The organism is Nostoc sp. CALU 546 (assembly GCF_048836525.1).
This window is the reverse complement of record NZ_JAWJTF010000076.1, coordinates 1-46,494: the sequence shown is the minus strand read 5'-3', so window position 1 is coordinate 46,494 and position 46,494 is coordinate 1. Positions and strand designations below refer to the sequence as shown.

General features: G+C 42.0%; 33 protein-coding genes and 1 pseudogene. 14 read left to right on the top strand and 20 right to left on the bottom strand.

Annotation, left to right across the window (positions count from 1 at the left end; all coding sequences use genetic code 11):
- Nucleotides 1–390 precede the first annotated feature (390 nt).
- Entirely contained in the window at nucleotides 391–2,079 is a 1,689-nt protein-coding gene (locus tag RRG12_RS29185; protein ID WP_069073765.1) for an NAD(P)H-quinone oxidoreductase subunit 4, read from the bottom strand.
- A gap of 395 nt (nucleotides 2,080–2,474) precedes the next feature.
- Nucleotides 2,475–3,194 (bottom strand): response regulator, encoded by a 720-nt coding sequence (locus tag RRG12_RS29180; RefSeq protein WP_069073764.1) that lies wholly within the window; start codon nucleotides 3,192–3,194, stop codon nucleotides 2,475–2,477.
- A 653-nt stretch (nucleotides 3,195–3,847) separates the two neighbouring features.
- Between RRG12_RS29180 and RRG12_RS29175 the strand changes: the two genes are divergently transcribed.
- From RRG12_RS29175 to opcA, 5 genes are all read left to right on the top strand, one after another.
- On the top strand, nucleotides 3,848–4,942 hold the full coding sequence (locus RRG12_RS29175) for a hybrid sensor histidine kinase/response regulator (RefSeq protein WP_420761597.1): 1,095 nt from the start codon (nucleotides 3,848–3,850) through the stop codon (nucleotides 4,940–4,942).
- 255 nt (nucleotides 4,943–5,197) lie between these two features.
- Nucleotides 5,198–6,247, top strand: a complete 1,050-nt coding sequence (gene fbp, locus RRG12_RS29170) for a class 1 fructose-bisphosphatase (protein WP_069073763.1) — start codon at nucleotides 5,198–5,200, stop codon at nucleotides 6,245–6,247.
- Nucleotides 6,248–6,697: 450 nt separating this feature from the next.
- On the top strand, nucleotides 6,698–7,843 hold the full coding sequence (tal, locus tag RRG12_RS29165) for a transaldolase (RefSeq protein ID WP_420761600.1): 1,146 nt from the start codon (nucleotides 6,698–6,700) through the stop codon (nucleotides 7,841–7,843).
- 125 nt (nucleotides 7,844–7,968) lie between these two features.
- Entirely contained in the window at nucleotides 7,969–9,498 is a 1,530-nt protein-coding gene (gene zwf, locus RRG12_RS29160; RefSeq protein WP_069073762.1) for a glucose-6-phosphate dehydrogenase, read from the top strand.
- Between the two features lie 124 nt (nucleotides 9,499–9,622).
- Entirely contained in the window at nucleotides 9,623–10,993 is a 1,371-nt protein-coding gene (opcA, locus tag RRG12_RS29155) for a glucose-6-phosphate dehydrogenase assembly protein OpcA (protein ID WP_420761596.1), read from the top strand.
- Nucleotides 10,994–11,777: 784 nt separating this feature from the next.
- Here opcA and RRG12_RS29150 read toward each other — a convergent pair.
- The gene (locus RRG12_RS29150; protein WP_069073761.1) at nucleotides 11,778–12,425 is read right to left on the bottom strand and encodes a response regulator transcription factor; all 648 of its coding nucleotides are present in this window, start codon (nucleotides 12,423–12,425) and stop codon (nucleotides 11,778–11,780) included.
- Nucleotides 12,426–12,716: 291 nt separating this feature from the next.
- A complete protein-coding gene (locus RRG12_RS29145; RefSeq protein ID WP_420761595.1) occupies nucleotides 12,717–14,090 on the bottom strand; it encodes a sensor histidine kinase in 1,374 nt (457 codons plus the stop codon).
- Between the two features lie 283 nt (nucleotides 14,091–14,373).
- On the opposite strand from RRG12_RS29145, the gene RRG12_RS29140 reads away from it, so the two are divergent.
- Entirely contained in the window at nucleotides 14,374–15,216 is an 843-nt protein-coding gene (locus RRG12_RS29140) for a sulfotransferase family protein (protein ID WP_420761594.1), read from the top strand.
- On the opposite strand, the gene RRG12_RS29135 is transcribed toward RRG12_RS29140, so the two are convergent.
- Nucleotides 15,169–15,504 carry a hypothetical protein gene (locus tag RRG12_RS29135; protein WP_420761593.1) on the bottom strand — a complete coding sequence of 112 codons (336 nt, stop codon included), beginning with the start codon at nucleotides 15,502–15,504 and terminating at the stop codon, nucleotides 15,169–15,171. The genes RRG12_RS29140 and RRG12_RS29135 overlap by 48 nt on opposite strands.
- A gap of 46 nt (nucleotides 15,505–15,550) precedes the next feature.
- On the opposite strand from RRG12_RS29135, the gene RRG12_RS29130 reads away from it, so the two are divergent.
- From RRG12_RS29130 to RRG12_RS29120, 3 genes are all read left to right on the top strand, one after another.
- On the top strand, nucleotides 15,551–16,135 hold the full coding sequence (locus RRG12_RS29130; protein WP_420761592.1) for a CAP family protein: 585 nt from the start codon (nucleotides 15,551–15,553) through the stop codon (nucleotides 16,133–16,135).
- A 224-nt stretch (nucleotides 16,136–16,359) separates the two neighbouring features.
- Nucleotides 16,360–20,352 carry a beta strand repeat-containing protein gene (locus RRG12_RS29125; protein WP_420761591.1) on the top strand — a complete coding sequence of 1,331 codons (3,993 nt, stop codon included), beginning with the start codon at nucleotides 16,360–16,362 and terminating at the stop codon, nucleotides 20,350–20,352.
- A gap of 193 nt (nucleotides 20,353–20,545) precedes the next feature.
- A complete protein-coding gene (locus tag RRG12_RS29120) occupies nucleotides 20,546–20,914 on the top strand; it encodes a hypothetical protein (protein WP_069073757.1) in 369 nt (122 codons plus the stop codon).
- Between the two features lie 105 nt (nucleotides 20,915–21,019).
- On the opposite strand, the gene RRG12_RS29115 is transcribed toward RRG12_RS29120, so the two are convergent.
- Entirely contained in the window at nucleotides 21,020–21,661 is a 642-nt protein-coding gene (locus tag RRG12_RS29115; RefSeq protein WP_420761590.1) for a glutathione S-transferase family protein, read from the bottom strand.
- A gap of 255 nt (nucleotides 21,662–21,916) precedes the next feature.
- On the opposite strand from RRG12_RS29115, the gene RRG12_RS29110 reads away from it, so the two are divergent.
- A complete protein-coding gene (locus RRG12_RS29110) occupies nucleotides 21,917–23,323 on the top strand; it encodes a cobyrinate a,c-diamide synthase (protein ID WP_420761589.1) in 1,407 nt (468 codons plus the stop codon).
- 412 nt (nucleotides 23,324–23,735) lie between these two features.
- Here the strand turns inward: RRG12_RS29110 and egtD are convergent, their stop codons facing one another.
- The 3 genes from egtD to egtC all read right to left on the bottom strand — a co-directional run bounded on the left by egtD (nucleotide 23,736) and on the right by egtC (nucleotide 27,135).
- Entirely contained in the window at nucleotides 23,736–24,770 is a 1,035-nt protein-coding gene (gene egtD / locus RRG12_RS29105; RefSeq protein WP_420761588.1) for an L-histidine N(alpha)-methyltransferase, read from the bottom strand.
- Between the two features lie 291 nt (nucleotides 24,771–25,061).
- Nucleotides 25,062–26,372, bottom strand: coding sequence for an ergothioneine biosynthesis protein EgtB (gene egtB / locus RRG12_RS29100; protein ID WP_420761587.1), 1,311 nt, complete (start codon nucleotides 26,370–26,372; stop codon nucleotides 25,062–25,064).
- Entirely contained in the window at nucleotides 26,347–27,135 is a 789-nt protein-coding gene (gene egtC / locus RRG12_RS29095) for an ergothioneine biosynthesis protein EgtC (protein ID WP_069073752.1), read from the bottom strand. The genes egtB and egtC overlap by 26 nt, the downstream gene beginning before the upstream one ends.
- A 388-nt stretch (nucleotides 27,136–27,523) precedes the next feature.
- On the opposite strand from egtC, the gene RRG12_RS29090 reads away from it, so the two are divergent.
- The gene (locus RRG12_RS29090) at nucleotides 27,524–27,751 is read left to right on the top strand and encodes a DUF6717 family protein (protein WP_420761586.1); all 228 of its coding nucleotides are present in this window, start codon (nucleotides 27,524–27,526) and stop codon (nucleotides 27,749–27,751) included.
- A gap of 40 nt (nucleotides 27,752–27,791) precedes the next feature.
- Nucleotides 27,792–28,553: a DNA polymerase beta superfamily protein gene (locus tag RRG12_RS29085; RefSeq protein WP_420761585.1), complete on the top strand. Its 762-nt coding sequence runs from the start codon at nucleotides 27,792–27,794 to the stop codon at nucleotides 28,551–28,553.
- A 91-nt stretch (nucleotides 28,554–28,644) separates the two neighbouring features.
- On the opposite strand, the gene RRG12_RS29080 is transcribed toward RRG12_RS29085, so the two are convergent.
- From RRG12_RS29080 to bchM, 5 genes are all read right to left on the bottom strand, one after another.
- A complete protein-coding gene (locus RRG12_RS29080) occupies nucleotides 28,645–30,555 on the bottom strand; it encodes an ATP-binding protein (RefSeq protein ID WP_420761584.1) in 1,911 nt (636 codons plus the stop codon).
- Entirely contained in the window at nucleotides 30,515–31,405 is an 891-nt protein-coding gene (gene phnD, locus RRG12_RS29075; protein ID WP_069073750.1) for a phosphate/phosphite/phosphonate ABC transporter substrate-binding protein, read from the bottom strand. The genes RRG12_RS29080 and phnD overlap by 41 nt, the downstream gene beginning before the upstream one ends.
- Before the next feature lie 735 nt (nucleotides 31,406–32,140).
- Nucleotides 32,141–32,521, bottom strand: a complete 381-nt coding sequence (locus tag RRG12_RS29070) for a DUF423 domain-containing protein (protein WP_069073749.1) — start codon at nucleotides 32,519–32,521, stop codon at nucleotides 32,141–32,143.
- A 100-nt stretch (nucleotides 32,522–32,621) separates the two neighbouring features.
- Nucleotides 32,622–33,101 carry a hypothetical protein gene (locus RRG12_RS29065; protein ID WP_420761583.1) on the bottom strand — a complete coding sequence of 160 codons (480 nt, stop codon included), beginning with the start codon at nucleotides 33,099–33,101 and terminating at the stop codon, nucleotides 32,622–32,624.
- A 429-nt stretch (nucleotides 33,102–33,530) separates the two neighbouring features.
- Nucleotides 33,531–34,217, bottom strand: coding sequence for a magnesium protoporphyrin IX methyltransferase (gene bchM, locus RRG12_RS29060; protein ID WP_069073747.1), 687 nt, complete (start codon nucleotides 34,215–34,217; stop codon nucleotides 33,531–33,533).
- Nucleotides 34,218–34,991: 774 nt separating this feature from the next.
- On the opposite strand from bchM, the gene RRG12_RS29055 reads away from it, so the two are divergent.
- Both RRG12_RS29055 and RRG12_RS29050 read left to right on the top strand, forming a co-directional pair.
- Complete coding sequence (locus RRG12_RS29055) at nucleotides 34,992–37,073, top strand: cation:proton antiporter (RefSeq protein WP_420761582.1); 2,082 nt, start codon at nucleotides 34,992–34,994, stop codon at nucleotides 37,071–37,073.
- 1,101 nt (nucleotides 37,074–38,174) lie between these two features.
- The gene (locus tag RRG12_RS29050; RefSeq protein ID WP_420761599.1) at nucleotides 38,175–39,749 is read left to right on the top strand and encodes a mechanosensitive ion channel family protein; all 1,575 of its coding nucleotides are present in this window, start codon (nucleotides 38,175–38,177) and stop codon (nucleotides 39,747–39,749) included.
- Between the two features lie 231 nt (nucleotides 39,750–39,980).
- On the opposite strand, the pseudogene RRG12_RS29045 reads toward RRG12_RS29050, so the two are convergent.
- From RRG12_RS29045 to dnaN, 6 genes and pseudogenes are all read right to left on the bottom strand, one after another.
- Nucleotides 39,981–40,136: pseudogene (locus tag RRG12_RS29045) on the bottom strand (IS4 family transposase); the annotation flags it as partial.
- A gap of 62 nt (nucleotides 40,137–40,198) precedes the next feature.
- The gene (locus RRG12_RS29040) at nucleotides 40,199–40,576 is read right to left on the bottom strand and encodes a DUF2358 domain-containing protein (RefSeq protein ID WP_420761581.1); all 378 of its coding nucleotides are present in this window, start codon (nucleotides 40,574–40,576) and stop codon (nucleotides 40,199–40,201) included.
- A gap of 53 nt (nucleotides 40,577–40,629) precedes the next feature.
- Nucleotides 40,630–41,193, bottom strand: a complete 564-nt coding sequence (locus RRG12_RS29035) for a leucine zipper domain-containing protein (RefSeq protein ID WP_069073743.1) — start codon at nucleotides 41,191–41,193, stop codon at nucleotides 40,630–40,632.
- Nucleotides 41,194–41,349: 156 nt separating this feature from the next.
- Nucleotides 41,350–42,180 (bottom strand): dienelactone hydrolase family protein, encoded by an 831-nt coding sequence (locus RRG12_RS29030; RefSeq protein ID WP_420761598.1) that lies wholly within the window; start codon nucleotides 42,178–42,180, stop codon nucleotides 41,350–41,352.
- Between the two features lie 528 nt (nucleotides 42,181–42,708).
- Nucleotides 42,709–43,878 carry a PAS domain S-box protein gene (locus RRG12_RS29025; RefSeq protein ID WP_420761580.1) on the bottom strand — a complete coding sequence of 390 codons (1,170 nt, stop codon included), beginning with the start codon at nucleotides 43,876–43,878 and terminating at the stop codon, nucleotides 42,709–42,711.
- Between the two features lie 1,140 nt (nucleotides 43,879–45,018).
- Nucleotides 45,019–46,182 (bottom strand): DNA polymerase III subunit beta, encoded by a 1,164-nt coding sequence (dnaN, locus tag RRG12_RS29020; protein WP_069073740.1) that lies wholly within the window; start codon nucleotides 46,180–46,182, stop codon nucleotides 45,019–45,021.
- Nucleotides 46,183–46,494: the final 312 nt, after the last annotated feature.

The window sequence follows — 46,494 nt, the reverse complement described above, 5'->3', positions numbered from 1 at the left end:
TAATGTGAAGTTGCACATATCTCGATCCCCCTAAATCCCCCTTAAAAAGGGGGACTTTGATAGATGTTTTTCCAGTTCCCCCCTTTTTAAGGGGGGCTAGGGGGGATCTAATTCTATGCAGCTTCATACAAAATTGGTATTAGCGATCTAATTATCTGTTGTGGTAGTTTGCATACTCATCTGAGTATTGACGTTTTATTAACACTATTTTTTACGTAATGATTGAAAAATAGTGTTAATATTAGGCTATATATTGATTATTTATATTAACTATTTGAGAATTATTTGAAATTGATAGCCTACTCATACTGAGCGGCTATCAATACTTTGTTATTCTTCAGAAAGATATCTAGAGATAGCTCTTTTCGACAAGTCTTTTGGTCAAAAAACTTACTTCAAAGTTCCCAAAACGGGCGCTACTTCAACCTCGGAAATTTGCGGAGCCAAGAATCTCTTAGCATAAATCTGGGGATTTGTTTGCGAGACTATGGCATAAGACTGGCGAAGATTAGCATTGACTGCGACAGTCTTCACGTCGTACATCTGCATCGCCATTTTGGGATAGAAACCAATGCCAACAATCATCAGCAGAAAACAGGCAGCGATAAACACCTCACGGGGTCTAGCATCCTCGTAGACTGCATCTTCTGGCACGAAACAGTCTGTACCAAAACAAACTGTTCCGTCATCTTCTTGATTTTCCAAGCTGGCGTTATTAATGTCGCAGATGAGTGCTGCACCTTTCCCATAAAACACTTCTCGCAGCATGGAAAGTAGATAAATCGGTGTGAGAATAACTCCAACTGCGGCGAGAAAAACTGTGACGGTGCAGAAAGTTGAACTGTAAACGTCACTGCTTGTCATCCCAACGAATACCGAGAGTTCGCCAGCAAAGCCGCTCATTCCGGGAAGCGCTAGGGATGCCATCGCGGAGATTGTAAACAGGGCAAAGACTTTGGGCATGGCTTGACCAATACCGCCCATATCTTTCATTACCATTGTGTGGGTGCGATCGTAAGTAACGCCCGCTAAGAAAAACAGCACTGATGCAATCAAACCATGCGAAATCATCTGCAACATCGCGCCGTTGATTCCTAAATCAGTGAATGAGGCAATCCCAAGCAGTACAAACCCCATGTGAGAAATCGACGAATAAGCCAAACGCCGCTTCATATTGGTCTGAGCAAAGGAGTTCAATGCACCATAGATAATGTTGACAACACCCAGAATAGCTAGAACCGGCGCAAAGTAAATGTGGGCATCGGGAAGCAACTCAAGATTCAGGCGAATTAGTCCATATCCACCCATCTTCAGTAACACACCAGCCAAAATCATTGATACAGGAGATGATGCTTCGCCGTGGGCATCAGGTAACCAGGTGTGCATCGGGAAAACAGCAAGTTTGACACCAAATGCAACCAGTAACCCTGCATAAAGTAGCAGTTGTAGTCCAAGGGGATATTCCTTCTTGGCGAGGGCGGTGATGTCAAATGTCATATCACCACCGCCGTATAAACCCATTGCCAAGGCTGCCACTAAAATAAATATAGAAGCTGCTGCGGTATACAACAAAAATTTCATAGCCGCATAACGCCGCCTTTGCCCACCCCAAATGCAGACTAGTAGGTAGACGGGGATTAGCTCTACTTCCCACATAATGAAAAATAGCAGCAAGTCTTTGGCAACGAATACCCCTACTTGTGCAGAATACAGCACCAGCATCAAAAAATAGAAGAGGCGAGGGCGGTGATCAACTTGCCAAGCCGAAAACATCGAGAGTGTGGTGACAAATCCTGCTAGCAGCACAAGTGGTACTGATAGTCCATCGACTGATACCGCCCAGTTAAGACCCAACTGAGGCATCCAGGCATAACTTTCTACAAGTTGAAAACTAGCACTGCTAGCATCATAATGTTTCCAAAAGGCGTAGCACATTAAGGCAAAGTCTGCAATCCCTACACCCAATGCATACCATCGAACGCGCTTACCATCTTTATCAGGCAGCACAGGGATGAGCAGGGAAGCAATGAGTGGCAGCAAGACAATTGCGGTAAGCCAGGGAAATTGATCCGCTATCATGTATATGAGAAAAAATACTTATTTGGGATGATGTCATTGTACTAAACTTTGTAACAATTTCTTCATAAGTCTTTATCCCAGTTAACCATAAGTCTTTATCCCAGTTAACCGCTTTGACTCAAAGACAATTGACTTGAAAATGGCGACTGGCGACTGGGGAAGAAAGATTATAATCTAGTCTTGTGTACGCAGTTCATGATGGCTATTTAGAAAGAAAGGCAGAGGGCAGAAGGAAAGAAGCATTAATAAAAACTTTAGTTGTGGGTCTAGCAGCCCACTAGTATAAAAAAATGTGTCGAGATGCGTAGCACGAGAAAACTTGGCGTACTTACTTCAATCCCACCTTTTTAAACGTGAGTTCCCTCCTGCCTTCTGCCTCCTGCCTTCTGAATTGCTCACGGGACTAATCCAGCCCGCAAAGCACGGACGGCAGCCTGTGTCCGGTCAGCAACACAGAGTTTATTGAGAATACCTCGAACATGAGTTTTGACAGTACCGACTGTTAAATAGAGCCTTTTCGCAATTTCTGCATTGTCACAGCCAGCGACAATCAACTCTAAAACATCCATCTCTCTGTGAGTTAAAGGATAGCTGACTATACTTTTCTCTGTATCTGGGTCAATACCTTCAATCAAGACTCTTTTTCCAGATGCGCCTCTGCTGCCATCGGGGAAATCTTGACGTATTTGTTGTAGTACAAGGTCTGCGATCGCTGGATCAATCCATGAGCTACCTGAGTATGTAGTTTGCACAGCTTCTACTAGTTTCTCAGTTTCGATATCCTTCATGCAATAAGAATCTGCACCTGCTGCAAACGCTGCTAAAACTGCCTGTTCACTATTCTGCATCGTTAAAATGAGCAGCTTTGTTGTATAGTCTTCATTTTCTGCTTGATATTGCCTAAATGTGCGTGTTAGCTCAATACCATCCATATCAGGCAAACCAATGTCAATAGTAGCAACATCTGGCTTGAGACTTTTCAGAAGCTTGATGCCATCAGTTGCATTGGCTGCTTCACCAACAATATTAAACTCTGGCTGGGTTTGTAAGGCAGACCGTAAACCGATTCTTGTCAGGTTGTGATCTTCAATCACAAGGATCTTGATTTCACTCATAGTTGCTTAACTTTACTGTTATTTATCTCAAAGTACAGATTAAAATAATCTCGTTCTTCTATTCGGTATCTTATACAAAAAGCAATCCCTTTGGTATTGTTCCCTGAACTTCATCTACCATTGGGCATAAATATGGCAGTTCTTGCTTGAGTGAGGTACAAACCTGGATTTCTCGCAAGTGAGAAATCCAAGGAGTGTGGGGAGATAGAAAAAAGCAACAAACCTCCCACACCTCCCACACTATAAGTGAGAAATCCGGGTTCTACCCCAACCCCAACCCCTGCACCTTAGCAAGAGGAGGAGACTATGATATACCTCATGTAATTAACCCCATAACCTTATCCCCTGACATCCTCCCACGGAAGATACCCAATAGGATTCCAAGAATTACTTCTTTCTTGGGTTTTCTCTTTCCATGACTTGACTTACTTGGAGGAATTTCTCCACCCACGCAGAGGTCGATGTCTCAAAAGGTAATCGACATTACTATGTGCTGCATATTGCAATATTATGTGCGTGTAGTTACTTAAAAAGAGATTAGACTCGGAAAATTTTAAAGGAAAATGTGAATCCTTAATCGTGTCAGCGCTGGTGAAGTAAGCTATTACTAGATTTGCTAGCGATAGCCAAGCACTTCTTTTTTTTATTTAGCCATGTCTTTAACTAAAACTGTCAAAAAAGATAAAATTCTCATTGTCGATGATGTTTTTGACAATCTACTGGTGTTAGAAGCAGTCCTAGAAGATGAGGACTATGAAATTAGCTTGGTGGAAGATAGCAAAGTTGCTCTGGCTATGGTTGAGGAGTTACTCCCAGACATAATTCTCTTAGATGTGATGATGCCGGAGATCGATGGCTATGAATTTACTCGCCGCGTCCGGCAAAATCAGGCGTTGCCATTTATCCCCATTCTGCTGCTCACGGCTCACTATCAGTCTAGCGTTGTGGAAGGACTCGATGCTGGTGCAGATGACTTTATTCGTAAACCATTCGATCCTGATGAACTACATGCACGGGTGCGATCGCTCCTGCGCCTCAAGCATAGTATCGATGAACGAGATCAGATGGCTAATCTCCGGGCAGATTTTGTCTCGCGTTTTACTCACGATTTACGTATACCACTGGTAGCCTCCAACCGCGTATTAAAATTATTGCTAGAAGGCAGATTTTGCGAAGTTTCGCCACAATTGCAAGAAATAATTGATACCATGATTGGCAGCAATCAAGACCTGCTGGAAATGGTAAATACCTTGCTAGAAGTTTATCGTCATGAAGCGGGCTGTAAAACCTTAAAAATTTCTCCCTGCAATATTCAGGAATTAGTTAATGAAGTTTCTCTAGAATTAACTCCCTTAGCTGAAGAAAAAGGATTAGCTGTAAATATTGATCGAGATGAAACTGCAATCACCATCATGGGCGATCGCGTAGAACTGCGACGAGTATTGACAAATATCATCGGCAATGCTATCAAATTTACAGACAAAGGCTCTGTATATATTCACTGCTACCTCACTCCGGCAGATGTGACTATTGATATCCAAGATACGGGGCCAGGAATTTCTCAACCAGACCAAGAAAGATTATTCGAGCGATTTCGTCAAGGAAAACACCAACGTTCTGGTAGTGGTTTGGGGCTATATCTATCTCGCTACATTATCGAAGCACATCAAGGCACAATCGATGTCATATCTGAACCAGGGCAGGGTAGTACATTCACTATCCGTCTACCGATAGCTGGCGAAAACTAAAAGTAGGGATTCATAGAAAAACCTCGTCTTGGCTAAAGAGGAGAAATCCTGATGAGCAAAGTCGTGGGTTGAACTTTCTAAAGATGAGTAACGTTTTAAGAGAATTGCTCTCTAAAAATAAAGATTCATTTCTTTAGTTTATCTAAAGCCGCATCTAAGTTATCAAATTACCTTTCTAAGATAGAAGCAGCAACTATAAGTTGCTATAGATGACTAAAACCCAACTAACAGCTAGTGGCTGCGGAGAACATAAAAATGACAAAAGCGCCAGAATCTTTGGACTTATCTACTTACGATGCTACAGACAGAGCCTTAGATCGTGATTGTACAACCTTATCCCGTCACGTTCTCCAACAACTTCAGAGTTTTTCGCCAGATGCACAAGATTTAAGTGCGCTGATGAATCGCATCGCCTTGGCCGGCAAACTGGTTGCTCGGCGCATGAGTCGCGCTGGTTTAATGGAAGGCGTTCTTGGATTTACTGGAGAAGTTAATGTCCAAGGCGAATCCGTCAAAAAGATGGATGTCTACGCTAATGATGTATTTATCTCAGTGTTTAAGCAAAGCGGCTTAGTCTGTCGCCTCGCTTCTGAGGAAATGGAAAATCCCTACTACATCCCGGAAAATTGCCCCATTGGCCGCTACACTCTGCTGTATGACCCAATTGATGGCTCATCTAACACTGATAACAATCTCAGCTTAGGTTCCATTTTCGCTATTCGCCAACAAGAAGGAAATGATAGCGATGGTAAAGCAACTGACCTCCTCACCAACGGACGTAAGCAGCTTGCTGCCGGATACATCCTGTATGGCCCCTGCACAATGCTGGTTTATACTATAGGTAAGGGCGTTCATTCCTTTGTCCTCGATCCCAGCTTAGGAGAGTTTATTCTCACAGAAGAGAATATTAAGATTCCTAACCACGGTTCTGTGTATAGTGTGAACGAAGGTAACTTCTGGCAGTGGGAAGAATCGATTCGAGAATACATCCGCTACGTTCATCGTACAGAAGGCTACAGCGCTCGTTATAGCGGCGCAATGGTCAGCGATATCCATAGAATTTTGGTTCAAGGCGGTGTATTTCTCTACCCAGGGACAATTCAAAACCCAGAAGGTAAATTGCGCTTGCTGTATGAAACCGCTCCTCTCGCCTTTTTGATTGAGCAAGCAGGCGGCCGTGCTACTACAGGACTGGTAAATATCTTGGATGTGGTGCCAAAAAAACTGCATCAGCGCACGCCTTTAATTATTGGTAGCAAAGAGGATGTCGCAAAGGTGGAGTCTTTTATTCAAAACGGACACTAGTTTTAGAAAGCAAGGGACTGGGGACTGGGGACTAGGGACTAATATTTTTTCTTAGCTCTTAGCACTTAGCACTGGCTCAATGCCCCGCTATCTATGTACAGGACTCAGCACTTTAAAGACAAAGATAGGAGAAAAAAGCTTGTAAATTAGACTTCTGAAATTTTTCAACTCCATAGTTCAATAGTTATTTTTGCCATACAGCACTAAAAGACGGTAACAAAAGTATCAAGGATGCGTCTAGCCTATGGCATTAATTAAAAGTTAATCATGGTGATTTAGGATTGGGAATGCAGAGTAGCACTTCTTAAAGATGTATTAAAGATTATCTCAGCTGGCCGATGCGATAAGTGGTTGGCAACGCCACAATTCAAAAGTCACCATCAACATTTGATGGGTTTTGCCAACTTCACTTGGCGACATCACTATACAGGAGTGAAACAAATTAGAGCTATGGCTACCAATCATCTACTAGAAATTAAGCAATACGGTCAAAGTATCTGGATGGATAATTTGACTCGTGACATTATTCAATCAGGCGAACTCAAAGACCTGGTGGAAAATCAAGGTATATCTGGGATTACCTCTAACCCAGCTATCTTTGAAAAAGCGATCGCTGGTAACGTTATTTATGATGCCGATATCGAAGCCGGAGTCCGGGCTGGCTTACCGACATACAAAATTTACGAATCCCTAGTTTTTAAAGATATCCGTAACGCCTGTGATATTTTACGCCCTGTTTATGAAGCCTCGGATAGACTAGATGGTTATGTGAGTATCGAAGTCCCGCCAACCATTGCTCATGATACTGAAGCCACAATAGCCGAAGCCCAACGCTATTTCCAAGAAATTGATCGGGAAAATTTGATGATTAAAATTCCCGGTACAGAACCAGGTTTGCCAGCAGTGGAACAGGCGATCGCAGATGGTATGAATGTCAATATTACGTTACTATTTTCTGTAGAAAGCTATATCAACACAGCTTTGGCTTATATTCGTGGCTTAGAAAAACGGGTGGCTGAGGGTAAGGACATTAGTAGAATTGCTTCAGTCGCCAGCTTCTTCCTCAGCCGGATTGATAGCAACATCGACGGCAAGATTGATGCTAAGTTGAAAAAAGGCGTTGATGATATTTCCGTGGAAGCAAAGCTAAGAGCTGTTAAAGGAAAAGTAGCGATCGCTAACGCTAAGATTGCGTACCAAGAATACAAGAAAATCATCAGAAGTGAGCGTTGGCAAGATTTGGCAGCAAAAGGAGCCAAAGTACAGCGGCTACTTTGGGCTAGCACCAGCACCAAAGACCCCAACTACAGAGACGTGATGTATGTCGAAGAGTTGATTGGCGCTGATACTGTCAACACCGTTCCACCAGCGACCATTAAAGCTTGTGCCGATCATTGTAACGTAAGCAATCCCTTAGAAACAGATTTAGACAAAGCTTACACGCTGATCGAAAGCCTCAAAGATCCCGACATCAACATCGATCTCGATAACGTCATGGATGAACTGTTAGTTGAAGGCATTGACAAGTTTATCCAGCCCTTCCAGTCCTTGATGAACTCTTTAGAAGACAAGATCAAGGTATTGTCACCAGTGTAGGGAACAGAAGAGGGGAAAAGGTTAAAGGGTAAAGGGTAAAGGTATAATTCTTCCCCTTTCCCCCTTCCCCTTTCCCCCTTCCCCTTTCCCCAATCCTAGTACCAAATCCAAAATCCAAAATTGTTATGGTTAGTCTGCTAGAAAATCCCTTGCGCGTTGGTCTGCAACAACAAGGGATGCCTGAACCCCAGATTATAGTCATTTTTGGCGCTTCTGGTGATCTCACCTGGCGCAAACTAGTGCCAGCGCTTTACAAATTGCGGCGAGAACGGCGTATTCCCCCAGAAACGACCATTGTCGGTGTGGCACGTCGAGAATGGAGCCACGAATACTTCCGTGAACAAATGCAAAAGGGCATGGAAGAGGCGCATCCTGATGTGGATTTAGGGGAACTCTGGCAAGACTTCTCTCAAGGTCTGTTTTACAGTCCTGGGGATATAGACAACCCCGAAGGCTACCAGAAACTAAAAAACTTATTGAGTGAATTAGACGAAAAACGGGGCACGCGAGGTAATCGCATGTTCTACCTCTCAGTTGCCCCCTCATTCTTTCCTGAAGCTATTAAGCAGCTAGGAAGCGCTGGGATGCTAGAAGATCCCTACAAACATCGTCTAGTAGTTGAAAAACCCTTTGGTCGAGACTTGGCTTCTGCCCAAAGTCTTAACCAAGTGGTACAGAAATATTGTAAAGAAAACCAAGTATACCGGATTGATCACTACTTGGGTAAAGAAACAGTCCAGAATTTGCTGGTGTTTCGCTTTGCCAATGCGATTTTTGAGCCGTTGTGGAATCGTCAATTTGTTGACCACGTGCAAATTACCGTGGCAGAAACCGTGGGAGTGGAAGACCGGGCTGGTTACTATGAAAGCGCCGGCGCACTACGGGATATGTTGCAAAATCACCTCATGCAACTTTACTGCCTAACGGCGATGGAAGCACCCAACGCAATGGATGCCGACAGCATCCGCACAGAAAAAGTGAAGGTACTCCAAGCTACTCGTCTAGCTGATGTTCACAATCTGTCGCGGTCAGCAGTCCGTGGTCAATATAGTGCTGGCTGGATGAAGGGTCAAGCAGTGCCAGGGTATCGAGTAGAACCAGGTGTTGATCCCAACTCCACCACACCCACATACGTCGCCATGAAGTTTTTGGTAGACAACTGGCGCTGGAAAGGTGTTCCTTTCTACTTGCGTACCGGAAAGCGGATGCCGAAAAAAGTCAGTGAGATTGCCATTCACTTCCGCGAAGTTCCATCTCGGATGTTCCAATCGGCTGCCCAACAGACAAACGCCAATATTTTGACGATGCGGATTCAGCCAAATGAAGGTATTTCCTTGCGTTTTGATGTGAAAATGCCGGGGGCAGAATTCCGCACCCGTTCCGTTGATATGGACTTTAGTTATGGTTCCTTTGGCATCCAAGCAACATCTGATGCCTACGATCGCTTATTCCTTGATTGTATGATGGGCGATCAAACATTGTTCACCCGCGCAGACGAAGTAGAAGCAGCTTGGCAGGTAGTAACACCAGCCCTTTCCGTTTGGGATGCACCCGCCGACGCAAATACTATTCCCCAGTACGAAGCCGGTACCTGGGAACCAGCCGAAGCAGAATTGTTAATTAACCAAGATGGCCGCCGCTGGCGCAGACTCTAAATATTAGTCATTAGTCATTAGTCATTGGTCATTAGTCACTAGTAAAAACACAAATGACAGATGACAAATGACAGATGACAAATGACAAAATCCAAAATCCAAAATCCAAAATCCAAAACTTCCTATGGCTCCCCAAGCTTCTACAATTTTTTCACTTCAGGCGCCAAAAGATATTTCGCTTAACGAAATAGAAGCGGAACTTAATCAAATTTGGCAAAGCTACGGCATTACTGGTGAGGACGGTGGGCTTCCTGCTGCGACTCGGGCCACGACATTTACCTTAGTGGTTTACGAACCAGAAGAAACCCAATATCTTTTGGCTAGTTTGGGATTTTACAACGGCCCGCTTGATGGAATTTTAGGGCCTCAGATGGTAGCAGCTTTGCGGCAAGTGCAGACAAAATATGGACTGCCGGATACTGGCACAGCAACACCTGAAACTTTGGCTATCTTGAGAGAAGAATTCGCCAAACGTCAAGGAGGGGCTGGTGGGGATAATGGTTCTATTGAACTCCCCAGCTTAAATGCCCCAAGCCCCAGAATTGCCGATGAAATTGCCCTCCGCAACCCTTGCCGGATTATTGCGCTGTTTCCCATTGCTGGCGAAGATGAAGGAGTCAAGGCTCAAGTTTCTGCTTATTGCCCCATCCAAAAGCAATCGTCAAGTACACTAATTTGCTGCGAATACATAACTCTTAGTGGAACTGCTGCTGCTTTGGAACGCATAGGTGGCTTGATTCCAGCATTGTTGATTGGTGGCTTACCGAAGTTTCTTTGGTGGAAAGCAACGCCAGTCCCCAACAACACTCTATTCAAGCGGCTGGCAGCAGTTTGTAATAATGTAATTGTGGATTCTTGCCGCTTTAACGAGCCAGAAAGTGATTTACTCCGCCTCCAAGAATTGGTGGAAAGTGGGGTTCCTCTGGCTGACCTCAACTGGCGTCGCCTCTCAGCTTGGCAGGAATTGACGGCCGAAGCCTACGACTCACCTCACCGTCGGGCGGCCCTCAGAGAAGTTGACCGAGTAACTATTGATTACGAAAAAGGCAACCCTGCACAAGCTTTGCTGTTTTTGGGTTGGCTGGCAAGTCGTCTAGAATGGCAGCCAGTTTCTTATGAAAAGGAAACGGGAGATTATGACATCACTCGCATTCGTTTTATTGCCCAAGACCAACGGCAAGTGGAAACCGAATTAGCGGGTGTTCCCCTTGCTGATGTGGGTGAGATTGCTGGTGACTTGATTGCCTTGCGCCTCAGTTCGACAAATCCCAAGGCAGACTGTGGTACTGTAATTTGCTCGGAAACTGGTGGCTGTATGCGGATGGAAACCCACGGTGGCGCCCAATCTGCCGGTCTGTTTCAACAGGTGACTTCACTTTCGGAACAAAAGGCGGAAGCATTGCTGAGTCAGCAGGTACAACGTTGGGGACGCGAGTCACTGTTTGAAGAAAGTCTGGGAATTACAGCGAGTATTTTCAAATTGGAAACACACTAGTACTCTGGCAAGACAACAATGCTTGCTTTGTAGTGAACGCTTTAGCGCTCAAGTCAAGGACTAAAATCCTGACCCCTCTCCTAACGGAGGAGACGCTGGCGTAGCCTGTTGTAGATAAGACTTGCTAACGCTGCGCTATCGTTAGTCACTCATGGGGGAAACCCCCTTCTCTACGAGACGCTCTGCGTTGGCGGTTAGCCTCTCCCTTTGGGCTACGAGTTACCAAATGCGAAAATCAAACACAAACTCTTCAGATTTTTGGATATTTCAATAATCTGGAGGGTTTTTTTATTCTCCTTGGTTTTTGAGACGCGATAAATCGCCGTCTCTACAAGTGTTTTGGTCTTATCTGAACTGTATTGAGATACCAAAGTCCTGATTTATCGCGTCTCTTGCTTTAACCGAGAGCTATTGCCCCCTACTAGGCTGCAACTTTGATGCATCAAAGTTGTAAAAATTAATTAGCTAGGACTTACGCATTGACAGAAAATACCAAATATGGGTTCTTTGAAAAAGCACGTCTGTCGTAGGGGTTTAGCATTGCTAAACCCCTACAGATGACCATCGAAGAACGATTAATAAAAGGCTGAAACGACCCATTTTCGTATATGCATACCATGATTAAGTTGTACAGTGCGTAAGTCCTATTAGCCTATTGGCGTGACAAGAGTAGTAGCGTTGGCGTAGCCCACCGTAAGTATCGCTACTACTCTTGTTAAAATCAATTATCTTAAAACTTTGCAATATTAAAATATTCAAAAGTAACTAAGTTGATTCACCAATATTAAACACATCCGACTCGAACTGCTGTAGTTGCAGCCTCGGTACGGTTCGTTACTCCTAACTTATTTAATACCTGGCTGACATGATGCCTAATGGTAGAAGGACTCAATTTCATCCGTTGAGCGATCGCGTCATTACTCAATCCTAAAGCCAGTAGTGCTAAAACCTCTTCTTGTCGTTTGCTCAGATCATAGACAGGTGCAGATGACAGTTTGCTCGGTTGCAGCAAAGCCTGAATCACCTCTGCTGCCAACATAGACCGACCGATCGCAGCGGCTCGTATGGCATCCGCCAACTCATCAATCGAGATACCTTTAAGCAGGTAACCAATGGCTCCGGCTTGCATTGCTTGCTGTACCAAGTCATTCGCTAGAAAACTCGTCAAAATTAAAACTTGAATTTCTGGGTATTTTTTGCGGATAGCTCTTGTTGCTTCTGCCCCATTCATTCCCACCATCATCAAATCCATTAACACTACATCTGGCTGCAACTGTTCGCACAAATGTACTGCTTCATTTCCATTACGCGCTTCACCCACTAATTGAATGTCATCAAACGCCAGCAAGACAAATTTAATACCTCCGCGTAGGATTTCATGATCGTCAACAGTAATCACCCGAATCGGTCGCAATGATTTATCTTTTTCCATATATAAATCCGGGATATTAAAACTATTTTTAATACATTTACATTACATTATTCTTCCATTTTCAGTATTTATACGTGAGATTCTTAATCTTTAATTTTTTATTTATCGCCAGTCAATCACGGAAAAATCTTACGTTATATATTAAGTCTGTCTTTTCTCAGTAACTCGATTGAAATAAACATAACTATATTACAAAAAGTAAATACGCCTAAAACTCTTACCAATAAGCAATCAAAAAGAACAAATCACGCTTTTAATAGTTAAATTTATTTATGCCTAATGCCTAATTTTCTACTCCCCACTCCCTATTTTATTTACAGAGGTTGACCAACTCAGGACAATCTCAGTCCCCTCCCCTGGATAGCTTGACAAATGAAAAATAGCGCCAATGGACTCAGCCCGTTCTTTCATAATTGCTATGCCCAGATGACCAGATGGTATTTTGTTGGAGTCAAAACCACAGCCATTGTCATTGATACGCAAGACTATTTCCTGTGAATCGCCGTGGAAGCTGACTGATACAAGCGAAGCTTTGGCATATTTAATAATATTATTCAGTGCCTCTTGAGTAATCCGGTAGAAGACAAGCTTCACTTCATTAGACAGTGAGCGATCGCCTGATACCGTTGTTATTACTTGTAAACTTGCCTGTCCTTGAATTTCCTTGGTTAACTGGTGTAGCAATTCACCTAAAGGTTTCTCTACCAAACCATTAGGACGCAACTCGACTAGTAAATTCCGCATTTCTGCTAACGCCCCTTGTGTCAGTTGGACGAGTTCTTCTAATCCCTGTTGGGCTGTCTCTGGGTAACGTTGCCACACTCTAGGTAACGCTTCGGCAATTGTCGCAACAGAAAACAATCTCTGCGATACTGAATCGTGTAAGTCACGGGCGAGGCGATTTCGTTCAATTTCCACAGCAATCTTTCGTAGCTGTTCGCTTTCAATTAATTTTTCTCGCAGTTTTACCGCTTGGATCAACTCCTTTGTCAGCCGTAGACTCATAATTACCACGAAGGACATAAATCCAAATTCAGCCAGGTATATGGATTTGATTGTCCCTAAATCCACTAGGCGATCGTGTTGAACAGTTCCTATCAAAATGGCTACGCTCAGACACACAATCAGCGCTGCTTGCTTTTCACCGCATCGATATTGACGGTAACAGGCGTAAAACAGGAAAACAGTATTACTGATTAAAGTTAATAATTGAAAACTGAATAGAGGATTCAGTGTACCTTTTGGGGAAGTAATTGATTCGCCCCAAGGCAAAGAAATACTTGATAGGTTACTGATATGAGAGTGCAGAATTCCCGTGGGAGAAATTTGGTTAATTAACAGGCTGATGACGTACAGACTATTCAGCACCAAAATTAAACGCACTGGCTTAACTCTAGTATATAAAGCTATAAACCATACAATATTAATCCCGTAAATATACCCTACAGAACATACTAATTTTTTGGCACTTATATAGTTTTCTACATTAGTCGCTTGATATGTGACTATCAAAGCCAGGATATAGACAACAGATCCTAAGCAAAGTAACCCAAAGCAGAAGTGAAGCGCTGTTTGTAATTTGCCACAAGCAATCAGCAGGTGTAATAGCCCAATATATAAGCAAATACCAGCAACTATCCCCAGAATGATTGGAACAAGAGTCATTACTTATTTAATTAAAAACTTATATCTAATAGCAAATGAGTAATATCACTTAATAAAACACGGTTTATATTGTTACATACATATTTTATTCATAATTAATAATTATATAGGACAAAGATCCTAGTCAAAACTGGGATCTTTGTTCGATGCGGTGACTGAGGCGATCGCTATATAATCCATTTCACCAACGCAAAATTTTAACAACTGTCTAGCCTGTGTAAGCAAAACACACAGGTGCAAAAGCTTCTATGTCAAGGCAATAAATCAAAGCCAATTAATCGTCATGACTGCCAAAATGCACTTTATCTCAGGCTTACCGCGTTCCGGTTCTACTTTACTCGGAGCCTTACTGCGGCAAAATCCCCGATTTCACGCCGGTATGTCTAGCCCCGTCGGTAGTCTGGTAAACCGAATGCTAGAAGCGATGAGCGAAGACAACGAATATTCTGTCTTTATCACCCCTGAGCAAAAACGGGCATTAACCTTAACGATATTTTCAACATTTTACCAGCCGCAAGCTCAAAAAGAAGTCATCTTCGATACTAATCGGCTGTGGTGTAGCAAATTGTCCTTAATTCACGAGCTATTTCCTGGCTCAAAGGTGATTTGCTGCGTGCGGAATGTTGCTTGGATTATGGATAGCATCGAACGGCTGATTAGAAAAAATGCTTTTGATGTGTCGCGGATGTTTAATAATCCTGGCGAACGCTCCACAGTTTACACTCGCACCGAAGCCTTGAGTCAAGGGGGACGGTTAGTTGGGTTTGCTTATAACGCCCTCAAAGAAGCATTCTATAGCGAACACAGTGCCTCTTTACTTTTAGTGGACTATGACTTATTGACCCAAGCACCTGATAAAACCCTATCGCTGATTTATCAATTTATACAAGAGGAACCCTTTAAGCATGATTTTGTCAATGTGGAATACGAAGCTGAGGAATTTGATAATCGCCTGAATACTAAGGGACTACATCAAGTGCGTCGCAAAGTCGAGTTTCAACCGCGACTGACAATTTTACCGCCAGATTTATTTACTCAATATGATGGGTTGTCTTTTTGGAAAAACCCTAGCAATAGTCTAGCGAATGTAATTGTCGCCCAGCCGGTAGAAGCGGCGAGTAAATGAAGTTTTCAGTCTGACCCCTTCCCTACCAGGCTCCAATGTTGTTGCATCGCTTTGCACCTTTGATGCATCGCCCTGCACCTTTGATGCATCGCCCTGCACCTTTGATGCATCGCCCTGCACCTTTGATGCATCGCCCTGCACCTTTGATGCATCGCCCTGCACCTTAGTTGCATCGCCCTGCACCTTTGATGCATCGACCTGCACCTTTGATGCATCGCCCTGCACCTTTGATGCATCGCCCTGCACCTTAGTTGCATCGACCTGCACCTTAGTTGCATCAACCTGCACCTTAGTTGCATCAACCTACAAAAGTTAACTCAACAAACACAAAACCATGAAGAAATTCTTTTCAACTCTAACCCTAACAACAGCTACAGCTTTAACCATTGCACTAACAGGAGGAGTAATGAGCAGTGACTCCGTTTTAGGACAGACATCTATTGACTTAGCGACGTTACGTAGCGCTGCTGTGTCTAAACACAACGCTTATCGAGCTACACATAAAAGCCCTAACATCACCATCAGTGATTCCCTAAATAGCAGCGCTCAAGCTTGGGCTGAGAAGATTGCCAGTAGTGGAGAGTTTGAACACAGTACTAATCGCACCAATGTGGGAGAGAACATATACGCTTCTTACAGTACGCAAAGCACCGTAGACCCAACCACTCTTGGCAATACAGCAGTTAAGGAGTGGTACGACGAAATTAAAGATTATAACTACGCCAATCCCGGATTTTCTAGCGAAACAGGGCATTTCACTCAAGTGGTGTGGAAGGGCAGTACGCAATTAGGCTGTGGTGCAGCACAAGGCACTGCAACGATTGAAGGTACTAATTATAACGCTTTCTATGTGGTCTGCCAGTACGCTCCTGCTGGGAATGTGCCAGGGCAGTTTCCTGAGAACGTACTCAAACCTTAGTACTTTGTCAAGCAAGTTTTGAGGGTTGGTAGTAAGCACTTTAGTGCTGATACTTTTAAGCACTAAAGTGCTTACTACGAACTCAATTATCTATAAATTCAACTTTGTAGAGACGCAAAATTTCGCATCTCTACAAGGGTTTCCTCAACTTGTCTAAATAGGTAGGCAAATATTTGCCCAGCTTACAAATAACTCATTCACCTCAAACAAAGGAAATAAATTAAATGGCAAATTTCATCGTCAACCAAGCCACTGATGACGGCACTGGCTTAACCGCAGGCACCCTCAGTTATGCAATTCTCCAAGCTAACCAACTAGCAGGGGATGACACCATTACTATTGATAGCGATGTCCGCGTTACTGGGGTAGTAAAGACGCTAGTGAACAGCAATATTACGATTGTGGGCAACAACCACAGCGTCAGCGGCGATGCCAATAATAACGGCATCAACGATAACGGCGACGTGCGCCCCTTGTTCATCCTGTCGGGAACTGTTAGCATTTCTGACCTGACCATCACCAACGGACGGGCTAAAGGCGGAGATAGTGGACAAGGCGCTGGCGGTGCCGGACTAGGGGGCGGTTTGTTTATCTATGATGGCAATGTTTCTTTGAACGATGTTGCTTTTAGTAATAACGCAGCACAAGGCGGCAGTAGCGGTGTCAGTGGACTGAGTAAGGGGGGCGGCGGACTGTTTGGCAATGGTGGCGGCGGCGGGGGCGGGGGACTGTTTGCCGATAGCACTAACAACAATGGTGGTTATGGAGGCAATGGCAACTACGGTGGCAGCAGCAACGGCGGCTTCGGCGGTGGCGGACAGTATCAAAGCTATAGTAGCGGCACTGGTGGCTTCGGTGGAGGAGGTGGTGGTGGTGTCTATGGCGGCATCGGTTTTAGTGGCGGCTTCGGCGGTGGTGGTGGCTACGGCTTTTATGGTCAAGGGAAGGGGGGTTATGGCGGCGGCGGCAGCTACGCACAGGGCGGCTTCGGCGGCGGCAACGGTGGCGCCAACGGCGGCGGCGGCGGTGCTGGACTGGGGGGTGGTATCTTTGTCCGCAGTGGTTCTTTAACCCTCAACAACACCAGCTTTACCAACAACACGGCTACAGGTGGCACAGGTGATAACTCAGGTCAGGGCTTGGGTGGGGGGATTTTTATCATGCAGTCCACCACCAACACTAACGGCAACAACCAGGGAATGCCCACCGTCCTTGGCACTATCGATTTTGTCGGTTCATCTACCTTCAGCGGCAACAGTGCGGTGAACGATGCGGGGACTCTGACTAATAACGATGATGTTTACGGCACAGAAATACCTGTAACTGCTCCCACTGTCAGCATTACGGCACAAACAGCCACAGCCAATGAAGGTGGTAGCAACGGTGTCTATCGCCTAACTCGCACCGACACCACAGGGGATTTAACCATTAACCTAACTATTGATGGTATTAGTACAGCTTCGACGGCTGACTATACCCTCAATGGTGGTAGCGTCAACGTTTCTGGCAATACCTTAACTGTGACCATTGCCGATGGACAAAGCTTTGTTGATCTTGACCTAGCAGCAATTGGCGACATTGCAGCTGAAGCAGCCGAAACCCTCAAACTCAACTTAGACACTGGTACTGGCTACACCGTTGACGGCACAAATAATACAGCTACAGTTACCATTGCTGCCAACGATACCGTCGTTACCAATACCAATGATTCTGGTGAGGGTTCATTGCGGCAAGCGATTCTCAACGCCAACGCCATTGCTGGGGCAGATACTATCACCTTTGCAGGTAGCGTGTTTACCGATGCCACCCCTGACACTATTACTTTGACATCTGGGCAACTGACAATTACTGATGATGTCACCATTCAAGGAACTGGGGCAAATCAACTGACAGTGAGTGGCAACAATGCCTCCAGCGTGTTCAGCATTTTTCCTATCAGTACCCCAATAAATAGTACAATTGATGCTTTGACAATTACCGAAGGTAATGGTGGTTATGGTGGAGCCATCACAAATAATAGTAATCTCACCATTACTAACAGCACCATTAGCAACAGTCAGGCATTTAACGGTGGTGGTATCGGAAATAACGGCGTTCTGACTATAATTAACAGCACCATCAGTGGCAATAGTACGACGGGCAACTCTGGAGGCGGAATTGCTAGTAGTGGCACTCTGACTATAATTAATAGCACCATCAGTGGTAACACAGCAGATCGCGTTGGAGGTGGCATAGGCTCTTTTGGTTTTGGAGGCAGTAATACCATCATCAGCAGCACCATTACTAATAACACTGCCAAAAATATCCAAAGTGAAGGAGGAGGCGGAGGAATTTTTAGTTCTCGCAATCCTACTGTTCAAAATACCATCATTGCTGGTAACTTTGATTCTGGCAGTCAAGCCCCGGATATTTCCGGCGCAGTCACAGGAAATGCCAATAACCTCATCGGTAGCCTCACTGGCGCATCCGGCACTATCGGCACAGGTAGCGATATCACCTTTGCCTCGGCTGGCATTACCAATATTAACCAAGTCCTCGGCGCCCTTGCTGATAACGGTGGTGCGACCCAAACTCATGCTTTAGTTGCAGGTTCAGCAGCCATCAACGCCGGCAATAATGCTTTGATTCCCTCCGGTGTCACCACTGACCAACGCGGAACAGGTTTTAACCGCATTAGCGGCGGCACAGTCGATATCGGGGCTTACGAAGTGCAAAACAATGCCCCTACTGCAACTAATGACAGCGTAACCACCAATGAAGATACTGCTGTTAACGGTAATGTCCTCACTAACGATACTGACCCCGATACGGGAGATATCTTAACCGTTAGTGCAGTCAACGGCAATACCGCTGATATAAACAATCAAATTACCTTACTCTCAGGTGCGCTATTAACGCTCAACAGTAATGGCACATTCGCCTACAACCCCAATGGTCAATTTGAATCTTTGGCTGTTGGTGCAACTGCTAGCGATAGTTTCACCTACACCATTAGCGATGGTAGCCTCATTAGCACAGCCACAGTTAACCTGACCATCAACGGTGTTAATGATGCGCCAACTTTAGCAAATATCATTGCCAACCAAACAACCTTAGAAGATGGCTTCTTCAGCTTTACTGTTCCAACTAATACCTTTGCTGATATCGATGCTAGTGACAGTTTAACTTACTCAGCCACCCTCGCTAACGGCAACCCCCTACCTAGTTGGTTAAGCTTCAACGCCAATACCCGCAGCTTCAGCGGCACTCCTAATGACCCAGATAACGGCACAATTAGCATCAAAATTACTGCAACTGACACCAGTAACGCTAGTGTTAACGATACCTTTAACCTAACAGTAACTCCCGTTAACGATGCACCCGTAGCTGGTGATGATTCTGCTAGCGCCAATCAAAATACACCCTTGACCCTGCTGAGTGCCGGCTTGTTAGCTAACGATACCGACGTAGACAGTTCTACTTTAAGCATCTCTGCTGTGAGTAACGGTGTTAACGGTACTGTCAGCTTAAATGGTAGTGGCAATGTCGTCTTTACTCCCACAACCAATTTTACTGGCAATGGCAGCTTTAACTATACCGTCAGCGATGGCAATGGTGGCACAGATGTGGCAATGGTAACAGTAGCTGTGGGGGTCAACCTCAACGGCACTAATAATAACGATAATCTCAATGGCACATCCGGCAACGACATCATTAACGGACTCAACGCCCAAGATACCATTTCCGGCAATGCTGGGAATGACTGCCTTGTGGGTGACAATGGTGATGACAAACTCTATGGCGGTACTGGCAACGATAATCTATATGGCGGTAATGGTCAAGACACGCTTTATGGTGATGCTGATAACGACCGTCTTGAAGGCGATAACGGTGATGACAAACTTTATGGCGGTGACGGGAACGATAGTCTAATTGGTGGTAACGGTCAAGATTTACTCGTCGGCGGTGCGGGTAACGATTTCCTCGATGGTGACAAGGGAGATGATAACTTGACTGGCGGTACTGGTAGCGACATCTTTGTGTTGGAGAAAGCCGCAGGTCGAGAAACAATTACCGATTTTAGTTTAGGTCAGGGCGATAAAATCGGCTTGTCTGGTTTGAGTTTCAATCAGTTGTCCTTCTCTGGTAATCAGATTAGTTTAGGTAATCAAACCCTAGCGGTGCTGAGTGGGTTTAATACCACGACGCTGACACAAAGCAATTTTATCTCTGTTTAAGTCTATTGGGTGGGCAAATGTTTGCTCACCCTGCAAATTGGTTAGTTGCATCGACCTGCACCTTTGATGCATCGCCCTGCAAAAACGAGCTTACCCTTTCTTTAACCTTGTTTTATCTAAAAATCTCATCTTACTGTTAGCTTTAGGGTTGCAATGGGCACATTAAATATGTAGATTACAACAGTATACTGATATGCCTATCCAAGATAAAACACGTCGTTTGCGCCCTCAAGTAATTAGTGAAGATGTGACTTCATGGCACGGTTTGCAAACGATCGCTACTTATGAAACAACCCGTGCTGATGCTTCTGCTACCAACTTACAGCAAACTTATCAAGCTATGTTAGCCCAGCAACAAGCCGAAACCGAAAAACTAACTTTATACCGTGCTGCTGCTGATGCTGCGCGATTAGCAGAATGGGAATTTCACAATGCGGTATTAGCGATGAAAGAAGTTGTGCGCGGACAATATGGTTCGGATAGCGATCAAGCCCAAGCTGTAGGACTGAAGAAAAAATCAGACCATAAGCGTCCTAGCCGCAAAAAGTTAGTCGCTTCATGAGCTAGGAAAAATTAACACATTTTAGATGTGTTCTTGCTCTACACCAAGAGCAAGAGACGCGATAAATCGCCGTCCCTACAAAGGAATTATTGTAGAGACGGGGATTTATCGCGTCTTTGTGATAAAGTCATACTCGCCTCCACGCTCAAGGGCGCGTTTGTAAGCAGGTCGCGCATGAATGCGATCGACAAATTCTTTCAGCTTTGGCCGGTTCTGAACCTCTTCTTTTTGCATGGCGACTACTTCCAGGGGAAAGCTCATTTGGATATCGGCGGCGGTGAATTCCTCTCCTGTAAACCACGTACTTTTACGAAGTTCACTTTCTATATAATCAAAGTGAAGTTTGATCTGGGGCGCAACAAATCCCTTAACTACGTTGCTGTCTCCTTCCCCGAAATTGTTCAAGACCAGCCTCATTACCAACGGTGGCATTGCAGAGCCTTCGGCGTAATGCAGCCAATATGTATAGCGCAGATGCTCCGGTGTATCGGATGCGGGAACTAGGCGACCATTGCCGTAGCGATTAACGAGGTATTCGATGATTGCACCCGACTCAGCAATGGTGAGGTCTGCATCTGTGATTACTGGTGACTTACCGAGGGGATGAACTTGGCGCAGCGACTCTGGCGCCATCATCGTCTTTGGATCGCGTTCATAGAATTTGATCTCATATTCAATACCTAATTCCTCAAGTAGCCACAGCACCCGCTGCGATCGCGAGTTGTTAAGATGATGCACAGTTATCATAAAAAGGTTCCTCTTCTGGTGGCTGATTACTATCCAATCTGAGCTAATACCAATTTAATTAATGATTACAACACATCCTTGGGTAAAGACGCGATGAATCGCGTCTCTACAAATAGACCATTTGTCGCATTCTTTTTTCAAATTGGTATAATCTCTAGCTATTAGTCATTATTAGACAAACTTTTTCAGATTAACTCCCCTAATTGGCTAGTTTTCTGCTTTTTAATTGGTATAAAAACCACATTTGTTTCATTTATGGCTTTAATCATTGCCGGAGAACGTAGTGGGGTGGGTAAGACAACAGTCACGCTCACCCTTTTAGCATCTTTACGTCGTCGCGATCGCTTGGTGCAATCTTTCAAGGTAGGCCCAGACTACATTGATCCAATGTTTCATCGACACGTAACTGGTCTTCCTTGTCGGAATTTAGACCCCGTACTGACTTCTAAAGCCTACGTTCAGCAATGTTTTGCCCGTCATAGCCAACTAAGTGAATATGCCCTAGTAGAAGGAGTTATGGGGTTATTTGATGGAATTGGGCATGGGGAATGGGGCATGGAGCATGGGCAAGAAAAGCAAAAAACTGATTTTGCGAGTACGGCACACATTGCGCGGCTTTTAGATTTGCCTGTGGTGTTGGTGATTGATTGCAGTCGTTTATCTGGTTCTGTCGCTGCGATCGCTCACGGTTATCGATCTTTTGATCCCCGAATTAAAATAGCTGGGGTAATATTAAATCGCGTGGGGAGCGATCGCCATCTCTCTCTCCTCAAAGATTCTCTAGAACCCCTACAATTACCCATTCTCGGCGTGCTGCGGCGTCAAGATAACATCACAATTCCCGATCGCCATTTAGGTTTAGTTCCTACAGCAGAACTTCCCGAACTTAACGCTTTAATCAATCGTCTCGCCGATTTAGGAGATACTTGCTTCAATTGGCAACACTTATTACCCCTGTTAAAATCAGAACCTCTCCCTCAGCCCCATCATCCCCCTTGTCCTCCGTTATCATCAGTCAGGATTGCTATTGCCCGCGATCGCGCTTTTAATTTCTATTACCAAGACAATCTCGATTTGCTGCAATACCTTGGCGCAGAACTGGTTTTCTGGAGTCCTTTAGAAGATGCTGACATACCAAAAGATGTACAGGGAATGTATTTTGGCGGTGGTTTCCCGGAAGTTTTTGCCCAGCAATTAGCAGAAAATACCAGGGTTCGTGATGCAGTGAAAACGGCAATACTTAAAGGAATGCCTACAGTTGCCGAATGCGGAGGATTGATGTATTTGTGTGAGCAAATTATCGATTTTGAGGGTAAATCTTGGCCAATGGCGGGAGTTTTACCGACATCTGCTGTGATGGGAGGGCGTTTAACTTTAGGATATCGTCGCGCAGTAGCTTTGCAAGATAATCTGTTAGTTAAAGCAAATACAACTGTTTATGGACATGAGTTTCATCGTTCCCATTTAACCTTAACTCCCACTCAGCCGCTATTTGAAACTTCTCGCTACGATTGTGAAGAAAATATGGGATGCGAGGGATGGGGTTTACCTGCAAATGTTCATGCTTCTTATGTTCATCTGCATTGGGGAGAAAGTCGAGAAATTCCCCAGCAGTTTATTAAAGAATGTCTGAAAGTCGCATCTTCAGGAACATGGATTTAAGAGGATGTTTGAAAAGTATTTCTCTGTAACTTTAGGCACTTTAGCAAGAAAATGCCCTCTTCACTTTCCTTGTGGTCTGGGAAAAGGTTAAGGAAGGGGTAAAGGATGTTATTTAAAACCTTTTCCCCTTTTACCGAACCGTATTGGTCTATATTCGACTCAATTGAGAACCGCTATATTATCAAAGAAGGCAGGAGGCAGAGGGCAGGAGGCAGGAGGAAAACTGCCCGACGCTCGCGGACTCGCTACCGCTGCGCTATCTGTCTCCTGCCTGTGACCGTAGGAAACAAGGGTCTAAAACCCCGCCGTCTACACGGCGATTACAATTTGGTTGGGGTTTGAATCCCCATTCAAATTGTGCCTCCTGCCTCCTGCCTCCTGCCTCTTTCAAGTGAGACATACCTGATTTGCTTTATGCTTGCAGTTGACAGAGCAGTAAACCAAACCATTGATTTGGATCTGTCCACACATGAAGAGGTAATAAACCCTGTGCGGTGAGTTGCTGTTTGATAGTATTAAGGTCAAATTTGCGAGAAATTTCGGTGAGGATAGTCTCATCTAGGGCAAAATTAACCTTGAGGTTAAGAGCGCGTAATTCTACAATTTGCGATCGCAAGCTGCGTAAATGCATTTCTATTTGATGTTCGCTTTCATTGTAAAACGCCCAGTGTTCAAACTGCGTGGTGTCGAAATTACCCTCAAACCGCTGATTTAAATGCTCCAGCATATTAAGGTTAAAAGCTGCCGTTACTCCCTGGCTGTCGTTATAGGCTGGTTCCAAAATCTGTTTCGGCTTTCGTAAATCTATCCCCAATAATAAATACTCACCTACTTGTAAAGCATTTGTAATTTGAGAGAAGAACACATCACACTCATCAGGTGTCAGATTACCTAAAGTGCTACCAATAAAACAAATCATCCGACTGGGTAATTGCGTCGGTAGGAGTTTTGCAAGGGCTAATTCATAGGTTCCCGCCAGTGCACAAACTTGCAGTAAGGGATAATCTCCTAATAACTGCTTGGCGCTACTTTCCAACATACCTGCACACACATCAATTGGTAGGTAGTGCAGGGGATAGCCTAGCCGTTGGTAGGCATCCAGTAAAATGCGGGTTTTGTTAGAACTGCCACTGCCAAGTTCTACCAATTCACAAGGTCCAGTTATCTGGGCAATTTCACTAGCAAACTGCTGTAATATCGTCGTTTCTGTGCGTGTAAGATAATATTCTGGCAAATAACAGATTTGCTCAAACAGATCAGAACCACGGTCGTCATAAAAGTAACAAGGGGGTAGAGATTTAGGTGTTTGAGTTAATCCCTTAACCACATCACTCCCAGCACTAGGTGCAACTATTTGGCTTGCTCCTACCAAACGTTCTATCTGCAAGCGTTTTTCAACGCTGCTTTGAGATGTAACCTTGCTGTTAACAGCTTTAGATATCGACATTAAACCTCCGTATGCTTGGGGTAATAAGTTACCTTTTATGGCAGACCTTTACCCCAATAAGTGAAACACATTGTCATAGCTAATAAAATCATGCTTGAGCAATATTACTCAAGCATTAGTCCTATTTGTAGCGATTTTCCCATTCAAATGACAGCAAGTAAGCGTTTAAGTGCTATTACTAACCCGTTACTTCATCGAAAGTCGGCGAGAAACTCCATCCCGCAAGTGGCGTGAAGAGGAATAGCCGCCCGCTAATTTGGGCATTAGTGACTCTTCCCCATTCCCCATGCCCTATTCCCCACCCCCTTGTGGGTGGTGTTTTTCATCAGCAGCACAGCGAAACCCTGCGAAAAGTTGGCGTACACCGGGATGATACCAATTGCGAAAACTAGAACGCAGTACCCAAGAACGAGTTGCCCAACTACCGCCTTTTAAAACACGGTGCTGGTGGTCAAAATAAACTTGCGAGTAACCTGTGTAAGGGTAACTTTGGAAACCTTTGTAGCCATCAAACCAGGAATCTGTCCACTCCCAGACATTGCCGAGAGTATCGTACAAACCATAGGTACTTTGCCCAGCAGGGTAGGCATTTACTGCTGTTGTCTTACCAATTAGGCGATGTCTACGATGGGCTACGCCTACGCAATTACACTGTTGGACGGTTGGTTTTTCATCTCCCCAAGGATAGGTGCGGTGACTATTAGTCTGTGCATCCCAACTGACTGCTTTTTCCCATTCGGCTTCTGTGGGTAGCCGCTTACCCACAAATCGGGAGTAAGCCTCGGCTTCATACCAGCTAACACCGCAAACCGGGTGATTATCATAACTGCGTAGCTTGCCCCCGTAGGCATTACTGCACCAATAAAGCGGTTGGCTCACTGATTCTTTTTGTAACCATTGCCATCCTGATTCTGACCACCACTGAGAATTTTGGTAGCCTCCCGCCTCGATGAATTCACGATACTGTCCACAAGTCACAGGATAGCGGTCAATCAGATACGTATCTAAATACACTCGATGGGCAGGGCGCTCGTTATCTAGTGCATCAATTGAGTCGCTTCCCTGTTCAAATTCGCCTGCTGGGATTTGAATCATTTCGGTAAAAGGAGTGGAGGATGGAGGGACGTGGAGAGTAACAAATTCTGCCTCCTGCCTCTTGTTTAATTCCAAGACAAAACTAATAATTTCACAGTGCTGACTTTCGTGCTGAATCAAAAAGTGCCATAGACGTTCTTGCTGCTCAATGTCAGCTACTTCTAGGTATTCGAGAACTTTTTCTCTAACTGTGTCTAGGTAATAACGAATTTCCTCTAAGTTTGGTAAATGAACACGTTCTGATTTGGGTAAACCGTCGGCTGCAAACAGCTTACGGTATTGCGGAAACAAACAAGGGCTACCTGCACTGCGCTCTAGCAGCCATAAAGACTCGATATAGGCAATATGCCCCAAGTGCCAGCCAACAGGGCTAAAGTCAGGATGAGGCTGACTACAGAATGTGGCTTCATTCATATCCTGGAACAGTGCAAAAGTTTGCAGACGACATTCATAAAAGGCTTGAAAAATAACCTCTTTCACACTAGATTTGCTCAATTTGGATCTCACAGTCTGCTCCCACACTAATAATGCTATTTTCTGGGCAAGCAATCCAATTACCTATAAATAGAGGTTCGGATGCAATAATTACAGAATTTGGGAAAGTCGGATCATCTCGTATCCAGTAAAGAGATGGAACTGGTGAATGAGTAGCAAACCGAGAAGCTATCAGGCGATGTCCGTCACTAAAAACTATGTTGAGTGAGGCTTCTACTTGATAGCGTTTTGCCATCTCTAAAAGCGTTAATAATGTGTTGCGTAAAGCATATTCTGGAGGTCGATGTTTATTGATTTGACTTTGTGAAAGTAATAAAGCAAAAATGTGTTCAGAGTCAGTACTGCCATTAATTTTCTCGTAAAAATCTTGGGTTAAAGTGCTGCGGATTTTTCTGTGTAATGTTTTGTGGAAATTTTCGATTCGTCCATTGTGAATAAAGAGTTGTTGTTGATGGTTAAAGGGCTGACAATTAGCAAAATCTACAGCTTGGCCTGGTGTAGCACTACGGACATAAGCAAGCACACATTTAGATTCAACGTAACGGCTGAGACTGGGTAAGTTTATATCATTCCAAATAGGCAGGGTATTTTTGTAGATAAAAGGGTCAGTATCTTTTTGACTATGATACCAACCCACACCGAAGCCATCTGCATTTACTACCCCAGAGGTCATTTCGCGGGGTTGATAACTCTGGACTATCAGTGAGTGTTCTGGTTTATACAGAAGATATTCTAAAGAAACAGGCGAACCGAGGTAAGCAAGTAAACGGCACATGATTAAAGTATTTGCTCCCAATAGCTGTATAAAGTAAGCTTTTTGACTGAGAATTAGCTGATTTTTGGATAAATTTGCACTATCCTTGTTAACAAGTGCTACCTCATATCACCCTATTGACCTCCTCACTACACAAAACATTTAGTTTGCTAATGTTTTATACAAACTTGTATTATTTTGGCGTAATTTTGAACTTCAGGAGTAGTATTCAACAAAATAGACAAATAATAAAGACTAATTAGCAATAATCAAGAACCAATGACTGATGCCTAACTCAATAATGGTAATTTTCCCATATAGACATAATCAAACATGGGTATTTGATGATGAGCGAAGGGAACTAATCTAAGAACCATTTGTCAGTGGCGTACCCGAAATAATTGATATTTTGGTTGATGGTATTGCTAATGTTGATGAAGGCTTTAAACTGTTATTTTCTGCAAATCCCTTTCCTGGTTATCAAGCTGAACTAATTTGGTTAAGAGCAGAATATAACGGTTATTGGTATTACTGGGAGAGCCATAAATTGGAAGGTTGGCTATGTCCAGCTTTGTTAAAATACTTTAGTGAACCGCCAAATAAAATATGTTGTAAAGCTGAAAGACCTTATTTGTAGAGAATATCTCAAAAATTTTAATTTAACATAAGAAAATATTATGAAGATTCCAAACTCTATTATAACAATTATTGGACAACAGCCTTACCCACTTTTATTTGCAACTATCAGTGGTTCCCACTTATATGGTTTTCCGTCAGCTGATTCTGATTATGACTTGCGTGGTGTGCATATTTTACCAGTTACAGAAGTAGTGGGATTAGAGACGGGGAATGAAACTATTGAAGTTTCAGAAACTCGTGAATCTTTAGAAATTGATTTAGTCACTCATGATGTCAAAAAATTATTTTTGATGCTACTTAAAAAGAATGGCTATGTGTTAGAACAACTGTACTCACCCTTAATATTAACAACTTCACCCGAACATGATGAATTGAAAGTTATTGCCAAAAGTTGCATTACCCGTCATCATAGCTACCATTATATTGGTTTTGCTACGACACAATGGAAACTTTTTGAGAAAGAAGAAGCGTATAGGATTAAGCCATTACTTTATGTTTATCGAGTTCTGCTAACTGGGATTTATCTGATGCAAACAGGGATAGTCGAAGCTAATTTAATTAATCTCAATGAGGTTTTTAATTTACCATATATTCCTGATTTAATCGCCCAAAAGTTAGCAGGTACAGAAAGGTCTATTTTGTCAGATTTTAATATATATTTTCATCAAAGAGAATATGAGCGTCTGCGTAATAAGTTGCAGGAGGCGTATGAATCTAGCCCATTACCTGAAGTACCTTCAGCAAATGTGGCTTTGCATAATTTGTTGGTACATTTGAGAACAAGAAGCTATGAATCATGAGTTCATCACTTTTGGCTCATGATTGTTTTAAAATACAGAAATTTAGTAAATTTAAATTGTATATTACTTATAGATAATTGTACTAGTTTGTTTATGTTTTAATAGGTAAAATGATTGCAAACTCTGTTCCTTGTTCTAATTCTGAAATTACTTCTATTTTACCTTTGTGTTTATCAACTATCTGATAACAAATACTTAAGCCTAATCCAGTACCTTTACCCACTGGCTTAGTTGTGAAAAAAGGATCAAATAGTTTATTTTTAATCTCTGGTGAAATTCCAGAGCCGTTATCTATTATCCCTACTTTGATATAAATATTATCTATATTTAATGTATTTATAATAATTTTTTTACTTTTAACTGAATGAGTTTTTTGATCTAGCAGAGCATCTATCGCATTACTCAGAATATTCATAAATACCTGATTGAGTTGTGCGGGATAACACTCAACTAAAGGCAATTTCCCATATTTTTTGATTACTTCAATTTCTCGTTGAAGTCTATGATTTAGAATTAACAGAGTATTATCAATGCCTTCATGAATATCGACCTCTTTCATTTCAGCTTCATCTAATCGGGAAAAGTTCCGCAAAGATAACACAATTTCCCGAATACGTTGAGCGCCAATTTTCATAGAATCAAGTAGGTTGGGCAAATCTTTTTGAATAAAATTTAAATCAATATTTTCAATATTTTCTTCTATTAAATAAATAGGATTTGGGTATTGTTTCTGGTATAAAGTCACTAGATTCAGCAAATCTTGAGTATAGTCACTAGCGCATTCAATATTCCCATAAATAAAGTTAACAGGATTATTAATTTCATGAGCTATACCTGCTACCATTTGTCCAAGAGAAGACATTTTTTCTGTTTGAATTAATTGCCCTTGAGCTTCTTTTAAGTCTTGCAGAGTTTTTTGAAGTTCTTGGGTTCGTTCTTCTACGCGTTGCTCTAAACTTTGACGAGCTAGTTCTAGTTCTTGAGTTCGTTCTTCTACACGCTGCTCTAGACTTTGGTGAGCTAACTTGAGTTCCTGGGTGTAATCTCCCACCCATTCCACCAATTGATTAAGAGAAGTAGCTAATGTTCCTACTTCATCATTGCTTGTAATATTAGCTCTGAGTTGGAAATTTGACTCTTCCGTAATTTTTCGGGCAACGTTAGTAACTATTTGTAGGGGACGTGCAATTAATTGACTGGTATATACTGCCAGTATAACTGCGATCGCAGCCGATAGCAGCATACTTCCAACAATAACTTTAATTCTCAATTTTTGGGCACTACTAAAACTAGCATTTGCTTGCTTTTTTTGAATTTCAGCATATCCTATAATCCGAATTAATTCGTCTGACAGCTTCTCAAACTCAACCGAAATATTACCTTCTTGATGAAAAAAAAATAATAGTTGTTCCTGCTTACCTTTTACTTCGTTTGTGGATAATTTATTTTGTTCAATCTGCTGCCAAAAAACTTTTACTTTTTGAGTATATTTTTGGGTATTTTTTTGATAACTATTCAATAAATTTAACAAATCTATGTTATTTATTGTCAAATTATGAGGATGGTTATTTATAAATGTTTGTAGTTCAGATAACTGTTGATTAACCTGATTAATTTCGTCGATGAATTTATTTTTTTCAAATTCTACCCAAATATTACTTTCTAATACAGTCACTAACCTTTGTGGATGGAGCCTTACTCTAGTTATTGTATTTTCTAAATTTTTTAATAGAGATTGTTGCTGATAAGATAAATTCAACTGCTCTTGGGCAATAGTTTCGTAGCGGTATGCAATTAACAAACCACTTGTTGTGCCTATAAAAGCAATACTAATTGCTACAGTGTAGCCATAAATAATTTTCTTAGCAATGCTCCAATCATCGCTTAACTGATGAGGAAAACTAAAAATTCTTTTCAAGTATTCTTTCGTATTAATTATCATTAATTTATCGAATAATTTATTATAAAAAGTTTCCCTGTCCGATTTTTTGATAAACTTCACGAATCATATTATAATCAGCATCGTTTGCTAGAACTAACTTGCCTCCTTGATACTTTTGGTTCGCTTTAGCTATGACCAAACTTTGAATTAGTTTATCTTGATGCTTAATCATGCGGGATTGCATATCTGCTATAAAGCTAGATGCAAAATGGTTACTAGCAACAAATACATCATTGGGAAGTAATGGCCCTTTAAATATTACAGAAAAATCTTTTTCAATTAAGCCCTCAGATTCCAGAATATTTTCGTATCTGTCAGATGCAGTTGCCCAGGCATCTACCTCACCTTTTTTTAATGCTTGTACTCCTTTATCATCCAACATGACAGTTTTGAAGTCAGTTTTTGGATCTAATCCAGCATCTATTAGTAGCTTTGTGGGAGCAATATGTCCAGAAGTTGAGCCAACTGTTCGCATAGCAATTGTTTTATCTTTCAATTGAGATAATAATTTAATTTTGCTATCTGCACGAACTACAATAATGCAATGGTAGTTTGTGCGCTCAATAGCAATTATAGGAATAGCCTTTGCCCTAGAATTTAAAATCAAGTATTCTGAAGGCCCTGCAAATACAATATCTACCTCTCTGGATGACAATGCTGGTGCTGCTGCTGTGGGATTTTCTACAGGAAAAAACTCAACTTTTATGCCTAATATTCCTTCTAATGTAGTGCGAAAAATTCCAAAATCTCGTTTTAAATCTTCAATTCCAGTGACATCTGTAACTGCAAATTTAAGATTTTTTGGTGCAGTTATTGCTATTTGATCTGAGCTATTATTAGTAGAATTTAATCCTGTTGTGCAGCCAGTAGCAAACAGTAGCGAATACCAAAGCAGATTGCGCCGTTTCATAGGTTTGAATGATATTACAAATGTAATTTTTTTAGCTGCTATTTGCTAGTATATATGTCTCCTATGCAGGTTATTGCTTTTTTTTATTCATGGCTTCTGTAATATTACGGAAATAAGTTTTATGAATTTAGTAATCCTATTTGTTGGAAAATATTGGGTGTGTCCCACTTTATAAAAAATACCTAACTATCAGAAATCGCTGCTCATCATTTTGCACATAAAAAAATCGCTGATACGGGTTTTATGAAAGTTTATCGAACAGAATAAAGGCGTCAGTCGTCAGAATGGGCTAAACCTTAGCTATCCGCTAACAGCAATGTTTTCTGTATGACTGACGGATAGCGCAGCGTAAAGCCTTCTCTTTCAGAGACGCTAACGCGAACGGGATGCTTCGCTTAGAGCGAGTAATCGAGCGTCTGAATAATCGGCGTTTTTGCACCTCCACAAAACAAGAAAATTTGGTGGTGCAACAATTCCTACGTCGGTCTGAATCCCCGACTGATAGCGTTGCGGAAAGCGAGTCTTGTCTACGACACCCTACGTGAACGAGCGTCTTTATTCTGACTCCTGAATTCTGACTTCTGACTCCTGATTCCTGACTCCTGAATTCTGACTCCTGAATTCTTCTTCAAATATGTTCTATTAATATAAAATCTGCTATAAAAATGAGTAAATTTGGCCTCTAATAAATGGAGTTAGGAATTAAGAGTTTTTAACTCCTAACTCCTAACTTTTTTACAACTTCAAATTCCAAGCAGCGAAAGCTAAAGCACCCCAACCACTAAGAAAGGCTATACCGCCTAGTGGTGCGATCGCTCCCAAGGATTTAATACCGGTTAAGCTAAGAGCGTACAAGCTACCGGAGAAAATAGCTATGCCAATGAGAAACAGCCATCCACTGGCGATGAGAGTAGGTTGAGGGGACTCGGTACGACTAATTAGTATGGCTACTAAGAAAAGTGCCAGAGCATGATACATTTGGTAACGAGCGCCAGTTTCAAAAATTTCTAGCGATCGCTCACTAATTTTTTCCCGCAAGGCATGGGAAGCAAAAGCACCAGCCGCAACTGACAAACCGCCTAAAATGGCAGCTACGCTCAAAAAAATCTGCGTCATTACACTTAGCCGTAAGTTTATTATTAGTCATTAGTCATTAGTCATTAGTCATTAGTTAATAACAAGGGACAAATAACAAAGGACAAAGGACAAATGACAATTAGACATCAAAATGATATGATACAGCCCCTTCTTCGTTCACCTTAAAGTTTGCATTGAATTCTTTAGCTTTTTCATCTAAATATTGTCTGGCGTTGGCTGCGGGTAGTTGTGACTGCATTGCAAAGCCTAAAACAGTTACACGCCCATGATTTTCTTGTAGCATCTCATAAAAAATCGATTGCAAGCGATCGCTACGTTGTTGATTAATCGCCTTTTTCTCCTGCCGACTTTGACGATACAATCCCAATGCTAACCATGTGCCCAGTGTTAAGGTAGGAACGCCAAAAATTATACCACCAATAGCAGCATTATCATCTTCATAAGTAGTATTTGGTGCGTTAAACTCATACTCGTCTTTGGGTAGTATGATCACTTTACGCGTAGCAAGTTTTTCAAATACCGCTGTTGCTGATAGCGTTACAAACATGAATCCGAGTGTCAGTAGCCAGCCCGCAGCTAATTTTTCAGCAGTCTTCATAGTTTCACTTCAGATTTACACTTTGCTAGCGATTTTAACCTGACTTTCAGAAAGGTTCCAGTATGTCAATCTACTTGGCAAATGCGATATTTACCGATAATAACCCTTGAAATTGTCAAATTGCAGCAAAGTTATACTAGGATTCTCGCATCTATGTATGTTCTATATCCTATAAACCAATACGGTTGAGTTAAGGTTACTGATGTAGATAATTTGTCTTTGAAGACGCGATGAATCGCCGTCTCTACAAGTGTTTTGGGCTTATCTGAACTGTATTGTCCTATAAACTATCTTGCTGCAATTTTAACTTCACTAGACTTCTTGCATAAATCAAAAAAAGAACCCCACCCCGCCTTTGACTTACCTCAAAGTCTCCCCTCCCCGCACGAGGGGCTGGGGGTGGGCTGTTAAGGGACTTTTGCAAGAGGTCTACTTACGTGTAGCTTCCAGCAGACGGGAAAAATAAAAACGAGTCCGAGTCATCGACTCTCGTTGCAACGAAAAACCATTACTTTCTAAAATTTTCATGACATCAGCCTCACGATGCAAATATGCACGAGTGGCTTTACTTGGCCCAGGAAAAAAACTGCCAATTTTCTTGAGTATAGTCAAGGCGCAGGTCTTCGGTGCAAAACTGAGAATTATCCGCGACTGTGCTAAAGAACAGAGGTGAGATATCATCTCATCCGCTTTTTCTTGGGGGTAGTGGATAAGAACATCCAAGCAAATAACGGTATGGTAACTACCACTCAACGATTCCAAATCCTGCACAGCAAAAGTGGGATTTTCACCATTTCCCAAAGTTTCCTTTGCTCTGTCCTTGCCTTCTTCCACCATTTTTTCCGAAATATCGGTGGCATAGACTTTAGCACCATCTACCGCCAGAGGAATGCTGAGACTACCAACACCACATCCAGCATCACAGATTGATAGCTCTGGTAAATTGTTATCAGCCTTCAGCCAGCCGAGAACTGTATCCACGGTTTGCTGGTGTCCATTGCGGATGTCTAGTTGGACTTTGTTGACTTCGCCATCGCCGTAAATTCGCTTCCAACGGTCAAACCCTGTGGAATTGAAATACTCGCGAACAATCGTTTTGTCGTCGGCTGCGTTCATAAACTTTGATTTTTAGGAGTTCCCAATGCTTAAAATTATCATTGATAGGAACCTATAAGAGCGCTCTTCCAGATTTTTCCAGATGATAGTTCACTCATAGGCAAAGATACTTACGTACACAGAGAAGTTAGAATGCCGAATTCCAGCCAGACGAGCAAAAATCAAGCTGTATAATCAACGGGTTTGAAGTTCCACACAAAACAATAAAATTTAGTGTTCTACAACTCGTAGCCTGTCTGTAGTTTGCTTCCGGTAGGATATCACCAACTATATTGATTCTGAATTCTGTGTTCTTCTTCAACTTGGGTTTCATCGATTTTAGCTATACCCTTTGCATATAACAGCAAATTACTTCCAAATAAATGAGTAGATGGTGAGACTTATTCGATTGCTCTCCATTGCTTTCGATTACCAAACTTTATGTTTTAATTTCGCTACTTGTTAGCATTATTTTTATCTTTCAATCCTTGTTAAGCTAATATTTGATTTATATAAACAAAAAATTCTATTTTTCTATGGTTTGACGATTGATGAGCGCTCAATATTATCTATATTCATTTAAATACCCATAAATTTTGTAAGTTAAAATTCCATCGATATTTATATCTATGGATGTAAAAAATCCCTCCTTAAGATAGAATTGACATTGCGATCGCAACATTTATCCTGTTAAAAATTTAATGGACTGTCACTAATGAAACTGAGTATACAAAAATTTTAAGTAAGATTTCGTATGCTTATTGTACATCTACCATTTAGGCTGATTGATTAAATATGACACTGAACTCGCTCACAGACAGTCCTATCGTTGCATTTACAATTCTCCTAACAGTAATCTTTACTGTACCTCCTATCTTTGAGCGACTGCGGCTACCTGGATTAGTGGGTTTGTTAGTAGCAGGCGTAGTACTAGGACAGAATGGATTAAAACTGTTAAATTCTGAGTCTGAAACTATCAATCTGCTCTCGGATATCGGCAAGATTTATTTGATGTTTGTGGCGGGTTTAGAAATTGACCTAGAGCAGTTCCGTAAAACTAAAAATCGCTCAATTGGCTTTGGTATACTGACATTCTTAGTGCCACTAATTGCTGGCATTGCTGTTGGACGTTTATTCAATTTTAGCTGGAATACTGCCGTCCTCATTGGTTCTTTGCTAGCCTCTCATACTCTCTTGGCATATCCAATTGTGAGTCGTTTGGGAGTGGTCACAAATGAAGCTGTAACTGTCACGATTGGTGCAACGATTTTTACTGACACAGGTGCTTTACTAGTGTTAGCAATTTGTGTTGGAATTCATGGGGGGCAATTCTCGGCTTTAAGTTTAGCTACTTTGTTAGGTGGATTAGCAATTTATTCTGCTGTTGTTCTGTTTGGCTTTGACTGGGCAGGAAAAGAGTTTTTTCGTCGCTCTGGGGATGAACAAAGTAACCAGTTTTTGTTTATATTACTAGCATTGTTTTTGGCATCTGTCGGAGCACAGGTAATTGGAATTGAGAAAATTGTTGGTGCATTTTTAGCAGGTTTAGCAGTTAATGATGTTCTAGGACGTAGCCCTGTTAAAGAAAAAATTGAGTTTATTGGCAGTGTTTTATTTATTCCATGTTTCTTTGTGGACATGGGATTATTGATTGATATTCCTGCATTTATAAGAACTCTCAGTTCAGTTTGGCTGACTGTGGTAATTGTAGTAGCTTTGATTGGCAGCAAGTTTATTGCAGCATTCTTAGCCAAACTGTTATACCGCTATAATACGGCGGAATTGCTAACAATGTGGTCATTGTCACTTCCACAGGTAGCAGCCACACTAGCAGCAGCCTTAGTTGCATATCAAACTGTAAATCCTGCTGGTGAGCGCTTAATTAATGAAGCTGTTTTAAACAGTGTGATTGTCCTCATGCTGGTGACAGCAATTTTGGGGCCCATAATAACAGCACGATCTGCTTCTGCTTTACAGCTTTCTCAGACAGATTTTGAAACAGATAGTTTGACAACTTGGTGGGAAAGTAGTGAAACTCAACTAGTAGAACAGAAGCCATATCCATTTACTGTTGTAGTGCCAATTTACAACCCCCAAACCCAGCGCTATCTAATAGAAATGGCAGCACTGCTGGCTAGTCATGAATCTGGAAGAATTGTGCCATTAGCTATTACCAGAGCACATATTCAGATGGATAATCCGCAATTAGTAACAGCACTTGATCACAGTCAGCAAAGATTAAGTTTAGCTAGAGAAATCAGTCAAGAATTTGATGTAGAAGTTTCACCTGCAAATCGGATTGATGATGATATAGCTTTGGCAATTAGCCGCACCAGTCGAGAACAAAATGCTAGTTTAATAGTGATGGGTTGGTCGCGGACAACAGGTTTACGTGCCCGCTTATTTGGTAATGTCATTGATAGCGTGTTTTGGTCTTCTCACTGTCCGGTAGCAGTCACACGCCTATTGAGCAGTCCCAAGACAATCAAAAGAATTCTTGTACCAGTTGGAGACTTAACGCGCCAAACCATCGGTGCTTTACGATTTGCTCAAATTTTAGCTGATGTTAATCAGGCGGAAGTTGTGCTGTTACACGTATGCGATCGCAAATCACCCCCGATGCGGGTCGAAAAATTTGTGTCTCAATTGTCTGAAATCGCTTCTAAAAGCCAGTTACAGGTGAATACCAATATCCAAACAATCAAGGGTGATGATGTTGCTAGAGTCGTAATTCGGGAAGCTGAGGCGTTTGATTTAGCAGTATTACGTTCCGTCCGTTATCGCACAGCCGGGGGATTAGCCGTTAGCGAAGTGACAACGCAGATGATTCAAGAATTGAAGTGCTCAATTGTGGTGTTGGGAGAGCCTCATTCCTAATATTGGAGTGAATTTAAGTAAAAACAGTTGCGATCGCTTTTGGCTCAGTAATGGGAATCGACAAGAGCGATCGCATCCAGCAGTCACGCACATTAATTTTAACCAAGTTCTTGATTATAAGTAGTTCCACAACTATTAATAGTCAATACTTAGAGTTCTAATAAAGCGATAATCTTTTCGCAACACACAAGCAAAAAGTCATAAATTATACAAGTTTAAAATATTACATTATTTAATTACATTTGTACAAATTCAGGTAAATACAAGGACTTAATTTCTTTAGAGAGTTTTTGCAAGACAACCATCAAAACACCCAGTGAAAAAGTAGGAAAAGTAGGATAAATAGATAATTGATCTCAGCGCTTACTATCAAGCTAGTATAATGTAACTTGGTAAGAATTCAGGAGTCAGGAGTCAGAATTCAGTTGGGTATTCTGTATGACTGGCGGTGCTTCGCAGCGTAAAGCCTTCTCTTTCAGAGACGCTAACGCGAACGGCATGGCTTCGCTTAGAGCGACGAAGAAGCGTCTGAATAATCGGCGTTTTTGCACTCCCAGCAAATTGAAAATTTGGTGGTGCAACAATTCCTGCGCCGATCTGAATCCCCGACTGTAAGCGAAGTGGAAAGCGAGTCCGCGGTAGTGAGTATTTTCGAGTCGCGTCTTTATTCTGACTCCTGAATTCTGACTCTTGAATTCTGACTTCTTCTTCAATACTTCTTATGAACTCAAAGGATACTCAGAAGAAATTAAGCATGAGTGTTTAGAAATGTAAGTCATATAGGACTCATATTTGATTTCTGAAAAAACTCAGTACAACTAAAAAGCCTTCTTTCCTGTTGCCTGTAGCAAGATTGCCTATTGCCTGTCTACGCAAATTCGTTCAGAAATCAAAGCGGATTCCTATATATTATCTCAAGTGTGGTTCAGTACGACTCAAAATGTGAGGTACAAGTCTCATTGTAGCGATCGCCTGATTCATATTTTGATTCAGCAACGCCAAGATTTAGATCCCAAGCAACCAACAGCAGTGACACTTCTGGGACTGCGTTTAGTCATCTGGAAACCCAAATCATCAAATAAACCAACTGATACTCACAAAATGAATATACTAATCATCCTGAGTGAAGTCATATTTTTAATAACTATTTTCTTGCTGTTTAACTGGCTAATTGGCATAATCTTCAAGCAAGTTACTAAAGTTTCATGGCTTCAAGGAAAAGCTGCAAATATCACTTTTCTGCGCCGCAGCATCAGTAAAATTTTAATTTTCATTTGTGTAATTATGTGTCTGGCACTGGTTGGCTTGAATGGGATGGTGATTTATCGAGGTGGAAACATTCAGGAATTTCAACTTAATCTAATTCGCAGTCTTCCTACCCAATTTTGGATCAATATTTTTACGGCAAGCTTGAAAAGTGTGAGTTTGCTATTGCTAGTTAAATTTAGCATCCCACCGTTAAAGCGGGGTATAGATTGGGTCTGCGATTACGCAAAGCAAGCCGATCAAATAAAAGCTAACGATGAGAGTATTGAGGCTTTTTTTAAAGTCTTAAAAAGAATCATTATTCATACTTTGTGGATATCTTCTGTTATTCTATGTGCTAAATTTCTCTATATCCCAGAAGTTGTTCCCAAATATCTTTACATAGCTTTAAAAATATACATTATAATCACAATTGGTTTACTCATTATTAAAGCTGTTGCTACCATTGTTGATACTCTCGATGCACTGAGCCTTAAATACTCTAGTTCTAACGATCTACTACGTTTATACGAGCGTTTACGCAACTTAATTCCCCTCTCCAAAAAATGTTTGGAATACATCCTCTATGTTGGCATAGTAAATCTTGTTGTTCCAGAAATAGAACCTATTGCTTGGATAAATGCTTATACCCCTAGAATTGTGCAGATTATTGGGGTTTATTTTATTAGCAATGTTTTGATTGAAGTCGTTTACTTTATCCTGGATGAGTTCTACTTAAAAACTACAGATTTAAATGATTCACAGCAACAGAAACGGCTGACGCTAATTCCGTTAATACGGAGTTTTGCCAAATATTTCATTTACTTCACTGCCGGAGTTACTATACTCAGGCTGATTGGCATTGATCCTGCCCCTATCTTAGCAGGTGCGGGAATTGTGGGTATAGCAGTTGGTCTTGGGGCACAAAACCTGATTAATGATGTTGTTTGTGGATTTTTGATTTTGTTTGAAAACTATTATTTGGTTGGTGATTATGTCGAAGCCGGGAAAATGGAAGAGAGAAGTGTTGAGGGGATTGTAGAGGCGATTGAACTGCGAACCACTCACCTTCGCCATCCTGATGGTCAATTGCAGATTATTCGTAATGGAGATATCGGATCAATTGTCAATTTCTCTAAACAGTATATATATGCAAGGGTGGAAGTTAGCGTTTCATATAACTCCAATTTAGATCATGTGTATAGAGTAGTTGAGAAAGTAGGACGGCAGTTAAAAGCAGATGAACAAGATGTTCTAGAACATACCCGCGTAGCTGGAATAGAACACTTTGGTGAGAATAATCTATTGCTGCTGACGCTGACAAAAGTCAAGCCTGGAAAACACCTTCATATTCAGCGTGTTCTCCGCAAGATATTAAAGGATACTTTTAGTCAAGAAGAAATTGAAATTTGCGGTTTTTCTAAGAATTGATACTATAACTCTAAGAGGATGTTTGAAAAGTGGTTAGCTGTGATTTTAAGCACTGGTTGATCCCCCCTAACCCCCCTTAAAAAGGGGGGAAAATCCTTAAAGTCCCCCTTTTTAAGGGGAGCCACTGCGGTCTTGGGGGTTTCCCCCATGAGCAAGTGGCGTGGATTTAGGGGGATCGAAAACGTTTTGATACCGACGAGGAGACTTTTCAAACATCCTCTAAAAGAAAAGAGCATCATCAGATGCACCAACTTTGATTAATCCAGTCAAATCGTAAAATTCTAGTTTCCAATTATTTTTAATCCGCAAAACAAAGTATTTGTTTTCTTGTACCAATTCTTGGATAAACTTTCATACCGCGAAGTCTCTATCCATTATCCTTACAGCAGTCCTCACTACAAACTATGAATATTTCGACAGTCATCATATTATTTTAATCATCGACTTTTTCATGAGAAAAAATGCTGCCTTACCACATCTAGGCGTGAACATTTCCAATAATCGATATGAGAGACAATCAAACCATCAGAGTTAAGTCCTAATTCACTCCAACCAGGAATAGAGATTCGTGGCTTCCAGGGGAGAGGAGTATTCCAACTGAGTGTCCACTCAGTTTTTATTGTCTCTCCTAAACGTTGAATATTATGTAAGTCCATCTTGGGATCTAAAAACCAAGTTTGGATAAAATTAATCATTTCTTTGTAACGTTTAACACCACGAAATTTATTCAGCGGGTCTTTAAAATAAACCTCTGGAGCGTAAATACTGTAAGTTTGATTGATGGGGAATCTTTGATAGTCTTCTTTGAGGATTTCAATGATATCCATGATAGATAAATATATCTGTAAATTGCTTTAATCGGAAAACTTAAAAATTGAAATCAACCCTCATTCCATAAACGTTCTAACTGACGCCGCCAAGCAGTTAAGACTTCTTCTCGCCCTTTTGCGGATGAGTCTATTTCGCCCATCATTCCTTCTGCGTAAAAGCGTTCTAAACTTTGCATAGTAGCTTGTAGAGATTGTCCTTGCTGTTTTGCTGCCTGAATAATTTGCCGGATGCGGCTTTCAATTAGTCGATTAAAGACATTATCTAATCCAGCCTGATAGAGAGATACAAGACGATTGATTGCATTGGATAAATCTGCACTTACTAAAGTGCTACTGTTATGTTGAAATACCCCCCAAATTCCCCCTTCATGCAAAGCGTAACGTACTTCTTGAGTGTCATCAAAGTTGGCTTCTAGGAACTGTTCTAAAAATGGTTGGGCTTCTTGAATGGGCAGAATAGGTAGTAAAATTCGCAGCCAAGTATTATCTTCGGAAAGCAGCACCAATAGCCGAAAAGTAGAAGTGTCTACTTGCCACGATCCAGGAGCAATGCCGACAACAGCCGATGTACCAAATAATTCTGTGAGCGTACCCGCAATTTCTTCAGGTGTCATAAGCTTTTATTTAGATATAGCCTCTAGATTAGCGCAGAGGTGCATCAGCTGATTCATGTTGTGCTGTTGTACATTCACGGTTGCTAAAAATCCTGGCAGATATAGCGCTAACCTTTGGGCCTCCCATAACGGGAGGCTTTTCTATGTTCCGCAGACTTACACGCCATTCTGCTTAAACCATGCTAAAAGGCGTTTCCAACCTTCTTTAGCTTCTTTCTCGCGGTAAGAGGGGCGATAATCGGCAAAAAATGCGTGGGGTGCATCGGGATAGACGATAATTTCAGATTTGCTGCTGCTGGACTTTAAGCGATCGCGCATCTGCTCTACTGTATCTAATGGAATACCTGTATCCTTCCCACCATAGAGTCCGAGAACTGGGACTGTCAGTTTTGATGCAATATCCACGGGATACTTGGGCTGAAGTTCAGTAGCATCGCCCACGAGTCGCCCGTACCAAGCCACACCAGCTTTCACCTTGGGATTGTGGGCTGCGTATAGCCAGGTAATGCGGCCGCCCCAGCAGAAGCCTGTAATCCCCAATTTGTCGGCATTACCCTTAGCTGATTTCACCGCCCAGTTTACCGTAGCGTCAAGATCGGATAACACTTGGGCATCTGGAACTTTGGCGACAATTGGGCGAATTTCGTCTATGTTGCTTAATTTCAAGACATCGCCTTGACGCACAAATAATTCGGGTGCGATCGCTAAATACCCCAACTGAGCAAAGCGACGAGCGACATCCTGAATATGCTCATGGACACCAAAGATTTCTTGGATTACCAGGACAATGGGAAAATTTTCACCAGTAGCGGGTGCTGCTCTGTAAGCAGGTATTTCGCCATCTTTAACGGGTATTTTCACCGCACCAGCTACCAGCCCCTTAGCATCAGTGTTAATGACTTGGGCAGAAATGGGTTGCACTGCCAAGGCAAAACCCGTCGCCAGAGTGGTTGTTGCGATAAATTTGCGGCGTGTTATTTCTTTCATCATCTCTACCTTGAATTGGCGAAAACTTTATTCTTGCTTATCCGTACAGTACTACAATTAGAATATACTACGGTTTACCCATAAGTTTACTGCAATACTGGCTGCCTTTGCTACTTCAGTTTTCGCCATCAAGAGCGATCGCCTCATTTTTCCAGATTTATCCCAATACCCTTGGGTTAAGGGCAGCTGGCAAAAATTTTGGGTTTTCGAGACGCGATAAATCGCCGTCTCTACAAGTGTTTTGGTCTTATCTGAACTGTATTGAGATTTATCCCAACATATCAGGAGTTTGCAGCCAAAACAGGACTGTACAAATCATCGATTTCTAACAACCGAATGGTGTGGATAGTGACTGGTTTTGTCCAAGGTGAGTTGAGAATGTCTAAAGGTAGAAGTGTCTGTAATAATCGCCAAAATTGTGGAAGTAATCGATGCAGAAACTAGCGATTCTTTTGGTAGAAGTATTTACTGTCCCCCAAATAATCAGATAAATTTTATGCCGTAAAGCTGGAATCTCCAGCGAACTAATTAATCAAAATCTTTCAAGATAATGTGTTTTTTTAAGTCAAAACTGATTACACCTTCCTCTTGTAATTTCCCCATCAATCGTGTAATTGTGACTCTCGTAGTACAGCAGGCACTAGCAATATCTTCGTGAGTGAAGCGAACACTTAGGCGAGTACCTTCCGGCACAGTTTCACCCACTTCTCGTTTCAAAAGTTGTAATAGATGTTGCAAACGCTCTTGTACCCGTCGTTTTCCACAAATGACTAAAAAAGATTCTGTTTGCTGTAACCGCTGATTAATTTTTGGTAAAAGAGTATGACTCAGATTTGGAGAAGCTGCTATCTCTGACGCATAAATTGACACCAACTCAACATCCGATAGGGCTGTTGCTTGGTAAATGTTTAAAGATGTCAAACTAGAGCCAAAAACCATTCCTGCTGTTGCCAATCCTATTAGCAGTTCTTCACCAGTTTCACTGTAGGTACTGAGTTTGACCAAACCCTGACAAACATACCAAATTACTAATGGGTTGAGGGGAATAGTTTCTCCTTTAGAGTGTTTATGTATGGGACGAGTATTGAAAAGATCGTTGTCATTCTTAATTGTTACTGATTTAAGCTGCTGGCGATCAGTAATATTACGCACTATCCAACGCAGAGAAATTGCTTTACCTTGGTGATTGCGGACAACTGCCACTGTCAAAGCTGCATCAAAAAACTCGCCATAATGTTGTTGTAAACGTACCAATAACTCTTGAACTCTGTCTGATTGGGATAGCTGCACGAGTTCGTTGCGAATCTGCTGACGTTCTTCTAAAAGGACAAAATTAATCATTGGTTTGCCCACCAAAAAATGCTTTGAAACATTCAGCAACTTAGCTGCGGTAAGATTAGCTTCTTGGATGATTCCTTCTGTATTAGTTACTAAATAGCCGTCTGGGGCCAACTCGAATAATTCTTGATAGCGTTGGCGTTCCGCTTCTAACCAATCCCGTGTTTGTAATAGTTCCTCATTTTGCTGATACAGTTCCTCCGCCGCTAATTGTACTATCTTTGAAGTGTTATAGAGTTCCTTGAAAGCTTGTGGCAGAAGATCCGCGGGAATCCAAGGTAATACATTCGCAGTTTGGTATAAATCTGCTAAACGCTTATGCAATGCTTCTGCGCGTTGGATAAATTTTTCTACGTTCACCTTAAATTCCCGCTACTTGCTTGCAGAGGTTGAGCAAAAAATCTGCTAAATAAATTCTTGGAAAAATTGCAGCATTCCCAATTTTGCTGAATGAGAAATTTAACTAGTTGTAAACTGCAATTGTTATTCAATTGAACTTATAAAATACATTTATTTTAGGTTTTTGACAATTTATGTCCTATAGCACTACAGATGGGCCAGTCTTTTAAATGAAAGGTGTCGCATTCAACCTAGATGCTCAAAGTAAATTGAATCTAGGAAATTACAAGGTGTCCATTGAAAACTTTTCGCCACTCAGATGCTTTTTACAAAAAAGATTACGGCATATTGCGAAGTATTACTTCTACCTCTGGTGGGAAAATTTACTCGACTCAGCTAAATAGGATCACCAAATCTGCTGATCTAAGAATTATGCTAATTAGTGACTAAACTGTTCAGCCAGTCCAGATTATAACTAATAGATAAATGAGATAAGATACCACAGTCGGAAAACTCTCAATCTCAACCTTAATTTCTCACGATTGTTTAATGATAATTGTTTCCATTTTTACCTACGATAACTGATCAGACTTTCTCCAACTTCCATCACAAGAATCAAGGCACTACTACCAAAGATATAGAACCTAAGTTAAGTTTCTTTGTGATCCTGAATACGTTCATTATTATTGAAGAAGAATTCAGGAGTCAGAATGGGCTAAACCTTAGCTATCCGCTAACAGGAGTCAGAATAAAGACGCTCGTTCGTGTAGCGTGTCGTAGACAAGACTCGCTAACGCTTCTCTCCGAGAGTCTCCGCCAACGCGAACGCTATCAGTCGGGGATTCAGACCGGCGCAGGAATTGTTGCACCACCAAATTTTCTTGTTTTGTGGGGGTGCAAAAACGCCGATTATTCAGACGCTCCTACGTCGCTCTAAGCGAAGCCATGCCGTTCGCGTTAGCGTCTCTGAAAGAGAAGGCTTTACGCTGCGAAGCATCCACCGCCAGTCATACAGAACTATATATAGGAATCCGCTTTGATTTCTGAACTGATTTGCGTAGGCAGGGAATAGGCAATAGGCAATAGGCAACAGGAAAGAAGGCTTCTTAGTTGTACTGAGTTTTTTCAGAAATCAAATATGAGTCCTATATACTATTCTTTTTAACTTCTAAGTTGCACAGGCATAGCTAAATAGGTCATTTTCAAACCACCCAATGGTGTAAAAATCACTGGAGTTAGGCTTTGATTTAAATGCATTTGAATTTCGGAAGATGGTAACTCTTTCAAACCTTCCATCAAATATTTAATGTTAAAAGCAATTTCAATGTTTTCCCCAGAAATCTGTGCCGGCATTGACTCTCTACCACTGCCCACATCTTGAGCTTCACATGATAAGGTAATTTCCTGAGCTTCGCTATCAATACTGACCTTGACAATATTATTTTTCTGATCAGCTAGTACAGCAATCCGTTCCAAAGTGCTGACGAATTGTCGCCGTTCAATTGTGACTTGTCGCTCAAATTGGCGCGGAATTAATTGTCGATAAGCAGGATATTGCCCTTCTAATGTGCGACTAGTCAAGCGTTGATTTTGCCATGCAAACACAACTTGACCTTGATCGAAATATAAAGCTACAGATTCATCTGATGAGGCGCTATGAGCTAGCATTCGTTGAAGTTCGCGTAATGCTCTAGCTGGTACTGTCACTTCTAGTTGAGTAGTTCCGCCTAGAGGACGCTCGTTGCTAGTTTCTACCACTGCTAGGCGATGTCCGTCGGTAGCTGCAAATTCTAGGGTATCTTGTTTAACTGTTAAATGTACTCCCGTAAGTACTTGCTTGGTTTCATCACCACTCGTAGCAAACAATGAACCCCGTAATCCCTCAATTAATGCAGCAGTGGTGAGATTGATTACTTCGGTATTTTCAATTACAGGTAGTTCGGGAAATTCTTCAGGCCCCATTGCTCGGACTTGATAATGTCCACTCTTGGGTGTGAGTGTAACTATTAAACCTTCTCCACCGGGTGTTGCACCTGTGAGGGCTGATTCATCGTCTAAAGTGATTTCGCCTTCTGGAAGACGAGAGGTAATATCTACAAGTAACTTAGCAGGAAGTGCGATCGCACCTCCTTGCCATACCTCTGCGTTAAAGCTGGTGCGGATTCCCAAGCTGAGATCAAAGGCTGTTAAACTTACCTGGTTAGTTTCAGCATCCGCTTGTAGCAGCACATTGGCAAGTACTGGATGAGTTGGTCGTGAAGGCACTGCACGACTTACGAGTGAGAGATTTGTACTGAGATCGCTTTGGGAGCAAACTAATTTCATAAGTCAGATTCAGCTGGTGAAAGATATCCTAACACCCTTATTGCTCATAGGCGATCGCTGTTTTTGAGTTAGTCCGTAGGCGTAGCCCCAATCCTGGATTTCTCACAAGCGAGAAATAGCCCTGGTGTGGGGAGTGTGGGAGGCGCTGCGTTCATTGGTGTCAACTTAAGCTAGAAATAGCTTCGCTGCGGGCTTCATAACCCGCCAGAGAATTCATTCTCTGGCTCATAGCTAAAGTCTACTGAAGTAGACTGAATATTTTTGGGGATATCTAGTCATCTTCAGATGACTTTAGCTATGAGACAGGGTTTT

Bases quoted from the DNA above. Each gene is read 5' to 3' on its own strand.
- RRG12_RS29185 (WP_069073765.1), bottom strand. From the start codon at position 2,079: ATGATAGCGGATCAATTTCCCTGGCTTACCGCAATTGTCTTGCTGCCA.
- RRG12_RS29180 (WP_069073764.1), bottom strand. From the start codon at position 3,194: ATGAGTGAAATCAAGATCCTTGTGATTGAAGATCACAACCTGACAAGA.
- RRG12_RS29175 (WP_420761597.1), top strand. From the start codon at position 3,848: ATGTCTTTAACTAAAACTGTCAAAAAAGATAAAATTCTCATTGTCGAT.
- fbp (WP_069073763.1), top strand. From the start codon at position 5,198: ATGACAAAAGCGCCAGAATCTTTGGACTTATCTACTTACGATGCTACA.
- tal (WP_420761600.1), top strand. From the start codon at position 6,698: ATGGCTACCAATCATCTACTAGAAATTAAGCAATACGGTCAAAGTATC.
- zwf (WP_069073762.1), top strand. From the start codon at position 7,969: ATGGTTAGTCTGCTAGAAAATCCCTTGCGCGTTGGTCTGCAACAACAA.
- opcA (WP_420761596.1), top strand. From the start codon at position 9,623: ATGGCTCCCCAAGCTTCTACAATTTTTTCACTTCAGGCGCCAAAAGAT.
- RRG12_RS29150 (WP_069073761.1), bottom strand. From the start codon at position 12,425: ATGGAAAAAGATAAATCATTGCGACCGATTCGGGTGATTACTGTTGAC.
- RRG12_RS29145 (WP_420761595.1), bottom strand. From the start codon at position 14,090: ATGACTCTTGTTCCAATCATTCTGGGGATAGTTGCTGGTATTTGCTTA.
- RRG12_RS29140 (WP_420761594.1), top strand. From the start codon at position 14,374: ATGACTGCCAAAATGCACTTTATCTCAGGCTTACCGCGTTCCGGTTCT.
- RRG12_RS29130 (WP_420761592.1), top strand. From the start codon at position 15,551: ATGAAGAAATTCTTTTCAACTCTAACCCTAACAACAGCTACAGCTTTA.
- RRG12_RS29125 (WP_420761591.1), top strand. From the start codon at position 16,360: ATGGCAAATTTCATCGTCAACCAAGCCACTGATGACGGCACTGGCTTA.
- RRG12_RS29120 (WP_069073757.1), top strand. From the start codon at position 20,546: ATGCCTATCCAAGATAAAACACGTCGTTTGCGCCCTCAAGTAATTAGT.
- RRG12_RS29115 (WP_420761590.1), bottom strand. From the start codon at position 21,661: ATGATAACTGTGCATCATCTTAACAACTCGCGATCGCAGCGGGTGCTG.
- RRG12_RS29110 (WP_420761589.1), top strand. From the start codon at position 21,917: ATGGCTTTAATCATTGCCGGAGAACGTAGTGGGGTGGGTAAGACAACA.
- egtD (WP_420761588.1), bottom strand. From the start codon at position 24,770: ATGTCGATATCTAAAGCTGTTAACAGCAAGGTTACATCTCAAAGCAGC.
- egtC (WP_069073752.1), bottom strand. From the start codon at position 27,135: ATGTGCCGTTTACTTGCTTACCTCGGTTCGCCTGTTTCTTTAGAATAT.
- RRG12_RS29085 (WP_420761585.1), top strand. From the start codon at position 27,792: ATGAAGATTCCAAACTCTATTATAACAATTATTGGACAACAGCCTTAC.
- phnD (WP_069073750.1), bottom strand. From the start codon at position 31,405: ATGAAACGGCGCAATCTGCTTTGGTATTCGCTACTGTTTGCTACTGGC.
- RRG12_RS29070 (WP_069073749.1), bottom strand. From the start codon at position 32,521: ATGACGCAGATTTTTTTGAGCGTAGCTGCCATTTTAGGCGGTTTGTCA.
- RRG12_RS29065 (WP_420761583.1), bottom strand. From the start codon at position 33,101: ATGAAGACTGCTGAAAAATTAGCTGCGGGCTGGCTACTGACACTCGGA.
- bchM (WP_069073747.1), bottom strand. From the start codon at position 34,217: ATGAACGCAGCCGACGACAAAACGATTGTTCGCGAGTATTTCAATTCC.
- RRG12_RS29055 (WP_420761582.1), top strand. From the start codon at position 34,992: ATGACACTGAACTCGCTCACAGACAGTCCTATCGTTGCATTTACAATT.
- RRG12_RS29050 (WP_420761599.1), top strand. From the start codon at position 38,175: ATGAATATACTAATCATCCTGAGTGAAGTCATATTTTTAATAACTATT.
- RRG12_RS29040 (WP_420761581.1), bottom strand. From the start codon at position 40,576: ATGGATATCATTGAAATCCTCAAAGAAGACTATCAAAGATTCCCCATC.
- RRG12_RS29035 (WP_069073743.1), bottom strand. From the start codon at position 41,193: ATGACACCTGAAGAAATTGCGGGTACGCTCACAGAATTATTTGGTACA.
- RRG12_RS29030 (WP_420761598.1), bottom strand. From the start codon at position 42,180: ATGAAAGAAATAACACGCCGCAAATTTATCGCAACAACCACTCTGGCG.
- dnaN (WP_069073740.1), bottom strand. From the start codon at position 46,182: ATGAAATTAGTTTGCTCCCAAAGCGATCTCAGTACAAATCTCTCACTC.